We start from the raw sequence: 57,671 nt of genomic DNA, 5'->3' as shown, positions 1-57,671 counted from the left end.
CGTAATCCGCCCCGGTATGAGGGCAACCCTTTAGAGATTTCCAGTTCGAAATGGATCTTGCGTGACTGTTTGTCAAAAGCGGGGGATACTCGGATCAATCTTGCGGGTATCTCAATCTTCAAATCTGGCAGAACTACTTTGAGACCTGTTTTCTGTTGCGCCAATAGCGCCTGATACTCCGTCATGCTGGCAGCAAATGGCGCTACAAGTCGACTGTAGTCACCGACCTCAACTACCGCTTCACCAGCGTTAATCCATTGACCAGGTTCAACGAATCGGTTTATCACCCGCCAGCCAGTTGGTGCAATGATGCAAAGTCTTTGTTTGCGTTCCAATAAAATGTCTGCTGCGATTGAGAGGGAGTTGAGTTGGGTTTCACTCCTATCCAAATTTCGCTGAGCGCTATCCAGCTGACTTTCAGAAGAGCTGTTTTTCTTTACCAATTTACTATAGCGGACAACTTCCTTGCGATAATAGGCCCTATCGACATTTAGAGCTTCCTGCTCAGCGCGATTGGCCCTCAGATCAAGATCCAGATAGGTATCATCCAAGCAGGCAAAAGCCCTCCCCTTGCTTATAGTGTCACCGACATCCCCGTTTACCGTGACCACACGCCCAGCCTGTTCAGCGGAGAGAACCAATCTGGAATGCGCACGGGTGAAGCCTGACTGGATTCCCCTCTGTACTGCCATCTTGGCCATCACCACATTCTCAACTGCGTAGAGACTAGAGATTGGAAGCGACCCACATAGAATTATTAACAGAAAACTAAATCTCATGGCAGCTCTATTCCCATCACTACAAGTAAGCGAATCACCTTAAAATCATAACTCATTACTGCCCATTGGTAATGAATTGGCTGTCATCTGAACCACCTGTCAACTTAAAGCACCAGTTATTATTACCATAGTAGATTTGTGGATATAGACACATACATGACATATTTCGCTGGTTACAATGGTTTACAAATCATGGCGTTGTTTGACTATACTTATGCAGTGGTTTTCAGCTAACTTTATGTACAATATAATGAAAGTGGTACGCAAGGCATGATATGGAAACGAAACAGTATCAAATAAATTCATAAGTACTTTCAGACGCTTTCGATTAATTCTGCACCCCTTGGGTAACGGAAATAAACGTTCAGATATTGTGAAAGGATCTGCCATTAAGCTACTTTTGTATAGCTTTTCTAACCAGAGCTGAAACTATTCAGAGGTCAGATAGCGATTAACCAATGGATCTTCAGGTAAAGCAGACCCAATTTACCAAAACTTTCATGACATTTTTTATTGGGTCGACTAATCAATACCAGCCTTACTTCGAATCACCTGGAGACAGTTGATTCAACCCATTTGAGTAAGGCGCTTTAAATCGAATTTTTTAGTGATTGCAATGTAGCAACGCCGATGTGTGCTTATACAATCACCATAGAGATACAGCTACCAAGGGATCGGGTATTATTTTCACTGGATGAAGCCTGTATTTTTAAATAAAGCTTGGAGGCTGACATGTGGATTTTCTATAAGCATCTACCCAGAAATGTGACTCTGAAAGAGGTGCAAAAGGTTACTATCAAGGGCGCTCGTAATGGTTGGTCGCCTTTCGGACTATTAAAAAAGCCAAATATTAAACGTTCAAAAATCATCAGAATAAAGGATCTTCAACAAGACACCTTTGAGTATCATGCGATTGTTCAAGTAAACCCAACTTCAATCACCGATACCATTATCGAGAATCTTGACGGCAAGACAGTGAATGGCCTCTATCTAAGACCCCATCGCTATCATCGTAGATTTACCAATAGGGATAGACGGACAATGCGTGACGGCCTTCATCAGGAAGATGAACGACGCAAATCTGACAGACGCAGAAACAACCTGATTACCAGGGTCGTGGAGATCGACTGAGGCCAAGGATGATTGCTGTTCAATTTATCTTCACATTATTCTGAAACCTACCTGCTTGGCAGACTAAGGCAATCCTCAGCGAATGCGCCTAAATCTTGATATGGTCATGTCTGGGTGTTGCAGGTGGCTATTCAATCAAATCATAAATATCATTTAGTCAAACACGCCTGCTGGGGCTGACTGTTTGAGTGCAGCGAGCCTCAGGCCTGCTGGTTTTTCCTAGCGGCGTGGCATAGGGGCACCCCCGTTTCTACGCTCTGCATGTGAATGCATAGGTAACTTGATGACAATAAAGACCGGGAACAAGCTCAAATGCCATAACGTTTGAATGGATAACATCTGACATGGCATTTGAAATGGTGCGGCAGGGCCGGCACCCTACGCTCCATTCTGGCTTTTGGTGGGGCATGGCCCCACCCTACCCTGAACAGTGCGCCTCTTATTCATTCCCTCGCTAGAGCGTGGGTGCGAGGAGATATAAGTCGCCAGGTTATTGGAAATGCGATCTGTAGGGTGCTGGCCCTGCCGCACCATTCTGCCCGTTCTGGCTTTTGGTGGGGCATGGCCCCACCCTGCCCTGAACAGTGCGCCTCTTATTCATTCCTCGCTAGAGCGTAGGAACTAGGAGATACAAGTCGCCAGGTTATTGGAAATGCGATCTGTAGGGTGCTGGCCCTGCCGCACCATTCTGCCCATTCTGGCTTATGGTGGGGCATGGCCCCACCCTACCTATCTTGAGAAAATGTAGGTGCGGCCTGGCCGTACCATCCAATTAGCACACTAGAAAAACAACTCAAAGAGTTTCCAGGATTTCCGCAAGCAGTTTACCGTCCAATGGATGTAAGGTATGGCTGAGTGGCGATTGCCGGACCTGAACCCTGCCTTTCAGCGCTGAGACACTATTCATGTCTTGGCTAAACGCCGGCACCAACTCGTCTCCCATACCAACTGGGCCAGAACGCACCACTGAAAGATAGTGAATCTCAGGATGAGGTTGGCGATTTAGCCAAAACAATAGGTTTCCAGGACGCTCAGGGGTTAAATCCAGTAATACGCCCCATGAGTCACGCACCACGTCATAGAGATCTCCGACAAGCAAGGATTTCACTGTACTGACCGGAAACAGATCGTCAGTCTTATCCAGTGCCTCAACGGATCTTAGGGTTCCCAAATGGGGCGATGCAATGGTAATCAATGCCTTTGTTTTCGGTATTCCACCCATCACCAGTGCTGCTCTTGCAACAACACCACCTGCTGAGTGACCTATCAGTATCAATTGCTCATGAGGGTGACGTTGAGCTATGGCATTCAGCATATCCCTCAGAACCCTTGCCTGGATCATAATGGGCTCGATAGAGGGAAGCTCAACCGTGTAAAACTTATTTTTCGCTGATGCCGATGAGAGTGGAAGCAAGCCTCGGGCTGTGAGTACACCTGCCTGTTGCCAGCCTGCCTGATGAAGTCTATTGCTGATACCGCTATGCTCCCAGGAAGCGGCGCTTCCAAGATAGCCATGCACCATAACCGCCACATCGGCCCTTGCCGATAAGGTAACCAGACTCAAGAATAAAACAGCAAACCATTTCATATTCAAACCCTCCTTACGCCATGCTTTGGTAATAGAGATTCTGCGGGTGTTTAGCCTCGGTAAAAAAGTGGTATCGCTCCAGAATAAGTCCCAGATATTGAATTAAAAAAGCGGCAATCGGTAGTCGTGATGATTCCAATACATAAGCAAGAAGAATCAATAGCACTGGCAGAATGAACACCATCAACAGAAAGCCGTAGCGAATCATCTGCAAAAAGGCCTCACTTTTACCATGGAAGAACTCACGGGTATTGAATGACCCTCCCATAAAACCCTGGGCCTTCTGGTGAAGATGCGCGTGGTGCACCCCAATTGCTGACTGAAGGCTGACCTTGCAGCGGAATTCACTGTTACGATAGAGCGTCGCACCGCGGCTTATCGCTCCAAGCAAAGTTGCCACAACTGCCCAGGTGCCATAAAAAACCACCAAGTTCGATCCCTGATAGGCTGACACGGCAGCGGCCAGCATAAAGCCAGAGGCTATACCTAGGAAAAGAAAGTTGGCTACCGTCAAAGGAGAGTGCCAGGCCTTGATAAAGCGAAGGCTGGCATAAATCATGGCGGTACAGAGAAACAGTAAAAAAGTCGCCACGGTACCAATGGCACCGATAATCAAAGTGATATCCACCGGTAAGGTTTGCGATATAACAAAAAGGGGTTGAGTCCATTCCAGATAGTGAAATAGACCATACATTGCCGTTAAGGCCATTGTGACAGGCAGTATAATCACTTCACGGGATAGCCAGGAGGTTCGCCATTGAGTCGCTGCTCGCCAGGCCCTTTCTGGACGACCTAAATGAAACACCGATGCGATCAGTCCGGCAATCAGCAACAACAGGGATAAGATACTGCCCTGGGCATAGAACTCATCACTCTGCACCGGCAGCAAATTGGCCAGCGAGTAGAGTTGGCCTGTAAACAAGGCTAAAAACAGCCCCTGTCCGACACCAATCAAGGTGGTCAGGAATATTACAGAAAAGGCTGGATGCATGATTAATTCTCCGAAACTCAAATATCATGAAGGTTTTCGCTTGCAGCGTGCCTAACCATTACGCTTTCAGCCATCGCAATCGATACACCATTCATGAACATAAATTCATTGTCCATCTGGACGCTCTTACCAAGCCACATCATCAAGAGTCTCACCACCTTCAGGCAGGCTGGGCAGTTGCTCTTTCTTCAGCGGATTGTCAGCTCGTACCAACTCATCCTCATGAATCTGGATACGAGTCTTGCGTCGAGGCAGATAGTGATTTGCCGGTTTGGTACCCCATTCAGGCTGCAAGGCATAGCCACCCTGCTCACGGATCGCTACAGAGACTACCGAATCGGAATCATGCACATCGCCAAACAATCTGGCACTGGTTGGACAGGCCAAAACACAGGCGGGCTTACGTTCTGATTCCGGTATTGTCTTATCGCTAATGCGATCGATACAGAGGGTGCACTTTTTCATCACCCGCTGTTTTTCATCAATCTCGCGGGCGCCGTATGGACAGGCCCAGGAGCAATATTTACAACCGATACATTTGTCATAGTCCACCAGCACCACACCATTATCCTCACGTTTATATGAGGCACCTGTCGGACAGACCGGAACGCAGGGTGGATCTTCACAATGCAGGCAAGACTTGGGAAAGTGATAGGTCTCAGTATGGGGGAATACACCGGCCTCATAGGTCTGTACCCTATTGAAGAAGGTGCCGTTTGGATCTTCGTCATAGGGCCGTTTATCAGTCATGGAACCAGCCCAACCGGAGGTATTCCACTCTTTGCAGCTGGTCACACAAGCGTGACAGCCGACGCAGACGTTGAGATCAATGACGAGTGCTAGTTGTGTCATTTTATTAAACCAATAGTTAGATCATTCATTTGATGTTGTGCTTGCGCCGAAACATGCCGGCAAAGTAGGCCTGCCATTTACCTCGGCGAGGATCCTGACCTGGCACTCTCTTTTGCACTTTAAACTGGGGCGAGGTCACCTTGGGTTCATCCTTGCCGGCCGGATAGATCTTTACCCGCACATCAAACCAGGCCGCCTGCCCGGTTACGGGGTCAGAATTCGACATGAACTCTCCCGCTTCACAAGGTGGCAACTCTTCAGAAATCAGATGATTGAGCAGAAACCCCTTCTGTGACTCATTCGCTTTGTCACTCAACCCCCAGGCACCGGCTGCTTTACCGATCGCATTCCAGGTCCAGACCGTACTCGGCTCTACCGCCTCAGAGAATCGCGCCATACAGCGCACTTTGTTGGTTGGCGATTCCACCCAGATCCAATCACCGTCTCCAAAACCACTCGCTTCCGCCAGCTTGGGATTGACGAATAGATAGTTGTGGGTGTGGATCTGACGCAACCAGGCATTCTGGGAATCCCAGGAGTGGTACATCGCCATCGGGCGCTGGGTCAGGGCACTGATCTGATACTGTCTGTTATCGATCAGCTTGTGCTCCAGCGGTGCAGTGTAAAACGGCAGTGGATCGAAATTTCTGTCAATCCGTTTGCGCAACCGCTCAGGTGGCTGCTTACCCGGTAATTTCCCCTGGGCTGCCAGACGAAAGCGCTGCAACACTTCGGAGTAGAGATGTATCGTTATCGGCTCCACATAACGGGTCATGCCGTGGGCTCTTGCCCACTCCAGGTAGCCCTGGTTCCAGTTGCGCATGTATTGATACGATTTTGGCAACTCGTATTGGTAGAAACAGCCATTTTTCTGGTACATCTCCCATTGGCGGGGATTGGGTTCACCTTTAAGAAACTTCTCACCACCTTTACCCCGCCAACCGGCCAGAAAGCCGATCCCGGAACCAGGAGAGCTTTCATAGTTGGTGATAAAATCCGGGTAGTCCCTGAATTTCCGACTGCCATCCTGTTTCACAAAAGCCGGTAAACCAAGTCGACTGCCCAGTTCAATCAATACCTCTTGGAATGGTTTGCACTCCCCTTTCGGCGGCACCACAGGGATACGCACAGAGTCCACAGGCCCCTCAAATTCAGAGATTGGCCTGTCGAGCATCGACATCGCATCGTGACGCTCCAAATAGGTGGTATCGGGCAGCACCAGATCGGCAAAGGCAACCGTCTCTGACTGGAAAGCGTCAGCAACAATAATGAACGGAATTTTGTACTCACCATGCTCATCCTTGTCTTTCAGCATATCCCGAACATTTTCGGTATTCATGGAGGAGTTCCAGGCCATATTCGCCATGAACAGCAACAAAGTGTCGATCGGATAGGGGTCACCCCGCCAGGCGTTGGTGATGACATTGTGCATCAGTCCATGCACCGATAAGGGATACTCCCAAGAGAAAGCCTTGTCGATTCTTACCGCCTCTCCCTGTTCATCTACAAACAGATCGTCTGGTTTGGATGGCCAACCCAGAGGCATGCCATCCAAAGGTGTATTCGGTTGCACACCCTCCGGTGAGTTGGGTGGCTTGGGACAAGGGGGAATGGGCCTTGGAAATGGGGCTTTATGACGAAAACCACCTGGCCTGTCGATGGTGCCCAGAATGGTCATCAGGATACCCAGTGCACGGATCGCCTGAAAGCCGTTGGAGTGAGCAGCCAGCCCGCGCATGGCATGAAAAGAGACCGGATTACCGGTAACACTGGCATGGTCGTTACCCCAGCTGTCTGTCCATTGAATCGGCAGTTCAATTTTCTGGTCACGAGCTACAACACCCATTTCATGGGCCAGACGCTTGATTGTCTCAGCAGGAATTCCGGTGATGTCTTCGGCCCACTCTGCGGTGTACTCTTCCACACGCTCTTTCAGCAACTGAAAAGCCGGCTTTACTGAGGTGCCATCCTCAAGGGTGAAATTCCCCAACAGTCGGGGGTCGGTACCGGGTGTATGGGTTGAAATTTCCCGATCCAGCTCCCGATCCCACCAGAGTTTATTCTCTGGATCGAAGCAGCCCTCTTCCACATGGGTCTCAAAGCGACGGAACAGGCCGTAATCGTCACACTCCTGGTCATCAACAACAAGTTCGGCAGAGTTAGTATATTTGATCAGAAACTCTCGATCGTAGAGTCCCTGCAGGATCAATTCACGGATGACCGCCAGTATCAGAGCGCCATCGGTACCCGGCTTGATGGGCACCCACTCATCGGCAATGGCTGAATAACCGGTGCGGATCGGATTGATGGAGATAAAACGTCCACCCCGCCGTTTAAAATCGGCCAGGGCAATCTTCATTGGATTGGAGTGGTGATCCTCTGCTGTACCGATCATGATGAACAGCTTGGAGCGCTCCAGATCGGGCCCACCGAACTCCCAGAATGAACCACCGATGGTATAGATCAGGCCAGCGGCCATATTGACTGAGCAAAAGCCGCCATGAGCTGCGTAGTTTGGCGTACCGAACTGCTTCGCAAATAGTCCGGTCAGGGCCTGCATCTGATCCCGGCCGGTAAACAGCGCAAATTTCTTGGGATCCTCCCCCCGTATTTTTCCCAGACGCTCTTCAATCAGGTCGAAGGCCCGCTCCCATGAGATCTCTTCAAATTCTGAGTCTCCCCGCTCGGCGCCCTGCTTACGCAGTAGTGGCTTGGTCAGCCGCGCAGGTGAGTACTGTTTCATGATACCGGAGGAGCCCTTGGCGCAGATCACCCCTTTGTTTAGAGGATGGCTGGGATTACCCTCGATATGGCGTACTTCCCCATCCCTTAGGGTGACCCTTATTCCACAACGGCAGGCACACATATAACAGGTGGTCTCTTTGGTCTCGACACGACCCAGATCGCTGTCAGATTGTTTTGTAGGATCCTGCATGGTGAAAAGCCTTGGTTTGAATTCAGTGTGGGTAAGAATATCCTTATATTAGCTTTTTATGATTTACCATGCCAGCAATTGCCATCACAATCCTTTGGGGGAGGACATACTTCCTTTAATGGCGTTTAATAAGATTCCTTCGCTAGAAGCGGATAACCCGACAAAATGTAGGTTATATTTTTGGTTTGGTTTTTTGCCGTATTCTGTAGATTGATCATATTCCCTATTCAACAGATCCGGCTGAGGGTTACCTAAATTACCACGCCTAGTAACGATACCTTTCCACAACCTCGTAGCCGTACTCCTGCTTCCAGCCCCAGGAGTAGTTGCGCAGATCATATAGCGCTGCCCGCTCCGCCTCTGCTGAGGAGCGTGAACTGAAGCCACATCCATAACTGGTACGCGGTTTTCCACGTAGGGTGGTGTATACCGTTTTTACGATCACCATATAGGCATGGGGCAGATCGGTACTTGCCTGGGCGTGAACATCCTGACCTTTTGTTCGATAGCCTTGATCAAGAAGACGCTGTTTCGCTTTCAGCAGCGCTGTTTCCGCACTATCTGAGAAGGAGGCCTCCCACTCAATGGCGAGGGAGTCACCCTGGCGTTTGGCAACCACACAACTGCCACCAGCCCAGACTGATGCCGGAATCAACAATCCCAGAATAATAAGCAGAACCAGACCCCTCATGAGTGAGGGTGTCGGGCGTGAACGTCGATCACAGCGCCTCCTTGAGCGATTCAAGATATTCCCAGCGTGCATAGGCCTGCTCCAGGTTTTGTTCCACCTCTGTCATCTGCAGCTGTAGCTCACCAATCTGTTCTGCCCCGGATGTCTGATAGAGATCGGGATTACTCAATTGGGCTTGGAACCCACTCAGGGATTGCTCCAGCTGTTCAATCGTTTGAGGCAACTGATCCAACTCGCGCTGATCTTTATAACTCAGCTTTGCTCTCTTGTTTTTCGGCTTTTCTTTCTGAGACTTGACCTTTTCCTGGTTGATTTTCTGCGCATCTTGCCGAAGCTCACGGCTTTTTTGCTCCCAGTCACTGTAGCCACCAACAGATTCTGAGAGCCTGCCCCCCTCCTCAAACACAAGACAGCTGGTCACAGAATGGTCGAGAAACTCCCGATCATGGCTCACCAGCAGCAGCGTCCCCTGGTAGCTCACAAGCAGCTCCTCAAGCAACTCCAGGGTTTCAATATCGAGGTCATTGGTAGGTTCATCAAGAACCAGAACATTGGCAGGCCTGGTAAACAGTTTAGCCAACAGCAGTCGGTTACGCTCACCACCAGATAAGGCATGTACCGGGGCTCTCGCCCGCTCAGGGGTAAACAAAAAGTCCTGTAGATAAGAGATGATGTGCTTGCTTTTGCCATCCACCTCAACCTTGTCGCTACCACCCCCCACATTTTCCTGCACAGACAATGCTTCATTCAGCTGGCTGCGTAGCTGATCAAAATAGGCAACTTGTAGTTGGGTCCCCAACTTGATCTTTCCCTTGTCAGGCTGCAACTTCCCAAGCAGCAGATTTATCAAGGTCGTTTTGCCCGATCCGTTAGGACCGATAATACCAACCCGATCACCTCGCATGATGGTGGTTGAGAAACCTTTGATCACGGGAGCCCCATCCCATGCAAAGTCGATATCCTCCACCTCGACCACCAGTTTCCCAGACCGCTCCGCTGACTGCAGCTGCATCTTCACTTGTCCGGTTGTATTGCGTCGTTTGCTGCGCTCATCTCGCATCGATTTGAGCATTCTGACCCGCCCCTCGTTACGGGTTCTTCTCGCCTTGATGCCCTGTCGAATCCAAACCTCTTCCTGGGCCAGTTTTTTATCGAATCTATCATTGGCTTGGGCTTCAGCATTCAGCATCTCCTCTTTTCGACGCAGAAAATTGCCATAGTCTCCAGGCCAATCAGTCATCTGCCCCCGGTCAAGTTCGAGAATCCTGGTCGCCAGCCGGCGTAAAAATGCCCGATCATGGGTAACAAACAGAACTGCACCTGGAAAACCAAGCAATAGATTTTCCATCCAGTCGATCGCCTCAATGTCGAGATGGTTGGTTGGTTCGTCCAGTAACAGCAGATCGGGTTCGGTAACCAATGCCTGAGCCAACAGCACCCGGCGCTTCAAACCTCCTGAGAGTTCACTGAATTGGGCATCTGCATCCAGTCCTGTGCGGGAAATAACAGTTTCCACCCGTTGCTCCAGCTGCCAACCACCTGAGGACTCAAGATCATGCTGCGCCTCTGCAAGTGATTCCAACAGCGCCTGATCTCCCTCCTCGGCCAGACGATGACTAATACGGTGGTAGTTCTTGAGTTTTTCTGCCAGCCCTCCCATGCCGTCAGCAACCAGGTCATAGACAGATCCGGAAACATCCTCGGGTACCTCCTGAATCAGACGGGCGATATCCACACCGTTACTGACTACACGCTCACCATCATCTGCGATCTGAGACCCCATGATCACCTTCATCAAGGTCGACTTACCCATACCGTTACGCCCCAACAGCGCGATGCGTTCTCCTTTTTCAATACTCAGGTTGACCCCATCCAGTAGTGGCGCATCGCCAAAGCTCAAGTGGAGGTTGCGCAGGGTTATTAACGGCATTGGTATTCCTGTATTTAAAGGCCCTTGTCGATGCAAAAGAGAAGCTTTTGATCACAGAGTAATAGCCTGATGAGGTGTGATTATCTCACAGCACTCCAGACTCGTCTCTTACCCTGGAAACAGGAGAACCGCGACAACGCTTAGGAGGGGTGGTTACCAGGTAATGGAGGAGGACTACGAAAATCCTGAAAGCGGATGTATCTGCAGCTTATAACTGCTCAGACTCCCAAGCCATCAATAGACGACTGACGTGGTGAGGCGCCTCTTCATTAAGCAAAATATTTTCCTGGCTCTGTATACCATCGATGAGTTTATGAATGCTGGTTATCAATGGTTGCAATCGCTCTCGCTCACCCTGCTTATCAACTAACCGCTGCACACCTGAGATCCGCTGATTAACCACCTCAACCAACAAATTCAGATTCTCCTTCCAACGCTGATAGCAGGTCTTGTTGTGCACGGGCATATTGCGCACTAAAACTGAGACAAATTTTGTATTGATTAAAGTGCGATGACCAAAATCGATGATTCGGCCTTTGTCATACATACTTTCCATCATCTCCTGATCCAATACCCCCACTTCACCGGCATGGGAAAAATAGTGGCCGCTGGAGGTCATACGTATGATCACCCGTAAACCAAATCGCTCAAAAGTGGTCAGCATCTGTTCCCCAAGAGAGCGGATATCGTCACACTCAAGACTGACAGAGATAAACTTCGCCAGCTCCCCAAGTTCAGCACTGAACGCCAAAGACTCTTCCATCTCCTCCTGAACCAGAGACGAGCGTTGCTTCGCATTCTGCAGATCATGATGATTGTTGAAAGCAATTCGAATCTTCAGTAACAGCTCATCTACATCATAGGGCTTGGAGACATAGTCATCAGCGCCGGCCTTATAACCAGCCAGACGCTCGCTTAATCTGGAGAGCGCAGATACAAAGATCACAGGGATCGGTGAGGTAGCTGGATTGGCCTTAATGATTCGACAGACCGTCAAGCCATCCATCAACGGCATATCGACATCAAGCAGTATCAGATCAGGTGGATCCTGCTCAAGCTGATCGAGACACATCTGCCCATTTGAGGCCAATGAGACCCGATAAGTGATTTTCAATATCTGTGCAAGGCTTGTCAGGTTTGACTGTTGATCATCTACAACCAGTATATGGTGAAGTTTAGAAGTCGGTTCCTGGTGACTCATCATCCACATCTCCGGGGCAAATACAAAACACCGTTATTTGAGGCCATACTCCAGAAAGCAATTGCTATCCCCCTTACTGGACGCCAAAATAAAGCCTGGTTAGTACATCTAAATTCTATCCCTTTTTGATGATTCCGAAAGCCCCACATCAAAGATGGATTATTGTCAGTTTAGTGATTTTTATGCGCATAACCATACACCTCAGCCCGCACAGGTTCCACCGTCACTGGAAAAAATTCACTGCCTATCAATGCACGATCTGGTATGGTTGACAATGTAGCTATGTTTTTACCTGGGTAGTTCCGGTTTTCTGATTGGAAAAAGTCTATGCAAATGGAGGCTTTATTATAATCGGCATTGATTTTGTCTCCTCTGAGCTAAACCAAACCGGTTTCGCTGCATGTTGAAACTGACAGTCAGCAGTCAGGATGGATGAAAAATCAAACGCTTCAGAGCTATCTTAGGTAACTAAAAACGGGCACAATCGACTACTTCCAGAGATCACTATTTCTCGCTGATACGGAATATATTCTCAGGTGCCCCTAAAAGCCGTAAATTTTATGTGGTTAAAAAATAATTATGGTTAAAATCGTTACCTTTAAGGACGCCAGGGATGGAGTTGCAGACTGTCTGAAGTGCTCGTTACGCGAATCGGTTCTGTTTGCGGATCTCAAAGAAGAGGATTTCGAGAAGCTCCACGACCCGATAGATCAGTACACACTCCCAGCCGGATCAACGCTCTATCATGCTGGTGACAAAGGCGACCGCATGTACACAGTGCGCAGCGGCATTCTCAAATTGGTGCAGTATCTGCCTGATGGGAGTCAGCGCATCGTTCGCCTTATCCGCACCACAGATATTACCGGCCTCGAATGCATCGTTGGAGAGGCCTACCAACACGATGCGGTGGTTTTGCAGGAAACAGAGGTCTGCTCTCTGCCTGTCCGGGTAGTGGATAACCTCAGCCAAGAGAACCCAGCACTCCATAGAGAGCTGCTCAACCGTTGGCAGAAAGCACTCAATGAAGCCGATGCCTGGCTCACTGAACTCTCTACCGGTTCTGCAAAACAGCGTGTTGCGCGATTGTTACTGAGGTTGGTGAAAGACACCCAAGAGAGTCAGTGCAGCCTGTTTGCCCGTGAAGACATGGGGGCCATGCTGGGTATTACCACTGAGACGGCGAGCCGAACCATTGCCGAGTTCAAGCGCCAGAGTCTACTGATTGAAACCACTCCCAACCAGTTCTTACTGGACACACCAAATCTTCAAAGAATTGCAGAGGATTGATCATTTTCAATGCCTTAGCTGGCCTGTAAGCATTACATTCCCCGGATAATCAATTGTTCAACCATCACCACCGATGGACAATGGAGATGCCACTTGCAACAGGTCGTCGAGGAAATTGGGCTTCCGGTATTTTCACTCCAGATCGATACAGCGGATTGTCGCTTCAAATCGGTTGAAGAGATCGTCGCCTATTTAGAGTCAGAAATCGCTGGTCACAAATCGGCCCGGTTCATTGCCACTTTCAATCACTTGAAACACACGTCAGAACTGCCCGAGGGGCAATTGGCGGAAGGCATAATCGCTGCCTACAATGTTCTTTTCTGCTTTGGATTTACCCTCCAGGCGCCAGAGCAATTGGCCTGCCGTCCAAGATCCATTGGCATCTGTCAGATGGAAGATCAGATCACCGTCTCATTTATCGAGGCACCTATGCCTGTAGCCAATGCAGTGATGGAAAAATGGGCAAATTCACTGATGATAGAGCATCCTGCATCTACTTCCAGTCCGATGAGACCCGAAGCTAAAAAGATCCTCTCCTGAGCAAACAAGAGATGTAATTGAATGATGAAAATTGCCGTAACCAGTCAGAACTTTCGCACCATCACTGCTCATGCAGGTAAATGTCGCCGTTTTCTTATTCTAAGTCGGAATGGCGACGGTGAATTAGTTGAAGTGGATCGGCTGGACCTACCCAAAGATATGTCGATGCATGAGTTCAAAGGCCGGCAACATCCGCTGTTCGAATCTGATGTGTTACTGACAGCCAGTGCTGGGCAAGGTTTTATCAGACGCCTGGATCAGGAAAAGACCCAGGTCATCTGTACCAGTGAAACCGATCCCTATGCCGCAGCCAGTGCCTTGCTGGATGGCAGACCACTGCCAGCAGCAGAACAACACACGCACCATCAGCCAAGCACACCCATCATGCCGGGACTTTGAAGAATCAGAACTCCATTTCCAGATCATCTATTACCTGATCGATACCGGCTTGTGCGCAAGCCTCATCCGTTTCACCTGAAGGTGCGCCACTCACCCCTACTCCACCAAGCAGTTGTCCACCCGCTTGAACCGGCAGGCCTCCAGCAGACATCACCAAGCCATCTATCCGCCCGATGGGGCTGTCGGCTCTATCTTTCAGTGCTGAGGTGGCAGCATTGAAGTTGACCGCAGTAAAGGCCTTTTGACGACTGATAGGCAGTGTAATTTGAGCCGCAATCGTGTCACGCATGGTAACTTGTACAATCCCATTCCGGTCGACCACGGTCACACCTATCTGGATACCCTGCTTACGACAGGCCTCAACTGCACCTAATGCGATCTGATTGGCTTTTTCCATCGTCAGACGTTTCAGATTAACCGTAGGTGACGCCTCGTCATCAGCATGTACTACAGGGACTGCCAGAAACAGCAGCATACTTGCCAGTGCTATTTTAGATTTTTTCATTATCCTCTCCTCAGTGGCTCTTTCTTGGCCATATATTATTGTTTAGTCGGACTAAATCTAACAGTTAACTGTTACTATTCATCTCATTATTGATAGTGATTCTGCACATATTCATCCACCAGCTGAATGAACTGCTGTGCAATATTCTCGCCTTTCAGGGTGACGCTTTTCTCCCCATCCACATAGACAGGTGCTGAAGGGGACTCACCTGTTCCTGGCAGGCTGATACCAATGTTAGCCTGTTTGCTCTCACCAGGGCCATTGACAACACACCCCATGACAGCAACCGTTAGAGAGGCCACTTCTGGGTATTTTTCACGCCACACAGGCATGCTTTCACGAAGATGGGTCTGTACCTCTTTTGCAAGATGCTGGAAAAAGGTGCTGGTTGTCCGCCCACATCCTGGACAAGCCACTACCATCGGCGTAAATGCACTGATCCCCATGGATTGAAGCAGCTCTTGGGCTACAATCACTTCCTGGGTTCTTGCTCCACCCGGTTCCGGCGTCAAAGAGATTCGGATCGTATCGCCAATACCTTCTTGCAACAACACCGCCAGGGCAGCACTGGAGGCAACTATCCCCTTTGAACCCATCCCCGCTTCAGTAAGACCGAGATGAAGCGCATAATCGCAACGCTTTGCCAGCTCCCGATAGACAGCAATCAGATCCTGTACGCCACTCATCTTACAGGAGAGGATGATTTGCTCAGGTGAGAGACCTAGTGCCACCGCACGTTCCGCACTTTCGAGAGCAGAGGTCACCATGATCTCCCGGGTCATCTGGTCGGCTGGAAGAGGATTCTCAGAATTTGCATTCTGATCCATCATTCGGGCGACGAGTCCCTTATCAAGACTGCCCCAATTAACACCAATTCGTACCGGCTTCCCGTAGCGGCAAGCCAGTTCGATCATAAGAGCGAACTGATTATCACGCTTCTCACCACTTCCCACATTACCCGGATTGATACGATATTTTGCCAAGGCCTGGGCGCAGTCAGGATAGTCACTTAACAGACGATGGCCGTTGAAGTGAAAATCTCCGACCAGAGGAACATCAAGACCCATCTGTTGCAGGCGATTTTGGATTTCGGGTACTGCCTCTGCAGCAGCCTCATTATTGACTGTGATTCGCACCAGCTTTGAGCCTGCACGGGCCAGCGCAGCCACCTGCTCAGTAGTCGCGTCGATATCAGCTGTATCGGTGTTGGTCATAGACTGTACAACCACAGGTGCGTCACTCCCAATGTGTACTCCGCCAACCAGAACACTTCGGGTTTGATGTCTTTGAATTGCCACGCTTGTCAATGCCTCTGTTTACCTACTTGGTTTGGCACGATTTTGCCTGACTGGAGATGCCTCGCCAACACCCTTGTGAAAGCGCAGCGATGAGAAAGTTCATGGTAGTGCGCTAGTGTGGTGATGCCCGGCCGACGGCCGGGCTGCTGAGAAGAGTGTAAACTATTTCAGTTTACCGATACCTAGCATCTTCAAAATATACTTTTCATAGATTGGCTCGGATGTACCTTTCTTCATCTTGCGGATGAAATACTTCTCAAAGGCGATCTTGGCCATATGAACCCACTTGCCTTTCTTGAACCAGGCAACGTTGCGAGGAGGGATTTGAGGCAGAGCCACGAAGGCTGCTCCTGTATCGCCCATATCTGCCAGGCAGATGGCGTTCCAGGTTGCCAGAGTTGTACCCTCTCTTCCTGCCAGATCATCAGCAATGTTGTGCACAATAGCGGTTACCATTGATTCGATCATATAGCCAGTCTTAGGGGCACCTGTTGGTACTGCGGTCGCTTCCACAGGGGGTATTGCAATACAAACACCGGCAGCATAGATGTTGGGATATTTTGGATTGCGCTGATGATCATCAACAAACACGAAACCACGTGGATTACACAGCCCATCAACCTCTGCCACGGCTTCAACACCTTTGAAGGCGGGTAACATCATCGAATATTTAAACTCAAGCTCATGATCTTTGATCTTATGGCCTGAATCATCGTACTGTTCGACGATCATCTTACCCTTTTCAACCTTGGTTACCTTGGCATTGGTTATCCAGTTGATATGGTGATTGCGGAAATCGCTCTCGAGAAAACCCTTTGAATCCCCCACACCACCAAGACCGAGATGGCCGATATAGGGCTCAGAGGTAACAAAGGTGATCGGTATTTTGTCACGAACCTTCCGCTTTCGCAGATCCGAGTCCATGATGAAAGAAAATTCATAAGCCGGGCCGAAACAGCTGGCAAATGGCATTGCACCAATAATCACATGTCCAGGGTCATCCAACAGATCGAGATAAGCCTGATAAGCCTTCTCAGCATGATCAACTGTACAGATTGATTCGGTAAAACCCTCCGGCCCTGAACCCTCAACTTCTTCAAATGCCAACCTGGGCCCAGTTGCAATAACCAGGTAGTCAAAGTCGACCGAATCTCCACCATCCAGGGTAACCGTCTTGGCTTCGGGATCAATCTTTGCGACCCTATCGGCAATAAAATTGATACCTTTCCGCTCCAAATGGGGACGAATATCAAAGGTGATGTGGGAACGATCACGCCAGCCGACTGCGAGCCAGGGATTTGAAGGAACGAACTGGAAATACTCCCGCTCGTTGATCATTGTCACTTCGTGTTCACGACCAAGTTCCATGCGAAGTTCATAAGCACAGGGCATCCCACCTGTACCGGCACCTATTACTACGATATGCGCCATCTTAGGAAAACCTCCATCCACTCCTGAAATTATTAGTATGCGGTGATGCCAGGAGAGGACACAGCACCGCTAGCTTGTGAAGTTGTCAGTTTATATTCAAGTTACTGAAAATCAAAGCTAATAAAGCATTTCCGCATACAGTAATCTACTGTATTACTTAAACTTTCTGCATCCACACCAACAACATTCAATTTTTCAATCAGGCTGATTACAACGCACCACTGACGCCAAGCCTGAGGCTGAAAAGCTCTAGATCTGAGTCTCTACTGGCGTGTAAACCAATCACTGACGCTACTCTGGGAGGCGAGGCTGAGTTTTGCTTCCAAGTGTGGCAGATGTTGCGTGATCAAGGATTTAACCAACTCCGCAGAGTTATTTTTTTCACTGATATGAGAGGCAACCAAATTGTGTAATCGTTCAGTAGGCAGTTGATTTAGCAACTGTAGTGCTTGATGGTTACTTAAATGGCCAAGGCCACCACCAACCCTGGCTTGCAATGAACGGGGATAGGGTCCATTCGCCAACATCTCCGAATCATGATTGAACTCCAATACCAGATTATCGCAATCCTTTAGGATTTGACTGATATGGGGCGTTATATGGCCAGCATCGGTCAATACCCCCAGGCGGTGTTTGGCTGATGTAAATACAAATTGGCAGGGTTCTCTGGAATCATGTGGTACTGGATATGGCAGAACGGAAAGATCCCCTATGGAGAAGGGCCCTGCATGACTGTCTATCAGCTGCAGATCGGGGAGAGATCCATAGCTGATGCTATGAAATGTACCTGGCGTCATCCACACCGGTAGCTGGTAACGTCTCGCCATGGCACCCACACCCCGTATATGGTCACCATGTTCATGGGTTACCAGAATTGCCGTAAGCGTAGTGGGATCAATCGCCAACTGGCTGAGCCTTGCCTCTACTTCACGAGCTGCAAAGCCGCAATCGAGCAGCACCCTGACATGGGCAGTCTCCAGCAGCAGCGCATTGCCGCGACTGCCACTTCCGAGAATCGCAAAGCGTAGCGACACTAATCAGCGTATCTGTTCGTGAATCAGTCCAAGTATGGTTTCAACAGCTATGGCATCGGCTTCTCCACCCTGCTCATTTCTCACCACAACCTGGGTAGTTGTTCCGTCAGATAAGAGTTTCACCTGATATTGAGCCTCACTGTTGATCTTTTCTTCATCATCCGACCAGAATGCAAGCTTGGAGAGAAAACCCTCATCCTCTTTTTCATCTTCCGATAATTGGCTGTAACGAACAAAATAGGTGCCATTGGATCGATCCCTGTCTTCCACCGCAAACCCAACCCGATCAAGGGCAACCCCAGTCAGTCTCCAGGCTCGGGCAAACTCTTCGTCGATCCACAATTCCGGTAATTCTCCAGTCGTCAGCAGACGAGAACGATCTGCTCTTTCGCTGGATGCAGAGACCGCCTCCTTAGCCTTCTCAGAGGAGACACCAAGATGCACCATAAGGCTGCGTAGCATAGAGGCCTCGACCTCAGGATCATTGGGACGAGGGGTCCAATAGGTGGTATCCGCATCACCACTGATATTTTCTTTCAGCTTCTCTTCCAATCCTCTATGGGTTAAATAGAGTTCAGTAGTTCCTTGCTCGAGTCCCCGATCCAATCTGACCCGAAACTGATCCCTGGTGGCTGATGAGTAGATACCGCCCAGGGCTTTTCTGAAGAATTCAGTAATAAAGCCTTGCTTGATATCAGCACGGCTCTCCAGCCAGTCCGTTTTCATGACACCGACTTTTGGATTCTGCTCGATCAGAAGTAGACCGTTTTTACGCCAGAATGCCACTACTTTCGGCCAAACTCGACGTGGTTCAGCATCGATAACCAACCAGCGCTTATCACCATCACGTTCGACTCGTATACCTTCAAATTCAGGTAATACTTCCTCGGCAACTATGGAGCCGGAAGTTCGTTTATCCCGCTGACTGGCATACTCCTCGTAGGAGGCACTGCCAGCACCAGGAATAGCCATTGCATCCTGAATGGTCTGGCTGGTTAGATCTGGAGGTATCTCCAAGTCATCAACAGTCTCTTGCTGAGTTCGGTATTCACGCTCCGAATCGGAGAAAAATCCACCATCAGAACTGCAACCAGACAATGACAGAATCGATAAGGATAGAGAGAGAAAAATTAGGTTTAAGCGCATATTCAAGGAGTTTTGCCAGATTGTACTGTGTTGCCTATGACAAGGATTTTAACCTCAAGTTTACAGCAGGAAGAGGTTTGGCACTTCTTACTCTGGACTTTCGGTGCGTGAAGGCTGTATTTAATAATCACAAAACCCCTGCCTGCTGCATGGCAGCACGCACTGACGGCTCTGATGTTTGTGTCATCCAGGTAAGGGGTAACCGGATACCCTTCTGAGCAAGCCCAAGCTCTGTCATCGCCCATTTTACCGGAATCGGACTCGATTCCACGAAAAGTGCACTATGCAATCCTGCCAGACGCTTATCAATTGCCTCTGCCTCAGAGCGGTTGCCTGCCAAAGCAGCAGCCACCATATCATGCATCAAAGCTGGTGCTACATTCGCTGTTACAGAGATAACCCCGTGACCGCCTCGCAGTAGAAACTCACATCCGGTGGCATCGTCACCACTATAGAGCTCGAAATCAGAACTGCAGAGATCCATTATCTGCTGTAACCGGTCAAGATCACCTGTTGCCTCTTTGACCCCGATAATATTCGGGATAGGTGCCAGACGCGCAATCGTCTCGGGGAGCATATCGCAGGCGGTACGACCTGGGACATTGTAGAGAATCTGAGGAATATCGACCGCTTCGGCCACAGCCTTGTAGTGCTGAAAGAGCCCTTCCTGGGTAGGCTTATTGTAATAGGGCGTAACCAATAGACAGGCATCTGCCCCAGCCTCTTTGGCACAGCGTGTCAGATCTATTGCCTCTCGGGTAGAGTTGGCCCCGGTACCGGCAATAACCGGAATGCGCGAGTCAACATATTCAACCACACGACGAATAACCGCACAGTGCTCCTCTTCATCGAGGGTAGCTGATTCACCTGTCGTGCCGACAGCCACTATGGCATCACTGCCCTGCTGGACGTGAAAATCCACCAACCCTTGCAGAGCGCCATCATCCAGGACGCCATCTTCACTCATGGGAGTGATCATTGCTACCATACTGCCGTGAAACATCAGTCCACACCCCTAATTTTGATCAATCCGCAATGTTAGCCTGTGGCTCGTGACTCTGACAAGTGGCACAAATTTAAACCATGACATATCGCTTGTGACTCACCCCTGGTGGTACACTCAACAAAACCCTGAACAATAACTGACTGTAAGAGATCCCAATGTCCACACCGAAGAACTTTCTGGTTATCTCGGCACTCGGCAAAGACCAACCCGGTATCGTCAAGAATCTTTCCAAAAAGATCCTCGACGAGGGCTGCAATATTACCGACAGCCGGATGACTGTACTCGGCGGCGAATTCGCCATACTGCTTCTGATCGAAGGGCCGTGGAATACCCTGGCCAAACTGGAGTCAGCTGTTCCTGAATTGCAAAAAGATTTGGGCCTGACAATCATCTGCAAACGTACAGAGGGCCGCATTCCATCGAGTAATCAACTGCCCTATCTCGTTGAAGTGGTCTCCATGGATCACCCTGGCATTGTCAATCAATTGGCTGAGTTTTTTTCCGAGCGTCAAATCAATATTGAAGATATGACTACCAGCAGTTATTCCGCAGCCCACACCGGCACACCGATGTTCTCGGTACACCTGAGTGTCGGCATACCATCGGAAACCCAGATTGCCGTGCTGAGAGAGGAGTTCATGGACTACTGTGATGCCCTCAACCTCGACGCAGTCATAGAACCGATCAAAGGTTAAGGAGGAATCACCACAAATGAGCGCTGTCGCCATTGGAAAAACCGTAGCCGATATCTCACTCCCTGCTACGGGAGATAAACAGATAAAATTCAGTGATTTCAGAGGTAAACCGATTATTCTTTACTTCTACCCCAAAGCAAGCACACCAGGTTGTACCCAAGAGGGTCTGGATTTCACTGCAGCGATTGCCAAATTCCGCCGACAATCTGCTGTTATACTCGGCGCCTCCAGAGATGGAGTGAAAGCGCAGGAAAACTTCAAATCCAAACAAGGATTTCCATTTGAGCTGCTATCTGACAAGGATGAAACCCTTTGCCAGGCCTTCGATGTCATAAAAATGAAATCGATGTACGGCAAGAAGGTAAGAGGGATCGAGCGCAGTACTTTCCTGATCGATGAGGCTGGTAAGTTACGCTATGAATGGCGAAAAGTTAAAGTGAAAGGCCACGTCGAAGAGGTATTGGAGACGCTTAAAGCCATACGGGCTGGAAATCTCTCCTGAACCTCACCCTAAAAAACCGCTGTATTGAGTTTCATACCAATGAAGCTCATCGCCTGTCCGAGAATTGAGACCGAGCATGTCAGAATCCCAAACCAATAAACCACGCTTGTTTGTCCTTGATACCAATGTGCTGATGCACGACCCGACCGCCCTCTTTCGCTTCAAAGAGCACGATATCTTTCTTCCCATGGTGGTACTTGAAGAGCTTGATAAGGGCAAGAAGGGCATGTCAGAAGTGGCGAGGAACGTACGCCAGACCAGTCGTTTTCTCGACGAACTGATGGGGCACGCCTCCCAGGAGACAATCAGCCAGGGATTACCCTTGAACACCCTGCAGCTGAATGGCACCAGTGATGCAATTTCTGGACACCTATTGTTTCAAACCAAACCAGTCACCAGGGATCTGCCACTCTCGTTACCGGGCAACACCCCTGACAACAACATACTCGCCACAGCGCTCGATCTTCAATCGGAATACCCTGAAAAAAGTATCGTACTGGTATCCAAGGATATTAATCTACGTATCAAAGCCACCGTACTCGGTATCCGGGCTGAAGACTATAGCAATGATCAGGTGTTGGAAGACGTCAATCTGCTCTACAGCGGACTCGATGAGGTTGAATCTGATTTCTGGGAGCAGCATACAAAAGAGCTTGAATCATGGCAGGAGGAGGGTAGAACTTTTTATCGTGTCACTGGACCCGATACTCAATCCTGGTATCCGAGTCAGTGCCTCTACTTAAAGGGCGATGAGGGATTTCAGGCAATTGTCAGGGAGCAGCAGGATAGTAGCGCCGTCATTGAACTGGCTGAAGACTACAGTAATCCCAAACATGCTGTTTGGGGCATCACCGCACGCAATCAAGAGCAAAATTATGCGCTGAATCTATTGCTTGATCCGAACCTCGACTTTGTATCACTTTTAGGTACAGCCGGCACAGGTAAAACCCTGTTAACACTGGCCGCCGGATTGGTACAGACACTTGATCTCAACATCTATCGTGAAATCATCATGACCAGAGTCACTGTTCCCGTTGGTGAGGATATCGGTTTTCTACCCGGCACCGAGGAAGAAAAAATGACTCCCTGGATGGGGGCATTGATGGATAACCTGGAGGTACTCACCCAGACCGAAGGTGGTGAATGGGGTCGCGCTGCAACAGAAGACCTGCTGCGCAGCCGTATTCGAATCCACTCCCTCAACTTCATGCGAGGCAGAACCTTTCTCAACAAATTCATCATCCTGGATGAGGCTCAAAACCTCACACCCAAGCAGATGAAAACCTTGATCACCCGTGCAGGACCAGGTACTAAGATCGTCTGCCTGGGGAATGTCGCGCAAATCGACACCCCCTACCTGACTGAGACCACCTCCGGTCTGACCTATGCAGTGGATCGTTTTAAGAACTGGCCTCACAGTGGCCATATCACCTTGCAGCGTGGAGAGCGTTCTCGATTGGCCGATTATGCATCAGCTAACCTTTAAGGAGCCCCTGAGACATAGATAAATCGGTTCCTGATGGCTGAAAGGCTCCAATGCTGCCATAGCCCTTCGCGAGCCGTAGGATGGGGCCATACTCCACCAGAGAAGTTGGAAAATTGAATCAAATTGCCTCAAATTCACACCAGCCATGCAGAAATAACACTATCTGAATCTCTTGATGTGCTTGGGTCAACGCACCATTCAGTGGATACTTCCCCTATCCACGATACTCTTAAGTTCGTTGATAGAGCGACGATAGATTTCTGCTGTCTGGTTATAACTGGCGATTAAGCCGCTGGTATCCCCCTGTCGGCCTTTGAACTCAAGGTCTCGGGCGAGGATTGAAAGTTCCATAGCGCCAACATTTGCGCTGCTCGATTTCAAGGGATGGGCCGATTTAACCAATCCATCCATGTCTCCAGCCTTTACTGCGTCACGAATCCCAAGCATCAGCCCAGGTGCGCTCTTGAGATAACTCTCAAGCACAGAAACGAAATCCTCTTCCATGATTTCGTATAGCTCTTCTAATACGTTACGATCAATCATGCCACCAGATGACATGCCAATATCTCCAACATGCAGCAAATCCTCACTCGATATATCAATCTCTGCCTCTTCTTCAGTTTCATGAACAGGCTCAGTTAGACTAGCATCACTGCCCTCACTTATCATCTCTTCCATCGGCAACCACTGACGCAGCATATTTTCGAGCTGGGCCGGTTTTACCGGCTTTGACAGATAATCGTCCATACCCACTGCCAGGCAGCGCTCCCGATCCCCAGCCATGGCATTTGCTGTCATAGCAATAACAGGGGTGCGCATCAGCCCCTGCTTCTGCTCCCTATCCCGAATTGCCTCTGTGGTTTCATATCCATCCATTCTGGGCATCTGGCAATCCATCAGTACCACGTCGAACTGCTCTTCGCTCATCGCTTGAATAGCTTCGACACCATCATTTGAGGTTATTGGAGAGAGACCAGCCTTCTCCAGCATTTTCTTCACAACAGCCTGATTGACAGGGTTGTCTTCAACCACCAGCACCCGTCCTACCAGCCTGGTATGAGACGGATCCTGCCTCGCATCATCTTCCCGCATGGCACCAGGTTCTTGCTGCGGTTCAAGTTGACTATCCAGCCAATTGAAATGGTCGTCCGGCATACGTGGAATCGGTACCTCTTCCGGCATAGTTGTCACCCCAGAGGTCTGCTCAACATCGAATATTCGATTTAACCGTTGCTTGATCTCTTTACCAGTCGTGTTGGCAGTAAGACACTCGACACCCAAGGCCTCGTAGGTCGTAGAGGCTTCATACGGCACATTCACGGCCAGAATCATGACATCGCGCATATGCGCCACTTCTCTCGCGGAATTGATGGTTTGAGCAAGATTAATACTGGTTAGTGAAGCATCGAACACAATCAGCTCATAACGCCAGCTCACGCCTAGACTTGCTGAAGATTTGAGTTTATGGAGAGCATCGTATTGATCCACACTCTGTTCCACCATCATCCCCTCTTCCTTAAGGGTATAGAACAACTGCCGGGCCTCTTGAATTTGTGTATCAGCAATCAGCAGGGTGCGAATATCCTGTAGATTGCGTCTTCCGGAAGGCATCTCCTGTAGAGATTTTCTCATTGGCAGGATAAACCAGAAAAAAGAGCCTTGATTCGGCGTTGATTTGACCCCGATCTTACCCCCCATCAACTCAGTCAGTCTTTTGCAGATCACCAGCCCCAAACCGGTTCCACCATGCTTGCGCGTGGTTGATGCATCTGCCTGGGAAAAGGGTTCGAACAGACGCTCTACCTGTTCCTGGGTCATTCCAATCCCTGTATCACGTACCGCGAACATCAGTTCAACCTCTGTACGGGAGGTTTGACGATTAGACAATTCAACCGTGACCTCACCGTGCTCGGTAAACTTAATTGCGTTGCTTACCAGATTAGTGAGAATCTGACGCAAGCGCATGGGATCACCCCTTACGGTTTTCGGTACACCCCGTTCGATTCGATAGTTGAGTTTTAAATTGCGTCGATCAGCAGCGTTCTTCATCAAGGAAGTTACCTGCTCAATGGTATTTGCCAGATTGAGCTCAATAAATTCCAAATCGAGTTTACCCGCTTCAATCTTTGAGAAGTCGAGAATATCGTTAATGATGCTAAGCAATAGCTGTGATGAATTGAGAGCTGTGCCGACAAACTGTTTCTGCTCCCGATTCAGCTTGGTCTCAAGCAACATTTCGAGGATTGGCAGAATGCCATTCAAAGGCGTTCGGATTTCATGACTCATGGTGGCCAAAAACTCAGACTTGGCGAGGTTCGCACCTTCTGCCTCCTCCTTGGCCAGAAACAGCTCCTGCTCAACGGACTGACGCTGATCGTTTTCCTGAATCAAGCGACTCCTCATCTCACTCAATTCTGTTTCCGAAGCAACCATACGCTCATGTAACAACACCCGATTTGCGGCCATCAGCAGGTAGCCCTGCTGATATACCGTCATCCATGCAGAGAGAATCAGTAACGCAAGAGCATAAGCAATCAACCCGGCGAGGAACTCTTCACTGACCCCCTCTTTATCGCCATTCAGCACCAGTACTATCAGAAGTGTTGCCGACAGCACGAAAACTATGCTGAAGAAGGTATCAATAGTGAGTAGCAGGGCAGTCAGCAGGAAAACAGTACCGATCAAAACCAGATCGATGACCAGATAGTTGGTTGATTCTGGATTGAATAGTAGGTGCACCAACGCTGCAGCCCATAACAAGCCAAGCAAAAGAACCCCAGGAAGCATGGCGTAACGCCAGAACTGCAAATTTTCCAGCTGACTTTGCCTGGAAAACAGCGTCAGTGTCGTTTGTCCCAGTAACACAACTGCAAGCAGTCCTCCCCAGACAATACCCAGGTTGAACTCCCAGACTTTGTTGAGATAGAAAAAGAGCACTCCAGCGATTAAATTCGCAATAATGAGTGTTATGCCATTGGCATATAACAGGCGAATTCGTTCTTTTTTGATTTTTATCGCTTCTGCGTCTGGATCTGACATGCGGGTAACTTAAGAGCCTTAGATCACAAATATGTAGTAAATTAGCACATCATGAATACAAGTGCCTCATCTTCAATTACTTTACCCGAAGTAAAATTGCCTTTATTTTGTATTAGAGGCACTTTGAACAGCACTATTTCGCTCCAAATATTCAGCAGTTTTCTGAGGTTGCTTTGATTACCGACGCCAACACGATTTCCCGAATTATCGAACAATTCCATTTTCTGCAGAGCGCAGACAGTGACTTCGTACAACGCTTTTTCGATCGTGTTAACAAGATAGAGTTGCCCCCATCACAACCAATTTGCCATCAGGGCACCCAATGCAGTCATCTCGCACTAGTCATATCGGGAGTGGCGAGGGTCTATAAAATCAGTGACAGCGGTAGAGAAATCACATTATACCGAATCGGTCCGGGTGAAAGCTGCATCCTGACTGCCTCCTGTATCATCAACGACGAGCCCTTTCCTGCCTATGCGATAACTGAAGAGCCAATTGAAGCAGTGCTGATCAGTACAGCTGATGTGATACGTTGGACTGATGACACGCCCGCCTTGAGAAACTATCTTTTCAATCTTATCAGCAGTCGCTTAAGTGAAGTCATTGGGGTGGTTGAGGAGATCGCTTTCCGCCGTGTTGACCGCCGCTTGGCCAGCTACCTGATACAGAGAGCTGATACCATTGACGGATCTATCGAAACCACACATCAGATAATAGCCTCTGACCTCGGAACTTCCAGAGAGGTGGTCAGTCGCATTCTTAAAGACCTCGAGCAGCAGCAAATGATCTCCACAGCCAGAGGTGTGATAAAAATCTGCAACAGAGACAGCCTCTACGAAAAAAGTAGTGAAACTCAATAAACCAAGTGCTGTGTGACATAGTCACATACATTTACCGGATCAGGGCTTATCCTCTGCTTTGACATCTACCAGCACAACGGAAATCTGAACTCGTTGGCGGCTTGGTGGTTAAATCGAATAACTCAGGAGAAATAGCATGACTCAAAATGTAGGCGGTATTGAACGAATTCTCAGGATTGTTGGCGGACTGGCCATTCTTGCATGGGGCTTTCTGCTCAGTGACCCAATCAACTGGTTAGGGGCGATTGGCGCTGTTCCTCTGGTCACAGGCCTGGTCTCCTTTTGCCCACTCTGGACACTGTTTGGAATCAACACCAAAAAAGCCTCCTGAGCTTACTTTCAGCTTCAACTGGGCTAGGGGTCGTGTGCCACTATTAACCTGTCTCCTCTGGTGAGTGAGACAGGGGCTCAGTTCGAAACTTCAACCTCCTCACCCACATCCCTCGGCCAGGCAGCAAGCACCGCCTGCACCAGTGTTGCCAGAGGAATAGCAAAAAACACCCCCCAAAAACCCCAGAAACCGCCAAACACAAGAATCGCAACTATGATCGCGACAGGGTGGAGATTAACCACTTCAGAGAAAAGCAGTGGTACCAAAACGTTCCCATCCAAGGCCTGGATAACGAAATAGGTCGCAGCAAGCCAGGCGAAGTCTGAAGACCACCCCCATTGAAACCAGGCGATAAATAACACCGGTATAGTCACTACTGCGGCGCCGATATAGGGAATAATTACCGATAACCCGACCAACACCGCGAGCAGCAGTGCATAGTTCAGCCCCAAAAAAGTAAACGCCACAAAACTGAATGACCAGACGATAACGATTTCCCAGAACTTCCCTCGCACATAGTTGGCGATCTGTATATCAACATCTTTCCAGACAGTCACAGAGAAGCGGCGGTGGCTGGGCAGATAGGAGACAAACCAATCAATAATCAGCTTTTTATCTTTCAGGAAGAAAAACACCAACAAGGGCATCAGGATCAGATAGACCACCAGAGTGATGACGCCAACAACAGATGCCAAAGACCAGGAAACTGCCTGCTGGGCAAAAGAGGCGATCTCATTGCGTATCTGTAGAATCAGTTGATCCACCTGGTCCTGAGGTATCAGATCCGGGTAGCGTTCTGGTAATTGCATCAATGCCTGTTGACCAAGGGAGATCATACTTGGCAATTGCTGGAGAAAATCAGTGACCTGACGCGATAACAACGGCAGGAGCCCAAGCATGATCAGGGCAACGAAGAGCAGAAACATAATAAATACCAGTATCACCGATAACAGCCTGGGCCAGGAACGGCGCTCCAGATAGGTGACGACACCCTCCAGGAGATAGGCGACAACGATACTTGCCAGGACCGGGGCAAGCATATTCCCCATGGTGATTACAATACCGAAAAAAAAGATCAGAAAAAGGGTCAGAAAAATGATCTGAGGATCAGAGAAATAGCGTTTGAACCAGTTGGTGATGACCTGCATGTTATTAACCCGACGCGGTATTAGGTTGTGTTCAGCTGCGCATCTGCCTATGGATAGGCATATAACGCCCAGAATTCACAGATGATCTGGTTAGGAAGCCTCTGATCAAGTCGTCAAGTGGCTTAAAAATTATTTCGATAATCTTGATAGTGCTTATCAAACAGAGCTTCCAGTTCCTCAATAACCTCTAAGGCATCCCTACCCTGCATAATGTGAGACATCATCAACGATGAGGTCTCATCCAATAATTTGTCTCGTTGCAGCATGAAATAACTGGCTGAAAGCCTTTTTATCGCCTTGACTACCGACTCTTTTGCAGGGCGTTCCACCAATTTCGGCTCAAGTGGCGTCGCCTCTTCTTCAACACTGTTGCCTAACTCCTGACGCCCGGAGAGAAACTCAGCAAAGGCGATCAGTGTAGCTCGGTCTCCAGGGGCTAACTGGGTAAAGAGATTCAACAACGCCTGTTGCTCAGAATCGAGCTTCTGCTGTTTGGGTACAAAATGCACCTAGTGTAGGGTCCTGTATTGATGAGTACTTCGCATATTATTGCTAAAAATTCTCTTTGGCATGATCAACACAGTAGCCTCTCGCGAATTCAAGCAGCTCTTCCATGGCACGCAAACGAAACTTCTGCTTCTGATGTACGAAAGAGAAGGGTCTCTCCAATGCGGGGACCAGATTAATCGCTCTAAGGGTATCCAGTTTCAACTCTTTCTGTATGGTAGCCCTGGAGACCACCGAGACACCCATTCCTGCCTCTACAGCACCCTTGACAGCTTCTGGACTACCCAACTCCATGTAGATGTTCAAGGTTGAATCAGAACTGTGATTTTCCAGATACTCATTGATTACTTCCCGAGTACCAGACCCCTCTTCACGGCAGATAAAGGGATACTCAAGCAGCTGCTCGATCTTTACCGATTCCAGATTCGACAAATCGTGATTCGGAGGCACAATCGCCACCAATTGGTCTTTACGACAAACCTCAACCACTAAATTCTTGTTGCCAACCGGTGCTTCCACAACACCTAGATCGATGTTGTTGTTTTCTACCATAGAGACAATCCCTTCAGAGTTTGAAACCCTTAAATGTATCGTCACTTCTGGATATCGGGTTCCGAAATCCCCTAGCAGGGATGGCAGCATATATTCAGCGATGGTGGTACTCGCGCCAATCGTCAGCGCCCCCCGGATCTCTCCGGTCATCTCCCTTACAGAGTTCTCCATATCCGCATACAGATCGAAAATTCGATCTGCATAACCGAATACCCGATCACCCGCTTCAGTCAGACTGATACGATTGTGGGTTCTGTCAAATAGACGTGTATTGAAATACTCTTCAAGTTGACGAACTTGAAACGTTACTGCCGGCTGGGTCATATGCAGGGTCTCAGCCGCTTTAGTGAAGCTCAAAAGACGTGCAACTGTATGAAAAACCTGTAATCTTCTATCCGCCATGGGTATATGAATTCCGATCAGTTGTTCTTTGTATGGATAAACCCTTTTTATACCACAAACAGCAACACAGAGGGAGCGTTGATCAACTTTTCCGTTTTTACCTGAGCCATGTTGTGGTAGTTTTATCTAATATCTCTAAACTCATTTCACATTGACTGGACTTGCAGATGGATGAAGAATGGTCTGGTTAGGACTAAAAACGCACCAGAACTAAATCCGAACTAAGAAAAAATGAGATAGGATAGTTCTGGAGAATAACAACAGAAAGGTGGAGGATCCGCATGCACCATAAACTCAAATTCAAGGCCACTAAACTTGGACTGGCCTGTAGCTCAGCCCTTTTAATGGCTAACTCAACTGTTCAGGCTTCTGGCTTCGCAGTCCCGGAATTAAGCATAGCGGGCCTGGCCACATCCAATGCCTTGGTTGCCAACTCTGAAGTCCTGGGTGCAATTGCCTATAACCCGGCAGCGATCTCTTTCCATGAAGGTAGTTCAGTATCCCTAGGAACACTGCTGATTCAACCTGACCTCACCGCAGACACTGGCTCAGGAACAGTAGACAGCGATGGCAATGATCTTGTGGCGGCACCAGCTATCACAGCGCATAGCACCTTGAATGAGGAGTGGGGCATTGGCATTGCTATCAATGCCCCTTTCGGACTCGAGAGCGAGTGGGATACCGAAACTTTCAGCGATCAATACCCAATGGGATCCTTCATCCCCACAAAGACCCTTCTGGAAATTGCGGCATTCAGCCCAAGCGCCTCTTACAAACTGAGTGACCAGGCCTCCCTGGCGGTCGGCATTGACTACTACTGGATGAAAACAGTGGAATTTAACAGTGTTCTCAACGATGGCAGTAACTACCCTGGGTTCAATCTTGAGGGTGACGGGAGCAGTGTAGGTTTCAATCTTGGCGGTATGCTGGTACTCGACAGCTGGAGTTTTGGTGCAAGCTATCACTCAAGCTCAAAAATCAAGGTCGAAGGTACTCTGGATGATCAAGCCGGCGTAATACCGGCCAGCGTAGGTGATGATGTAACCGCAACCCTCGAGCTGCCCTGGCGCCTGCAAGTCGGAGCAAGATACGAAGCAACCGAGAAACTTGGAATCGAGTTTGACTACACCCGCACAGGCTGGAATAAATTCGATACCCTTGACGTCAAGAGTGATAAGTATGGTTCCACTATCTTCACAAGCGTCAATAACTTCGAAAATGCCAGTGCTTATCGCCTTGGCGTAACCTATGACTTCACCCAGGCAACGCAATTAAGAATTGGCTACACCTACGATGAAACGCCGCAAAAAGATGAGTATTTCAGCCCCCGAGTCCCTGATGCTGATCGCCAGCTCTTCAGTCTGGGTGTAGGCCACACCATTAGTGATGGTTGGACATTCGACGTCGGCTATATGTATGTCCAATTCGATGAACGCACCATTGAAAGCGATCAAGCAGCAGTGGCTGGACAAGAGCTGAACGGAACCACTGCAGTGAATGGTACCTATGACTCCAGTGTTCACCTGTTTGGATTAGGCGTCACCAAAACCTTCATGTAAGCAATCCCTGAATGGATCCAGTGCGGATCTGTTTTAGGCTTCGCAGAGGGATGAGTAACAGCCGCTATTGAGTTGTTTCTATCCATCTGACTTCTGACAGGGTGCGGCGGCAGGGCCGCACCCTTCTCAATCAAATCTGCGGATGATCTTTTTCTATAGTCCAAAAAAAACGCCGCCCTTGTGGGGCGGCGCCGTGACTGCAATTACTAAGGGTTAGATGTAAAGGCAGATATCACTTGTACCCGCGAATTCAAAGAATCTTGCGGCACCGGCATATTCGATACCATCAATGAATTCGGAAGTATTCATTTCGAACAGATCCACTGTCATTTGACAGGCGATCAGTTTCACCTCGGCTTCCTGGCAAAGTTCCCGCAGTTCAGCAAGATCGGCCACACCTTTGGAGGCCATCTTTTTCTTCATCATGCTGGTCATCATGCCCTGCATGCCTGGCAGCGTCAGTCCAACCACAGGAAACCACTTATCCATACCCATAGGCATGGGCATACCGGGATTACCAAGTGGGGTAACCTCAAGATCCAGATCCTTCTTCAACAGCTGTAATCCGTAGAAGGTGAAGAAGATCTCAGTTTCGTAACCCAGTGCTGCAGCGGTTGAGGCCAATATAAAGGGCGGATAAGCCCAATCAAGAGAGCCTTTTGTTGCAATAATCGCTAACTTCTTTTCGTCTGACATCGCTTTGTCTCCAAAAAAGTCCCTATCGGGTTTGGGTCGCTGATAGCTAATCAGGCCTTTTTGATGAGGAATTCAAACTTGCCGCCGACTTCCTTGGATTCCATCAGTTCGTTACCGGTCTGATTGGCAAAAGCCTCGAAATCCTTAACTGAACCAGGATCTGTTGCAATAATGTGCAGGACTTGTCCAGATTCCATACCATTCAGGGTTTTTTTCGCACGCAGAATCGGCAGAGGACAGTTGAGTCCGCTTGCGTCCAGTTCTTGATCAAAATCTGCCATGGTATGACCTCCAGCATTTGTTAAATTGTATGTGTATTTAGTTTTTATGGAAAAATTAGACGGACATTTATATGCCAAGCGATCTATAAACGCAAGCATCAGTCAGCTCTAAAAAACCTATATTCAGACAAGCCTCAATCATTTCAGACCTGTCTGTGTAAAATCATTCCTGAACCGCAGCATCTAGCTTGCCAGCTTGGCTTCGAGACGATATCCCGACCTTGCCCAGCCCAGTATTCCTCCACGCAGATTGATTGCGTTGGTAAACCCCTGTTGTGCCAGGTAGGCGCAGGCATGGTAGGAGCGCGCACCACTATGGCAGTAGAGAATGACATCTTTGTCTTTGGGCAACTCCGCGATACGCACCGGAATAAGATGCATTGGGATATGCTCCGCGTCAGGTAGTACGCCCTGGGCTAATTCACCTGCACTCCGTATATCCAAAAGCAGAAAATCACCGCCTTCGGCGATGCGGACCTCAAGATCAGAAGCGTCTATTTCCTTTATCATCACGTTCGAGCAGCCTTAATATCTCAAAAAACAGGGTTAATTAGTATATTAATGTGTTTAAATATTGCAAGTTTGTTTAACACGAAATAACCTGGCTTTTGCAAAGTGATTAACTCATGCTAGTGTGGTGTATCACACTAGTACTTTAGTCTAATAATTTACTATCCGGTTGTCTTTTATGGACTTTTTCCCAATATTCCTCGACATCAAAAACAAAACATGCCTCGTCATAGGAGGCGGTGCAGTTGCTGAAAGAAAAACTGCATTGCTGCTCAAATCCGGTGCTGATGTAGTACTCATAAGCCCAGAATTGACGCAAAACCTGACGGGGTGGCGTGATATGGGACGTCTAAATCATGTGCAAAGAGCTTTCCATGATGAGGATATTAGTGAGCAACATCTGATCATCGCTGCCACCAATGACCCGACCTTGAACCAGCAGATTGCCAATCTAGCCAATCAACGACGTATTCCGGTGAATGTGGTTGACCAGCCCTCTCTGTGCAGCTTTATCGTGCCATCAATTATCGACCGTTCTCCGGTAGTGGCTGCTGTCTCCACCGGTGGCGCCTCCCCGGTATTGGCACGATTGATTCGTTCCCGGCTTGAGTCCCTGATTCCTGCTGGATATGGTCGACTGGCCAATCTGTGCAATCGTTTTCGCCAACGGGTTAAAGACCATTTCAGTCAGCCTGAAGATAGGCGTCTATTCTGGGATCGGGTACTCGAGGGTGGGGTCGCCGAGAGAGTCTTTTCCGGAGATGATGATGAGGCCGACCAGTTGATGGAACGGCTGCTGTCAAATCCCAAACTGGATCAGGATATGGGAGAGGTCTATCTGGTCGGTGCAGGTCCGGGGGATCCTGACCTGCTGACCTTTCGTGCCCTGAGGCTGATGCAGCAGGCCGATGTTGTGGTCTATGACCGCCTGGTGGCAAAACCAATTCTTGAGATGACGCGCCATGATGCTGAACATGTCTATGTCGGCAAGGAGCGTGACAAGCATGCCATGCGACAGGAGGAGATCAACAAGCTGCTGGCAGAACTCGCCAAGCAGGGCAAGCGGGTGTTGCGTCTGAAAGGGGGTGATCCCTTTATCTTCGGCCGCGGTGGTGAAGAGATCGATACCCTGGCGGCAGAAGGGGTGCCTTTTCAGGTTGTACCTGGTATTACCGCTGCCTCCGGTTGCGCCTCCTACTCAGGCATTCCCCTGACCCATAGAGATTATGCCCAATCGGTCACCTTCGTGACCGGTCATCTCAAAGATGGCAGCATGAACCTTAATTGGGATATGTTGGCTCAACCGAGTCAGACACTGGTTTTCTATATGGGCCTGGTAGGACTACCGGTTATCTGTCGGGAACTGCAAAGCCATGGGGTAGCCGGTGATATGCCGATTGCCCTGATTCAACAAGGCACCACGCATCTGCAACGTGTCTTCACCGGCACCCTGGATAATATTCTGCAGATCGTTGAACAGGAACGACCTAAACCACCAACCCTGATCATTGTCGGCCATGTGGTTGAGTTGCAGGAGAAACTCTCCTGGTTTGAGGCACCTCCCCATTCAAAGCAGGGAGCCACCTCACCGGTGGATTTTTAGTCTGGCTGGTCACTGCTGCACCGAGAATCTGCGATGGGGTGCAGCAGAGCCACACGTTACCCGGCAGACTATTTGGGAGTGAGCTGATCTTCTCTTAGTTTCGGCGTAAAATAGTCGTCAGCGTCATCAATATCGACCGGTTGACCATCCTTGTCCACCATCGGCTGTTCGAAGTCATTCCAGCCGCGCAGGCCGGTTTTCAGGGAGACCACGTTTTCATAACCCAGCATCTTCATGGAAAAGGCTGCCAGCACACTTCGATAACCCGAGCGACAAACCACGACCACCTCCTTCTGCCGAGCTTTTACCAGCTCAGGAATAGTCTCTTCATAGTCCCATTCACAAGCAGATTCGAGAATCCCCCTCGGTGCATGTATCGAGTTCTCGATATGCATCGCCGCATATTCATAGGGTTCCCTTACATCCACAACAAGCAGCTCAGGATTTTCCTGCAATCGCTCTTCAAGAATCCAGGGCATGATCTCTTCAACATCCCCTAGACAATCGCTTATCAGGTTTAAAAAATTTTTCATCTACTCAACCTAGGGCCTGTTAACACTAATCGAATCGGCCCTGCTGAGACTATTTTTTCGTCCAGCAAGGCAGAATGAGTGAGGTGTTGTCATTCTACATAAGCGAATGATAACGCCGCTGGGCGGAAAAATAGCCTCAGCCCTTCGGGTTACCCCTGAAAAAACGCCACTCGGCGTTGCTCGTCGTTCATTTGGAGTGATCAAAACCTCTCTCCTCGCGCCTTGTTTGGCGCTTTTTCAGGGGCAACAGGGCCGATTCGATTAGTGTTAACAGGCCCTAACCTCTGGAACATAGGTTCTGTTCCACAGCGATCACTGCCGCTTCGACTCTAGAGTGAACCTCAAGTTTACGCAGGATAGCTTTTACATGGAGCTTTACAGTGCCATCAGAGATCCCCAGGTTACGCGCAATAACTTTATTGCTCTGACCATCTGCCAGGTGGCACAAAATTTCCCGCTCACGGGGTGTCAGTTCATCGAGTGAAGAGGCCAGGGTACTACTGCTGGGCTGCTCCCCCTGCACTGCTTTGGCAAGAATTCCGGTCAGCTCTTTGGCGACTACCGTCTGCCCCTTGGTTATCTGCTGCAGGGCATCAATCAGTTCATCGGGTTCCATGTCTTTAAGCAGATACCCCTGGGCACCATTCTGCAGCGCGTCGATAACATCTGCCTCCTCTCTGCTGGTTGTCAGCATGCTGATTGGCATTTCCGGATAGTGCTTACGCAGAACACACAACACTTCAGTGCCGGTCATGTCGGGCATACGCATATCCAGCAGTACTACATCAGGTCGCTCATGAGCCACAGTTTCAATACCTTTCAGGCAATCACCTATTGCTATCACATCGATTCCACGGCGCTCCAGGAGTTCCTGAAGGCCGATACGAAACAGAGCATGATCATCTATCACCAGTACCCGCATGTTTAAGTCACCTTTGTAGACTCGCTTCGGTTTATTGACCCGGCGACCAAATAGATTAGTTTCAGCCACAATCTATATGGTTGCCGGATTATTGGTAGTGCGAATCACCAGCTCAACCCGGGTCCCTTCTCCAGGCTCACTCTCTATCGACAGCTCGCCACCCACACGTCGGGCACGCTCCTCCATAATCGACAGACCGATATGTTCGCCTGGGTTACCTTGCGGAGCCGCCCCTTCAAAGCCGACGCCATCGTCTTCAACCAGGATAAGATATTGTCCCGGCCCGCGACAACGTAGCAGGACTCTGACTGTATGGGCATTCGCATGTTTACGGATATTGGCCAAAGATTCCTGGACAATCCGCAATGCCTGCATCTCTTGTGAGGTATCCAGATCGGTAATATGGCAGTCCGGCTGAAAGAAAGCCGAGATACCTGTCTCCTGGTCAAAACGCTCTACCAGCTTGCTCAATGCGGGAACCAGACCACGCTGATCCATAGGGGCTCGAAAACTATTGATCAGTTCCCGCAATTCATCATGGGCCTCATCCAGGCCATTATGGATACGCTTCGCCTCCTGCTCAGCCATCTCAGACACTGGCTCATTTTGCAGTGTCTCCTCCAGCATACGTACCTGAAAACGCAAACTCGCCAGGGTCTGAGCGAGGGAATCGTGCAGCTCATGTGCCAGTGATGTTCGCTCTTCAACAATCGATAGACGCCGGGCTTCGGAGTCTGATCTCTGTTTGGCAACGGCCATACCCAGATGACTGCCGATAGTATTCAGTATATCCAGCACATCTTCACGTCCATCATAGATACCAGGCTTGTCCACATAGAGGTGGTAGAAACCCAGCACATCGCCGTGATACCACATCGGTACTGAAACCCGCTCCACCTCATCTACGCTGAACATCCGTCTTCCATTACGATGGGTGCAAAGCCGGGGATTCTGGCTACAGAGGATATCCCCCGGAGAGAGGGCGATACCGCACTGACATAGCTTTATAGGTAACAATTCCTGACCGTTATAGAGCTTGCCTTCCAGATCGATACATCCAACCTGACGTACCTTATCGTCCGGCAGAACAAGATGAACCGTAGCTGAGCGGGCGTTAACCATGCGTTTAAAAACCTCCATGTACTGTAGCAGCAGTTCATCCAGGTTTTCCGATTGATTGATACCGGCCGCCACATCGTAGAGTACCTGCAGGGATGTTGTCTTCTGCGCCAGACGCAGAGTCTGACGTGCCACCCTGACCTCCATATCTTCATAGATATCGGTCAACTCTTCGCTCAGACTGTCTATATCACGAGCCATACCGCTCAATACACCACTCGGCTCGAAGGTCTTTTTACTGGAGACAGGCTCACCCTGACAGACCTGATTCACCGTCTGCTCCAGCGATGACAGCGGTCGCAGCAGTTGGCTGCGCAGACGAATCATCACCAGCACCATGGAGAAGAGCGCCAGCGAAATCCCAAGCAGCAACACAACCTGTAGAGAAGATCGGCCACCTGATTCACCAATCAGCATCAGAATCGAGCTTAAACTGACCAACAGACTCAGACCCAGAAAAAGGATCGGCAACAGCAGATTACCGGTAAACAAGATTCGCAGACTCGGCCAGTGCTTGCGATCAATGATACTCTCCAGCCAGGTCAGCCACCTGTGCAGGGGGCCCTGAGTCATCCCTGGCGTAGAGAGAGATTCATTAGAAGTTGTTTTCTGTTCCGCTTGCATATCCTGACTCTATCACGAACCTGAAAATCCGGTCAGTTATCCAACCCGTTTAACTTCTGTTGCAGATAGGCCAGTCGCCAGGCACGAATCGCATCACCCAACGCCTGCCCCCTCAATCCCGACTGACTGATCTCCTCAGGCACAGGCTCCAACACAACCTGCACTGCATGATCCAGTCGGGCATTCAAATTCTCCATTATGGCGGGCCAGAGAGCCTCTGCGCTTAACAGAAATCGCTGATATCGCTCAGGCTGTTGTCGAGGTTTGAGCACCATAACCAGATCAAACAGGTTATCCGTACCCTCAATAAGATCGAGTCGCGAACTGAAATACAAGAGATCACCTAAGGTTTGTGCTGTCTGCTTATCGATACGTCGCAACCCTATCCAGCTCTTGGCATCAGACTGCTTTTGTGCGCTATGAAACAGCGCCACAGAACTGCGGACCGCAGACTCATCGCTTATGGATACAACACGCTTGAGTCCTGACACCAGTTGAGATACCTCTGCAGAGCCATGTCCGGCGGAATCCCTATCCATCTCCTGTGCCACTTCCGGTAGCAATCCCTGCAAAGCCCCGCAACGATGCAGTACTTCGAAAAAACGCCAGGGTTGTGATTCGCTCATCGACCGGCTCATCTCCCGCCAGACTCGCTCTGCAGAGAGCGTCTGTAACTCTGACTCAGTGGCCATCTTTTTCATCAATCCATGGGTTGCGTGGGCAACCCGAAATCCCCACTCTCCCAGTTTCGCTGCAAAACGGGCAATACGCAGCAGCCTCAGTGGGTCTTCACTGAAAGCCGGGGTAATATGACGCAGCAGCCCCTCATCCAGATCACGCTGTCCCTCGCAGAGATCAATAACATTGCCCGAATCGTCCATCGCTAAAGCGTTGATCGTAAGATCACGACGAAGCAGATCCTGCTCGAGGGTAATCTCAGCTCCGTATGAAAGCTCAAATCCTTTATAACCGGGAGCAGTTTTTACTTCGACTCTTGCCAGTGCGTACTCTTCACCACTCTCTGGATGGAGGAATACGGGAAAATCCTTATCAGCTCGAGTATATCCTTTCGCAAGCATCTCTTCCGGGGTAGCACCTACAACCACCCAGTCCCGTTCGCTAAAGGGGAGACCCAATAGCTGATCCCGCACTGCACCACCTACCAGATAGACTTTCATCGACAAATCCCTATCGGTAGAGAATCAGGCATCAAGGTCTGACCTCTGCTGTCGTTGATTCCTGCAGACTGGCCTGTTGCTGTTTTTGCTGCAACAACCACATCTGTTGGTAGTGCCCCTGACGCTGCAACAGCTGCTGGTGGGTACCCTGTTCGATAATGGCACCCTGATCCATCACCAGAATACGATCTGCATCGACCACAGTGGAGAGACGGTGGGCAATCACCAGGGTGGTGTGGTTTCTAGCCACCTCTCCCAGTGTCTCCTGTATCGCCTGTTCTGTCTTGGTATCGAGTGAGGAGGTAGCCTCATCAAAGATTAGAATCTGTGGTCGTTTCAACATCGCTCTTGCTATTGCGACACGCTGTTTTTCGCCTCCGGAAAGCTTCAACCCGCGCTCCCCGACTATCGTCTGATAACCATCGGGTAATTGCTGAATAAATTCTGAGATTTGAGCGATGCGTGCAGCCTCTTCAATCTCCTCTTGGGTTGCATTAGGTCGACCGTAGGCAAGATTATAGAGAATGCTCTCATTGAACAGTACAGTGTCCTGAGGAACTATGCCGATTGCTGACCGCAGGCTCTCGCGTGTAACCTGACGGATATCCTGGCCATCGATTAAGATGGCGCCTTGGGTGACGTCATAGAATCTAAACAGGAGTCGCGACAGGGTCGATTTTCCCGCCCCGCTATGCCCTACCACCGCCAGTTTCTCTCCGGCCTTCAGGGTAAAGTCCACTTTGCGCAGGATCTGTCGCTCTGACTGATAGGAAAAATCGACCTGCTCAAAACGTACTTCCCCACCCTGCAGAACTAAGCTGGTTGCATCCTCAGCATCGGTGATCTCTGGCTCTTGTTCTAAAAGCTTAAAGATCAGATCCATATCGGCAAGGGAGTATTTGATCTGACGATAGACGATGCCAAGAAAATTAAGGGGGATAAAGAGCTGCAGCATGAAGGCATTGACCAGCACCAGGTCACCGATGGTCATAGTGCCATCAACAACCCCTTTGGCAGCAAAGATCATAATAAAGGTAACACCGACTGCAATGATGCCCCCTTGCCCGAAATTCAGCAGAGACATGGAGGTCTGACTTTTTACCGCATTCTCCTCCCAGTTTGAGAGCGTCTCATCGAAGCGGTGAAGCTCCAGCTTTTCGTTGCCGAAATACTTAACAGTTTCGTAATTGATCAAGCTGTCGAAGGCCTGGCTATTGGCCTCGGAATCGAGACGATTCATGATATGGCGATACTCCATGCGCCACTCTGTGATCGCAAGGGTAAAGCCGACATAGATAATCACAGTGCCAAAGGTTACCAGGCTAAAGGCAATGTCATATTGAGTAAGCAGTACTGCTGCCACCAGGGAAAACCCCACCACCATCGGTAAGATACTGAAAACCATGTAGTTCAGAATAGTGCTGACCGAGCGGGTACCCCGCTCAAGATCGCGGCTGATCGCCCCCGTCTTACGCTCCAGGTGGAATCGTAGCGACAGTTCATGCAGATGGGTCAGGACACGATTGGAAAGATTACGCATTGCCCGATACCGCACCCGAGCAAAAACAGCATCCCGCAACTCATTGAAAAGGGAGCTGGCAAGCCTCAAGGCGCCATAAGCCAGCAGCAGGAAAAGGGGCAGTATCAGTATCGTTTGCTCACCAGTTTCCAAGCCATCCACAATCTCCTTGAGCAGCAGAGGTATACCGACATTAGCCAGTTTGGCCAATACCAGACAGCCCAGGGCAAACATAGCACGCCCCCGATACTCCCAAAGAAATGGCAGCATGCTTTTCAGATTGTGAAGATCCCGCCTATCGGTATGGACAGAACTTTGGGATGAGATATGGTGGGCCATAGTGGTCTGCGGTGAATCAAAACGAGCATGGTATCGAAATTCAGTCTGATATGCGCGCAGCATCTAGTGAAATAGACTATTCCATATATCAGGCATGGTTATTATGAAGCTGTGCACTGAACCACTGAACAGGATATATTGTGCTGCCAAGTTGAATAAACCGTGAAGTAAATAGTGTGATAGCTCATGAGTAATGATTGCAGTTATAACGAACTCTACCCCCTACAGGTACTGGATGACAGCATGCAACCGGAATTTCCGGAAAAATGCATCATAGTCATCGAACCCTCGGAAATCTGTGCCACCGGCGCCTATGTGGTTGCTGAAGCCCAAGGTGAAAGATGGTTCCGCCAATACATTTCGAAAAGTGAATCGGATAAACGGCTGGTTGCCCTCAACCAGGGCTATCCGGATATTGAGTTGAAAGCGGGTGAATACAAGATTGTCGGTGTTGTGGTTCAACGAAACATCGGACGGGAAATCAAGCACTACCACCCTTATGTCCCTGGCGGCACACCGCCAAAAACCATACCCATCAATTGAGTCCTGATTCAGGTTGCATCGCAGAACGCTTTGGTTTCTCTCTGCCTCACTCTTTTTTACTGTTATCAGCGGGAGTTACGCTACTGTACCTCGTCATAGATTCTGTACCATTCAGAGCCGCCCCAATACGTCAGATCAAGGCGTGGCTCGCAGGGAATGGCAGGCCCTTTGCAAGAGCCACAACGCATAATTAAGCGTCCCTGCTGTTTTTTCCTGTATTCAGGCTATTCTCATAATGAGGAGTGAGTAAACCTGACTCTAAGGTTCACTGTTTGATGGGTAGCCTGCCAATTTGTCGCTAACAGAACCGTTACAATAATATTTTTGTGCCTAGCGGACCGCATGGTAAGTTCGGTAACACTCAGAGCCTAGTGAATCGTCACACCAAGCAGGAGAGAAACCATGAATATCGATCTCGCAGATGTCACTCTGCATGTTGATGAAACCCTGGACACCAAAGGCTTGGCGAATCTGGAAGATGCGTTTCGCAACCGGGAAGGTGTGGTCTCTGTACATGTGGATAAAAAGCGCCCCCATCTCTTTGTACTTGAATACAATCCAGAGAGGGTCAACAGCAAAGACCTACTGACCATAACCCAGTATCAAGGCCTGCACGCCGAACTGATCGGCTTATGATTAATCTATTTGGCTAGCGCGGATTGGTAGCTATACCTCAGGGAGGAAGATCAATATATTTCACCAATTTCAAGATGATATCGAAAAACAAGTTTCGCTATCCAGGTAGGGTGGGGCCATGCCCCACCATAAGCAGGTTAACAATTGCATTTGCTTGCCGGGTTAATAATTATTAAAAAATATTGAGCTTCTATCCCCATTTTGGTGGGGCATGGCCCCACCCTACAGCTCGTGGAGGGGTGTAAATAGCCGGTGTATATCAGCTCACAAAAAATGAGTCTCCATACAAAAACCACAAACCCCAGAAGTAATCTGAATTATTTTTTACAGATAGCCATGAACCCGTTGATAACCCCTGCTTCAATTAGGATAATCATCCAAAAGTCCAGCAGTCACTCTAAAATAACCTCAAACTCTATTTGTAATAGACACCTTGAGATGAGAATCTATTGACGCAGCAACAGTGAGCACTTAGTGTGGTTATTTAATAATAAAATTAAACCAGGGCCTGTTAACACTAATCGAATAGGCCCTAAGAATGATTATCTTTTCAAGGTATCTAAACGCCTCTATCTGGAACAATAAATTTTTTATCATTGGATAATGAATTCATCCAGTTCGTAGGCCGTTTATTTACCAGACATTTACAGATTGGGAGTATGGAGATGCAGAGAGTGACAATTGTTGGCAGTGGTTTCGCTGCTCTGACTGCGATCAAAACCTTACGTGCAAAAAACAGCTCAGCAGAGATTACAGTTGTCAGCCCCAAAGCAGAATTCCACTACCTCCCAGGCTCCATATGGATTCCTTCCGGAATCCGCGAAGCCAGTGATCTGATCATCCCCTTGGGTCCCTTCTTCAAGCGGATGAATGTCAAACATGTACAGGGCCTGGCAACCGGACTTAGTAGCGATGGGCGCAGCCTGGAAACCAGCGAGGGCAGTATTGAAAATGATGGACTGATCATCGCCTCCGGTGGACGGTTTATCAAGAAACTGCCCGGTATAGAACACGCAATCACACCCTGTGAAGGTATCGATGCAACCTTAAAAATTCGCCACCGTTTAAGAGAGATGGACGGCGGCATTATAGCAATCGGTTTTTCAGGCAATCCAAAAGAGCCAAGTGCAATGCGTGGTGGCCCAATGTTTGAGTTCCTGTTTGGTATCGACAGGCAACTACGACTGGAAAAAAGACGCGATAATTTTAAATTGATCTTCTTTACCCCGGCAGAAAACCCAGGCCAACGGCTCGGCCCAAAGGCGGTTACCGGCCTGGTCAGAGAGATGAAAAAGCGCGACATCGAAACCCATCTGGGACATAAGATGGTCAAGTTCACAGCCACCAGCGTGGAGACCCAAGGCGGTGTATTCGATACCGATCTGATTCTGTTTATGCCAGGCATGACGGGCAATCAATGGTTCGACAATACAGACCTTCCCCGCTCCCCAGGTGGATTGATCCGTGCAGATGCACAGTGCCGGGTGGAAGGGATGGAACGTGTTTATGTGGCTGGTGATTCAGGCAGCTTTCCCGGCCCGGACTGGATGCCGAAACAGGCTCATATGGCTGACCTGCAAGCAGAAGCTGCAGTTAAAAACCTGATCTCCGATTGGCAGGGAAAACCTGCTGAAGAGACTTTTAAAGTGGAGCTTGTGTGCATCGTGGACAGTCAAACCAGTGGTATGTTGGTTGCCCGCACAATGAAGCGAAATATCGTAATGCCAAGTATGCGCATTTTTCATTGGATGAAACGGTTTTTTGAATGGTGGTATCTACGCCAATACCGCTAATCTATCTATAGGACCTGCAATCCTACCCTATTTCAATGACAGCTGGCTTTACAGGAATAAGACAACAAGAGTTTGATATATACCTTGAACATGGAGTGTTACGTGGCGACCGAAACCATATCTGCGGTATCGAAAGGCGAATGGAAAGCACTGCTTCTGCAGGAAGAGAAAAAAAATGAACGGTATGCCAATTACATCAGGTTACTGCTGACTCTGCTCTACCTGGGGGTCGCCTTCACCATTAAGGATGAGATACCATCCTATTCATTCAACGCCATCATCTCGTCCGCACTGATCAGCTGCATCTACGGGTTACTGGTTTTCAATACGCTGAGAACGGCAAATCCACCCAGATGGATCAAATACAGTTCCATCTCAATCGACATCATACTGCTATCGATAGTGATCTACAGTTTCGGCAGCTTCCGCTCTTTCAAGACAGAAGCTTTTCTGCTCTATTATCTCTGGATAGGACTCTCCACTTTACGCTTTTCGCCCCGCCTTACATTCACTGCAGGAGCATTAAGCACACTCTCTTATCTGCTCATTGTCTGGTTGGCGATCAACAATAACACCATCGAACTGGGAACTATCACTGAAGAGTTCACCAGCGATCGTGTCAGCAGTCTCAACATTATTCTACGACTGCTCTTTCTATCATCATTTATTGCATTATCAGTTTACACTGCCTATATCTTCAGGGTTATCGCAGCCAGGGCACTCAGCGAGCAACTATTAGAGGTGCGCAATCATGAGATGAGCAACACATTGAATCAACTGCGCAAAACACAAAAACAACTGGCAACAAAAAACCGCGAGCTTGCCACCCTTTCAGAAATCGACATGCTGAGTCAGCTCTATAACCGACGAAAAATTGATGAAATTATGCGCGAAGCCTTAGTCGAGGTAATCGCTCAGCCGACAACCTCGCTCTCCCTGATACTGCTCGATATCGATCTATTTAAGAGCTACAACGATAGCCATGGCCACTTAGTGGGCGATCAAGTCATACGCAAGGTTGCAGAGTTACTTATGCATTCTGCACGGGGTAACGATTATATCGGCCGTTGGGGCGGTGAGGAGTTTATTATTATCTGCAAGCAGACAAATGCCCATGCTGCGTCGATTATTGCCGAACGATTGCGCCGGACCATTGAGACCACAACTTTAGAAACAATTGGTAGTGTAACCTGTAGCTTTGGCGTCTCCCAGTATCGGCGGAACGACGGTGCTGACAGCCTGCTGAAGCGTGCAGATGAAGCACTCTACCATTCGAAAGAGTCAGGCCGCAATCGGGTCAGTTGCATCTATTAATATTCCCACCATTCGATCCAACTGCAGCAGATAAAGTGAATTATAATTGATACTTCTGTTGAAGACGGTCAGCGATCAGATCGTAGCCTTTGAACCTCAATTCAGCTATCTCACTACTCTGCTCATATATTCTATTGAGTTCAGCCAGCACGACTCCACCATTCCCGCTTAGCAGATCCTTACTAAAAAAGGCCTCAACCAGAGCCATATGAACTTTGTAAGACTCTATATAAGCCTCACTCTCTCTGTTACCGTAATTAATTAGTGACTTTTCGAAGATGATATATTGATTCAGAAGTCTTATGTGTTGCGCCCGGTTAAAGTATAGCTCTGCAACCTCAGGAGTAGAACAACTTCTTGCAATCGATAACAGCTCTTTGCTGCTATAAGCAGGTTCACTTAATTGCAGGTCATGGCAAGCAGGGTGCTCTTGTGCAGACGCACTCGCTATAAAAACAAAAAACAGACCCATAATCCAATGCATAACAACCACTCCCGATTTAAAGATTTTATTACAGCTACATTACAAAAACTTATAGCTGATAATTAAAATCGTGCAAGTGGTTATATTCCCGTAGGAATTAAATTATCTTCCCAGCAAACAACTTTTTACCTATCGAATAACCCGAACGCATACCATTGCAGCTAAACTAAAAACAAGACAATTATAGTAATAACTACCTTACTTGAAGCAGGTAAATGGCAAACATGTCATCATCATCCACCCAATATTTAATCTCATCGTAGCCACAGTCTGATGCCATTTCGATAAACTCTTCTGGAGAGTACTTGTATGAATTCTCTGTGTGCAGATATTCGCCGGCCTCAAATTCAAATTGGTGATCATCAATACGCAGGATATGTTGACGAGTGCTCATCAGATGCATCTCAATTCGACCGGCATCGCTGTTATAGAATGCTTTATGTTGAAAGTTTTCCGGATTCAACTCCGCATTCAACTCCGCTTGCATTCGATTCAGAAGATTAAGATTGAATGCTGCCGTCAAACCTGCTGCATCGTTATAAGCTGCATCTAAAAGTCCTTTGCTCTTTTTGGTATCAACACCAATCAGTAACATGCCACCTTCACCCAAGGTAGCGTTTGCCAACCGCAAAAACTCTGCAGCATCTCTGCGATTGAAGTTTCCAAGGCTCGAACCTGGAAAAAACAACAATCTTGGTCCGTTTGGCACCTCTTCTGGTACAGGCAGAGAGTGGGTGTAATCAACACACGCAGCACATATTGGTAACCAGGGAAACTCTTCTGCCAAAGAGATCGCGCTGGACTTCAGATAATCAAAAGAGATATCCATCGGCACGAAAGCTGAAGGCTGTAGATAATCCAAGAGTAGTCGTACCTTACTGGCACTACCCGCCCCAGGCTCAATCAATATACGCCCCCTGCCTGTGTACTCTGATATCTCGTTGGCAAGCTGTTCAAGCATGCGTCGCTCAACTGTTGGAAGATAGTACTCCGGCTGTTCGCAGATCAGGTCAAATAGCTCCGAGCCGCGTTTATCATAGAAAAACTTTGGTGGTATCGATTTCTCTGCCTTGGAAAGACCACTTACAACAGCATCGTAGAGACTTGACGAGGCGGGTTTATGATCGTGAAATGAGATATTTTCCATCAGACATCCTCCGCTAGACGCAGCCCGGTAAAGGCCCAACGCTCATCGGGGTAAAAAAAGTTTCTGTAACTTGCACGACTGTGCCCTGCAGGCGTGACACAACTACCGCCTTTCAACACCATCTGATTTGACATGAATTTACCATTGTATTCCCCCATTGATCCTTCAAGGGGTTTAAAACCGGGATAGGCCGTATAGGGAGATGCCGTCCAGGCCCACAGATCGCCATACCACTGACCACTCTCTCCTGCTGGCCGGGGATGAAGCAGGCTCTGATCTGAAAAGTGGCCATTGACAGGCAATTCACTCAGCATGCTTTCCAACTCTGTTTCAAAGGGTAACCGCTTACCCGCCCATCTTGCATAGGCATCGGCCTCGTAGAAACTCAAATGAGAAACCGGCTCATCAGAACTCAGCATGCGCAAACCACCCAGAGTGAACTGCGTCCAGCCACCATTCTGTTGCCAATAGAGTGGATGTTGCCACCCTTCGCGCTGTAGAAGCGCCCAGCCATCGGAGAGCCACCATTCTGGTTTCCTGTATCCCCCGTCTTCAATAAAGGCCAGGTACTCACCATTGGTGACAAAGCGGTCAGCCAATCGATGCTCTCGCAAGAGCACATCATGCCTGGGGGTCTCGTTATCATAGGCAAAACCATCCCCACTATTACCAACCTGCTGTACCCCCCCGGCACGATCTACCCAGACCATCTCTCTGTCTTCACCAGCAGTTACAGTCAGATCGTCTCGATAAGCAGGAAACATGGGATTTACAGAAAAATTATGTTTAATGTCCATCAGTAGCAGTTCCTGATGCTGCTCCTCATGGTTAAGGCCAAGGATGACTCTGAATGCCAATTTTTTCCACTGGGACTCTTCTATCTCAGTCATCAGCTGAGCCATGGCATCATCCACATGCTTACGATAGAGATAGACCTCTTCTACTGTCGGACGTGACAGTAGTCCGCGATTCGCTCTGGGATGCATCTGCCCATGAGTGTAGTAATAACTATTGAACAGGAAATCAAATTTGCTGTTGAAGGGTTGATAGTGACTGTTGAAGTGGGGCAGGACAAAGGCTTCAAAGAACCAGGTAACATGCGCGATATGCCACTTAGGGGGACTGGTTTGAATAATTGATTGAATCTGATAATCGTCGACGGACAACGGTGCGCACAGGGTTTCAGTATAACTGCGTACACGACGATATTCAGATATAAGCAGTTCCCGACTGGAATCTGTAGAGACACTGGTATCCATATGGGCATTTATTCTTTTTCAGGTGTCTGTATATATTGGCAGATTCTCCTGCATCACTTTGAAAAACATACCATGAGAAAAACAGGGATAAATTGTTTCCAAATTAGAGAACTTCACCATCCAACCAATTTGTCTGTGAAACTTAGTGACAATGAGATCAAGTAAAAATTCTGCTTATTTTGTGAATCTTTGATTTATATCCCGTATAGTCCCCATCTTTCCCAATAACTCCACTATTTGTGTTGCTTCTTATACGGCTTCATGGCAATGTGAATTCAACTCTTATGAGATTAACTTTCAAGGAACAGAGAGAATTCCCAACAGCAAAGGAAAGGTGTACCCCACATCTTCACCAATAAGACAATGCTGCAGCAATTGAAATTAAAACCGGATTTCCTATCGGCCTGGTTGCGCAATCCGCGACAAGTTGGCGCCGTATTACCCAGTAGTGGCGGCTTGACCAGTGCTATGGCCTCGCAGGTCAATAATAGTAAAGGACTCACCATAGAGCTGGGCGCTGGAACCGGTGCTGTCACCTCAGCCCTGCTCGATAAGGGCGTTACCCCGGAAAAGCTTGTGGTGGTGGAAAAGGATCAGATTTTAGCTAAAAAACTGGCCCGCCACTTTCCCACACTAAAAATATTGGAGGGTGACGCAGCCCGCCTGCAACAGCTCCTGAAGCAATCTGAGCTGGGACTGGCTGACAATGTAATATCAAGTCTACCCCTGTTAAGTATGCGAAGTCATACCCGAATAAGGGTACTGTGTGAGATTTTCAATAGCCTTCAACCCGATGGAAAACTGGTTCAGTTTACCTACTCCATAAAGCCCCCCATCCATAAGCAACTCGCCAATGCACTACAGATTAGTGGTAGTCGCATCGACCGTGTACTTTGGAATCTACCGCCCGCCCATGTCTGGGTCTATAAACGGGCAAAACCGAACGAATATAATTAAGGGCACCTCTATCGATTGATATCAACAGGATTTCTCTGATCAAGTGATCGATTGCAAAAGCGATAGCATTCAGGAGCGATCCAATGGCGAATGAAGAGATGCGCCACGCGTTCTACACAAACCTGGCCTCCATCCCGGCAGGCCGCTACTGCAGCTATGGCGACATGGCAAAACTATGTGGCGTACATGTCCGTCAGATACTTGCCTGGTTACGCACCCTCCCAGCAGACAGCAACTTACCCTGGTACAGACTGGTCACTGGCCAGCGACGGATTGCAGACTACCCTGGTAACGAAAAGCAGCACCGGTTACTCGCAGAGGAGGGGTTGATAGCGGCAGAGAATGGCAGGTATCCAACTGAGCAGAGATGGCCAGAGTGACAATCTCATTTCAAGATAAATCGATATCTTTTTAACCTAAAATACAATTCTGCTCAGCAACTGATAACTCAGATGGGTAATCAACATCTTGCAGAACACCCTGATCATCCGTTGGCATTAACTCTAACTCTTTGGGATAGTCCTGGAGTAGCTGCCGCCCTCCCCGATCCCCATCTAATTCACTCAGCTGATCCCCCCAAGCGCCCGAGAAACCAACAGGATGCCCCCGCTTACCACCATAGCCAGGGGCAACCATGGATGCCCCTTGATCTAATCGCTCCGCCAAAGCAGCAATCGTTTCTGACTTGATCCAGGGCATATCAGCCAATGCAATCAACCAACCCGCAGCATCTATTGTGGCCCTGACAGCCAATGAGAGACTATCTCCCATACCTGCACCAACAAGCTTGTTCTCGATAATTCTAAAGCCCAGCTCCTCTAACGACTTTGCCAGACCTCTATCCTCAGGACGAACTACCGCAACCCCGCGAGGAACAGCTGATATCAGGTGTCGGGCAGATACAATCGCCATTGCTTCACCGTTGGATAAGGGGTGCAGCGACTTGCTCGATCCAAACCGGCTTCCACCTCCTGCGGCCAGCAAAACAGCGGTTAGCGGTACCATTTCAGACCTCCATGCTCACACCGACTCCGGCATGATTACGAATTGCGGTGATTTCAGCCATGATCGACAAAGCAATCTCAGCTGGACGTTTACTGCCAATGGAGAGTCCGGCAGGGGCATGTATGCGAGCAACCTGAGCCTCATCATGGCCAAGCTCCAGCAGGCGTAAATGTCGTTTTTCAGCACTGCGTCTGGAACCCAGCGCACCAATATAGAAGGCCGCAGTGCCCATCGCAGCACTCAAACCAAGATCATCCTGACGGGGATCATGGGCCAAGGTAACAATCGCTGTTCTGGGCGCATCACGCAGCCCATTCACCTCATCGTCAGGCATAAGTTTTGAGTAGCGCACCCCACTCAGCGGATGTTGATCAATAAACTCATCCCTAGGGTCGCAGATAGTGACCCGATAATTAAGCGACAACCCCATGCTGGCAAGATATCTGGCGATCTGTCCATCACCGATCAACAGTAATTGCCATGCTGGGCCGAATACCTTGACAACCCTCTCATCAGTTACCCTGAACTCGACCCCGGGTTCTGCCTCCAGCAGACTGACTTCACCTGACGGGAGTTGAATCTGACGTGAGACCAAACGATCCTCTGCCAGCAGATTTAGCAGTATTTGTAGATTTTCTGCAGATTGAACACACTCCACCAGCAACTCCAGGCGACCACCACAAGGCAGTCCCAGACGCTCCGCTTCAATTCGCTCAACCCCGAAATCAACCAGTACAGGCGTCTCCGCCCCCAACTCACCCGCCCGGTGTCTAGCTATCAGAGTCTCTTCGACGCAACCACCGGAAACCGATCCCAGGGATCGCCCATCACTATGGATAGCCAACATCGAGCCGGGAGGCCGGGGGGATGACCCCCAAGTGCGTAAAACTGTAACCAGGGCCACCCGCGCACCCTCTACCAGCCAATCCACCGCAGTACGCACTACATCGATATCATCTGAAACCGGATTCACAACTTCAGGATAGGTCATCAACTCAACCGCAATGGCAACTGACGTAAACGCTGGCCTGTTGCCGCAAATACCGCATTTGCCACTGCAGGGGCAATAACCGGAGTAGCCGGCTCTCCAACTCCTGTGGGTGGTTCGGCGGATGCGACAATGTGTACTTCCACCTCCGGCATCTGATCGATACGCAATACCCGATAGTCATTAAAATTGGACTGCTCAACCGCACCATTTTTGAAGGTCAACTCACTAAACAGAGCCGCTGACAGACCGAATCCCATCCCACCCTGCATCTGTGCCTCGATGATGTCCGGGTTGATCGCAATTCCGCAATCCACTGCTATCACAACTCGATCGACAGTAATTACACCGCGTCTTACAGAGACTTCTGCCACCTGGGCCACATAGGAGTTGAAGGATTCATGGACAGCGATACCCCGACCACGATTTCGACCCAGGGGTTCTCCCCACCCGGCCTTCTCCGCCGCCAAGTTCAATACAGCGAGATGCCGTGGATGATTGCCCAGCAGTTTCCGGCGATAGATCAAAGGATCCTCTCCCGCCTTGATCGCCAACTCATCGATGAAGCACTCGACCGCAAAAGCGGTGTGGGAAGAACCCACAGAGCGCCACCAAAGCACTGAAACCGGCAACTCTGGAGAGTGGAGATCCACTTGAATATGCTTAATCTCATAAGGTAGATTCGCTGCACCTTCTACCGAAGTCATGTCGACGCCATCCTTCACCATGACTGACTCAAACGGGGTGCCTTTAAGAATCGACTGACCTACGATACGCTGCTCCCAGGCATGGGGAGCACCCTGCTCATCCTGGGTGGCGCGCATACGATGCAGGTAGATAGGGCGATAATATCCTCCATGGGTATCGTCCTCACGGGTCCAGATCATTTTCACAGGGGTACCCGGCTTGAGAGACTTGGCGATATTTACCGCCTCTAGAACATAGTCTGCGGCAGGGTTAGCCCTGCGGCCAAATGAACCGCCTGCATAGAGCATGTGGATATGCACCTGCTTAGGCTCAAGACCCAGCAGCCCCGCAACCTGCTGTTGATCACTGGTCTGCATCTGCTCACCATTCCAGATGTCACACCCCTCTGCATCGATACGTACTACACAATTCATCGGTTCCATTGCAGAGTGGGAGAGAAAAGGAACGCTGTATTCCGCCTCCAAAACAGATTCAGCAGCAGCAAGCACTGTCGATGCACTACCCTTTTTGGTTGCTTCTAACCCTGGCTCTTGGGCCATCTTTCTATAATCATTGAGTATCTGCTCAGAACTCTTATCAAAGGCGCCAGAATCGTCCCAGGTCACAGAGAGGCGATCCCTGGCAAGCTTTGCACCCCAGAAATCATCTGCAACCACCGCCACCCCGGTGGATAGCTCAACAACTTTACGCACCCCTTTGACCTCTAAGGCCTTAGCAGAATCCACCTGTTTGACCTTCATGCCGATCTTGGGTGGATGCAGCACCAGTGCCGTTAATAGACCGGGTAGATCCATGTCCTGAGTAAACTGAGCCTGACCGTTGATCTTCTCTGCAGTGTCCTTGCGAGGGATACGTTTACCGATCAATTTGAATGACTTGGGATCTTTCAACTCAACACTCTCTGGCACCGGTTGCTGAGCAGCCAGCTCTGCCAGGGCACCAAAATCAGCCTGACGACCAGTTGGGGAGTGTTTAATCACGCCGGATGAGACTGAGATTTGATCAGCTGGCACCTGCCACTGTTTTGAGGCAGCCTGAATCAACATCGCTCTTGCAGCTGCCCCAGCTCGCCTCATCTGCTCCCAGGAGTTGGCCATTGCGGTACTTCCACCCGTACCCTGCACCTTGCCCCAGAAAAGATTGTTATAACGAGCAGCATCCGCAGGTGCACCCTCCACTCGCACCATATTCCAGTCAGCATCCAACTCTTCCGCGACCAGAGTAGCCAATCCGGTATAGGTACCCTGCCCCATCTCCAGATGCTTCGAAATCACCGTAACAACACCCTCTTTGTCGATACGTAAAAATGCATTCGGAGAGAAATCCCCAGCTGCCTCAGGTGCTGTACCGGCAATTCCCGGCCCGGCCTGCCGCTGTTCAGCCATAACCGTCGGAATGACACCCAGGGTCAAACCGGCCAAAGAGACTGCACTACCAGCAAGAAAACGACGACGACTCAAGTTAACGATATGCTTTGTGTTCATGAGTGACCTCCGGTGAGCTTGCCGGCAGCCAACTTAATCGCTTCCCGAATCCGTGCATAGGTAGCACATCTACATAGATTGCCCTGCATTGCCTGATCAATATCGGCATCACTGGGCTTTTGATTCCGCTGCAGCAGTGATGCTGCAGACATAATCTGCCCCGACTGACAAAAACCACACTGCACCACCTCCAGCTCTTTCCATGCTGCCTGTACCGCTTCACCTGCCGGGGTAGCCAACCCTTCGATGGTGGTAATCTCTTTACCTACCGCATCCGATACCGGCGTGATACAGGAACGAACTGCTGCACCATCCACATAGACTGTACAACTACCACACTGCGCTATACCACAGCTGTACTTGGTTCCTGTAAGACCCACATGATCTCGAATCACCCACAGCAAAGGCATTTGCAGATCGATATCAAGAGTATGACGGACGCCATTAATAGTCAGATTTATCACCTCAACCTCCTCATCTCTTCGAAACCCGCTCAACTGATTTTTTTAGTTTTAAACGAGTCCTGGGGAAAAAAGATATATGTCGCTTCGACATATAATAGCTGATTAAGTTGAATCAAAGATCTTTTCCATTTACAAATTAACACCATTTACTTCAGTGTTATTGAGATCATTGTTAAATCTTTCAATTGGCTGCTAATTACAGCAATGCTGATTGTGCAGAATCCCCTAAGAGGGACAATGTTACTCAATCCCTACCCTACTTCAGAAATATTGTTATTCCACACCGATCTTGAAACGCTTACCTCCTCTCTGTAGCAGCATATCCAGCAACAGCATGTGACAAACATCATCAGCCATCCCGGTAATATTCCACAGCCAACTTGGTATCTGATTCGGTAGCTTAATAACCAGTTCGATCAGGGATCGTTCTTCAAGGGAAAATCCAAGTAGCTAAAGGATCTTTACTCACATTAATCTATCTTTATTGGGATAAATCATATGGATATTTGTAAAAAGAGTACCAAAGCGGTACGCATTGCGCTCTACTGCACAGCACTGAGCGTTCCAGGGCATCTGTTGGCAAAAGAGCTACCTGTATATCATGCAATTGACAATGGCATCTCTGAGGCTCAAGCCTATCAATTTTCAAAATCGCTACAGGTCGACCCAGAACTGATCGACCTGGAAACTTTCCATCGCACAGGAAAAATCGGCTACATCGATCTTGCTCGGCACCAATACATTCCGACACGTATAGTGGGCCAGGGTGAAGCGGACGAGGAGAAAAAATCGACAGTTCTTGAACAGATTGACTTCGATGCTTTGTCCATGATCCAACCGATAGACGAGGATGTTGTTCTTCATCTGTTGGAAACCTCCTTAAAAGAGGCGGATATACTGCCGCAGGCCTATAAACCCTACATACGCCACACACAGTTTGAAGCCGTAGATAAAGAGGGCAAAACAATAGCTGATGCAATGGTCGATACAAAAGTAGACCTGCAACTCTACACTGCAGGCTTACCTCTGATCGGGCCAGGCGCAAAAATTACTGCCACTGTCGGCGCAGATGGTGGAACAACCCAATTCAACTATGCCAACCGTATCTTGGAAGAGGGTGAATATGTACCTGTAATCAGTCACACAGATGCAAAAAGAGAGTGCCGACAACGGATATTGAGTAGTAGCCAGAAGAGCGAGCTCGACAAACTCAATATAACGACTCAGTTAGTCTACTACGCACCTTCCTTGGATATCACTTCTGTAAAAACCATCCAACCTCATTATGATTGTGGTGGTACAGCAGTCGTAGATGGTGAGATCGTTAATCTTTTACATGAACTGATACCTGCTGTAGAGAGTACGGCCTATGTAGCGGATGTCTCAATCGATGCAACGCTTAAAGGTGAAGTCATCAATGCAAAGGTTGATATCAATGGCGGCCAGCCACCATACCAAGTAGATTGGAGTGCGGATGGTGCAAAGCCAATCAACCGCAACGGTACCGCTATCTCCTTTGCTCAACAACAGAGAAAAGGGGTCAACGAAGAGGTCATAACCGTTAAAGTTACAGATGCCAATGGTATCGAATCGCTGGCAACGACAACAATTGCACTACCGAGGGTATCTCAATCCTCAGACTCAAAGATTGCTGAATTTTTTAACACGGCAATAACTTCACTACTCCATAATCTGATACCTGCAGTGGAAGCAATCGGCGGCATCACAGACTATGGTACAGAGAACGCAGTAACCAATCAGTTTGGTGATCTTGAGCAAGGATTTATCGATCGCATGCAGACTGCCGGTGTAACAGAACGTTTCAGCTGGTCAGGAACCCTCGCATGGGAACAGGACTTCAAGGCGAGTTCAGACAGCAGCTGGATCGACAACACAGACATGACCTTCTATGTCGGACACGGTTATGGTGGCGGCTTCACATTTGAAGACACCACACACGACGATGGCACTCTCGATTATGATGATGCCACTGGTGATTGGGGCGATAAGGACTTGGAGTGGCTCGCCCTGCTCTCTTGTCAGGTGCTGAAGGATGATTGGAGCGGCATGTCTCGCTTTGATCGTTGGAAGCAGGAGTTTGATGGCCTGCACCTGCTACTGGGTTTTCACACCAATGCCTATGCCTGGAGCAGCTTCTCTGGTGAGTTTGCAGACAACATGCTGAAAAGCAGCCCCATGACTGTAAAAACTGCCTGGTTTGAAGCAACTGACACAGACCAACCTGCGAGTGTAGTACCCGTCGTCATGGGCGTACTGGATAACAACGGCATGTCCAATGTAAATGACTACTTCTGGGGCAAAGGATCAGTTGGCCCGGATATCAGAGATGGCGACATCATCGGCTATTGGAGTATTAAAGTCCTTTAATTTGATTCAATGATTTTTATAGTAATAACCAACCCGATTCAGATCTCTGAGTCGGGTTTTTTAGTATGGCGTTGCCAATAAGGCTTACTACTTCTCTAAGTAAAATTAAAACCAATCCGTAGTGGGCTCTGATGAATCATGCAAGTGAAAATAGTGCTCTCTCACAATCAATCCATGCTTTTAAGATCATGCTATAAAACATACCTTGTTTGCTAAAAAGCTCTACCCCACCATAATCCGTTCGAAGTCTAGCTAGGGCCTGTTAACACTAATTGAATCGGCCCTAAATCAAAAGCAGCCTTTCCAAGATTTTATTGAATAACAATAAATACAGGAAAAACATCATTAAAGGGCTAATAGTATAAACTACCCAGATGAGTAATCGCCTCATCATGCACATCGACCTGGATGCCTTCTTTGCCTCCATCGAACAGCGGGATCATCCTGAATTTCAGGGACGTCCGCTGGTCGTCGGCGCCGCACCAGGTAATCGGGGCGTAGTAGCAACCTGCTCCTACGAGGCTCGGCGCTACGGTGTTCACTCGGCAATGCCGATTAGTGAAGCTGCCCGTCGTTTACCCCCTGAAACTGTCTATGTTCGACCCAGCATATCCCGCTATGTCGAGGTTTCACGGCAGATCATGTCAGCTCTTGAGAGCATATCGCCAGTGGTAGAGAAGGTCTCTGTGGATGAGGCTTACCTGGATATTTCAGGTATGGATCGGTTAATTGGCACACCGGAGACGATAGCTCAAAGAGCAAAGAATCTAATCTGTGAAACTGTCGGACTAACCGCTTCAGTGGGCATCGGCCCCAACCGTCTGATCGCTAAACTTGCCTCGGATTTCCAGAAACCCGATGGACTCACGGTGGTATTGCCAGATGGTGTTATAAATTTTCTCGATCCACTGCCTCTTACCGCTCTTCGAGGACTGGGATCAAAGAGTGCTCCGAAACTTCAACGCATCGGCTTGCGTACAGTAGGCGATGTAAGACAGCTCTCCCTACTTGATCTTAGACGCCATTTAGGCAATCTTGCTGGCACCAGAATCTATGAGCAGGCCAGGGGTATCGCTTCGGACAAAGTCCATAGTCTAGCCACTCGAAAATCGATCTCCAAGGAGACCACCTTCAACCAGGACATCACCGACCTGGAGATCTTACGAGAGACACTCCATTGGGCTGCCCAGGAAGTAGGCTATATCGCACGCCAGGAGAATCGAATAGGCAGACAAGTAACGCTCAAAGTCCGCTATAGCAACTTTGAAACGAACACCCGTATCCGAGCTTTCACAACACCAACTTCAGAAGACCACAAGATCTTTCAACAGGCCTGGAAACTCTTCTTGGCC

The 57,671-nt window shown here is 49.0% G+C and carries 52 protein-coding genes (2 of these 52 cut by a window edge); 19 read left to right on the top strand and 33 right to left on the bottom strand.

The annotated features are described in order from the left end of the window. On the bottom strand, positions 1-692 hold the 5' portion of the coding sequence (locus AC4IE7_RS16305) for an efflux RND transporter periplasmic adaptor subunit (RefSeq protein ID WP_490777921.1). 220 nt of this gene lie to the left of the window's left edge; only the first 692 of its 912 coding nucleotides appear in the window; the start codon lies at positions 690-692; the stop codon falls past the left edge of the window. Between the two features lie 819 nt (positions 693-1,511). On the opposite strand from AC4IE7_RS16305, the gene AC4IE7_RS16300 reads away from it, so the two are divergent. Further along, positions 1,512-1,910 carry a hypothetical protein gene (locus AC4IE7_RS16300; RefSeq protein ID WP_490777920.1) on the top strand — a complete coding sequence of 133 codons (399 nt, stop codon included), beginning with the start codon at positions 1,512-1,514 and terminating at the stop codon, positions 1,908-1,910. A 793-nt stretch (positions 1,911-2,703) separates the two neighbouring features. On the opposite strand, the gene AC4IE7_RS16295 is transcribed toward AC4IE7_RS16300, so the two are convergent. From AC4IE7_RS16295 to AC4IE7_RS16265, 7 genes are all read right to left on the bottom strand, one after another. Beyond that, a complete protein-coding gene (locus tag AC4IE7_RS16295) occupies positions 2,704-3,498 on the bottom strand; it encodes an esterase/lipase family protein (protein WP_490777919.1) in 795 nt (264 codons plus the stop codon). A 13-nt stretch (positions 3,499-3,511) separates the two neighbouring features. Further along, positions 3,512-4,489: a sulfite dehydrogenase subunit SoeC gene (gene soeC, locus AC4IE7_RS16290; protein WP_490777918.1), complete on the bottom strand. Its 978-nt coding sequence runs from the start codon at positions 4,487-4,489 to the stop codon at positions 3,512-3,514. Between the two features lie 126 nt (positions 4,490-4,615). After that, on the bottom strand, positions 4,616-5,341 hold the full coding sequence (locus AC4IE7_RS16285; RefSeq protein WP_490777917.1) for a 4Fe-4S dicluster domain-containing protein: 726 nt from the start codon (positions 5,339-5,341) through the stop codon (positions 4,616-4,618). Between the two features lie 25 nt (positions 5,342-5,366). Continuing rightward, positions 5,367-8,276: a sulfite dehydrogenase subunit SoeA gene (soeA, locus tag AC4IE7_RS16280; RefSeq protein ID WP_490777916.1), complete on the bottom strand. Its 2,910-nt coding sequence runs from the start codon at positions 8,274-8,276 to the stop codon at positions 5,367-5,369. A 265-nt stretch (positions 8,277-8,541) separates the two neighbouring features. After that, entirely contained in the window at positions 8,542-8,967 is a 426-nt protein-coding gene (locus AC4IE7_RS16275) for a hypothetical protein (protein ID WP_490777915.1), read from the bottom strand. A gap of 28 nt (positions 8,968-8,995) precedes the next feature. Further along, the gene (locus AC4IE7_RS16270) at positions 8,996-10,897 is read right to left on the bottom strand and encodes an ATP-binding cassette domain-containing protein (RefSeq protein ID WP_490777914.1); all 1,902 of its coding nucleotides are present in this window, start codon (positions 10,895-10,897) and stop codon (positions 8,996-8,998) included. A 208-nt stretch (positions 10,898-11,105) separates the two neighbouring features. Then, a complete protein-coding gene (locus AC4IE7_RS16265; RefSeq protein WP_490777913.1) occupies positions 11,106-12,101 on the bottom strand; it encodes a response regulator in 996 nt (331 codons plus the stop codon). Between the two features lie 576 nt (positions 12,102-12,677). Here AC4IE7_RS16265 and AC4IE7_RS16260 point away from each other — a divergent pair. The 3 genes from AC4IE7_RS16260 (at position 12,678) to AC4IE7_RS16250 (ending at position 14,324) form a co-directional block, all read left to right on the top strand. Continuing rightward, entirely contained in the window at positions 12,678-13,385 is a 708-nt protein-coding gene (locus tag AC4IE7_RS16260) for a Crp/Fnr family transcriptional regulator (protein ID WP_490777912.1), read from the top strand. A 93-nt stretch (positions 13,386-13,478) separates the two neighbouring features. Next, positions 13,479-13,925 carry a DUF6858 family protein gene (locus AC4IE7_RS16255; RefSeq protein WP_490777911.1) on the top strand — a complete coding sequence of 149 codons (447 nt, stop codon included), beginning with the start codon at positions 13,479-13,481 and terminating at the stop codon, positions 13,923-13,925. Between the two features lie 21 nt (positions 13,926-13,946). Beyond that, complete coding sequence (locus AC4IE7_RS16250; protein ID WP_490777910.1) at positions 13,947-14,324, top strand: NifB/NifX family molybdenum-iron cluster-binding protein; 378 nt, start codon at positions 13,947-13,949, stop codon at positions 14,322-14,324. Between the two features lie 4 nt (positions 14,325-14,328). On the opposite strand, the gene AC4IE7_RS16245 is transcribed toward AC4IE7_RS16250, so the two are convergent. From AC4IE7_RS16245 to dapA, 6 genes are all read right to left on the bottom strand, one after another. Beyond that, complete coding sequence (locus tag AC4IE7_RS16245; RefSeq protein WP_490777909.1) at positions 14,329-14,829, bottom strand: GlcG/HbpS family heme-binding protein; 501 nt, start codon at positions 14,827-14,829, stop codon at positions 14,329-14,331. An 86-nt stretch (positions 14,830-14,915) separates the two neighbouring features. Continuing rightward, complete coding sequence (gene ispG, locus AC4IE7_RS16240) at positions 14,916-16,127, bottom strand: flavodoxin-dependent (E)-4-hydroxy-3-methylbut-2-enyl-diphosphate synthase (RefSeq protein WP_490777908.1); 1,212 nt, start codon at positions 16,125-16,127, stop codon at positions 14,916-14,918. Positions 16,128-16,289: 162 nt separating this feature from the next. Beyond that, positions 16,290-17,558, bottom strand: a complete 1,269-nt coding sequence (locus AC4IE7_RS16235; RefSeq protein ID WP_490777907.1) for an NAD(P)/FAD-dependent oxidoreductase — start codon at positions 17,556-17,558, stop codon at positions 16,290-16,292. A 263-nt stretch (positions 17,559-17,821) separates the two neighbouring features. Continuing rightward, positions 17,822-18,592: an MBL fold metallo-hydrolase gene (locus tag AC4IE7_RS16230; RefSeq protein ID WP_490777906.1), complete on the bottom strand. Its 771-nt coding sequence runs from the start codon at positions 18,590-18,592 to the stop codon at positions 17,822-17,824. A gap of 3 nt (positions 18,593-18,595) precedes the next feature. After that, positions 18,596-19,738, bottom strand: coding sequence for an NlpB/DapX family lipoprotein (gene bamC / locus AC4IE7_RS16225; RefSeq protein ID WP_490777905.1), 1,143 nt, complete (start codon positions 19,736-19,738; stop codon positions 18,596-18,598). Between the two features lie 127 nt (positions 19,739-19,865). Beyond that, the gene (dapA, locus tag AC4IE7_RS16220; protein ID WP_490777904.1) at positions 19,866-20,741 is read right to left on the bottom strand and encodes a 4-hydroxy-tetrahydrodipicolinate synthase; all 876 of its coding nucleotides are present in this window, start codon (positions 20,739-20,741) and stop codon (positions 19,866-19,868) included. A 158-nt stretch (positions 20,742-20,899) separates the two neighbouring features. Between dapA and AC4IE7_RS16215 the strand changes: the two genes are divergently transcribed. The 3 genes from AC4IE7_RS16215 (at position 20,900) to AC4IE7_RS16205 (ending at position 23,427) form a co-directional block, all read left to right on the top strand. Continuing rightward, positions 20,900-21,439 (top strand): glycine cleavage system transcriptional repressor, encoded by a 540-nt coding sequence (locus tag AC4IE7_RS16215; protein ID WP_490777903.1) that lies wholly within the window; start codon positions 20,900-20,902, stop codon positions 21,437-21,439. Between the two features lie 16 nt (positions 21,440-21,455). Then, positions 21,456-21,941, top strand: coding sequence for a peroxiredoxin (locus tag AC4IE7_RS16210; RefSeq protein ID WP_490777902.1), 486 nt, complete (start codon positions 21,456-21,458; stop codon positions 21,939-21,941). A 76-nt stretch (positions 21,942-22,017) separates the two neighbouring features. Continuing rightward, on the top strand, positions 22,018-23,427 hold the full coding sequence (locus AC4IE7_RS16205; protein ID WP_490777901.1) for a PhoH family protein: 1,410 nt from the start codon (positions 22,018-22,020) through the stop codon (positions 23,425-23,427). Between the two features lie 198 nt (positions 23,428-23,625). On the opposite strand, the gene AC4IE7_RS16200 is transcribed toward AC4IE7_RS16205, so the two are convergent. After that, positions 23,626-26,466 (bottom strand): hybrid sensor histidine kinase/response regulator, encoded by a 2,841-nt coding sequence (locus AC4IE7_RS16200; RefSeq protein ID WP_490777900.1) that lies wholly within the window; start codon positions 26,464-26,466, stop codon positions 23,626-23,628. Between the two features lie 173 nt (positions 26,467-26,639). Between AC4IE7_RS16200 and AC4IE7_RS16195 the strand changes: the two genes are divergently transcribed. Both AC4IE7_RS16195 and AC4IE7_RS16190 read left to right on the top strand, forming a co-directional pair. Continuing rightward, complete coding sequence (locus tag AC4IE7_RS16195; protein ID WP_490777899.1) at positions 26,640-27,326, top strand: Crp/Fnr family transcriptional regulator; 687 nt, start codon at positions 26,640-26,642, stop codon at positions 27,324-27,326. A 136-nt stretch (positions 27,327-27,462) separates the two neighbouring features. After that, positions 27,463-27,657 (top strand): YgaP family membrane protein, encoded by a 195-nt coding sequence (locus AC4IE7_RS16190; protein WP_490777898.1) that lies wholly within the window; start codon positions 27,463-27,465, stop codon positions 27,655-27,657. A 77-nt stretch (positions 27,658-27,734) separates the two neighbouring features. Here AC4IE7_RS16190 and AC4IE7_RS16185 read toward each other — a convergent pair whose 3' ends face one another. The 3 genes from AC4IE7_RS16185 to AC4IE7_RS16175 all read right to left on the bottom strand — a co-directional run bounded on the left by AC4IE7_RS16185 (position 27,735) and on the right by AC4IE7_RS16175 (position 30,266). Further along, positions 27,735-28,805, bottom strand: a complete 1,071-nt coding sequence (locus AC4IE7_RS16185) for an AI-2E family transporter (RefSeq protein ID WP_490777897.1) — start codon at positions 28,803-28,805, stop codon at positions 27,735-27,737. A 122-nt stretch (positions 28,806-28,927) separates the two neighbouring features. Continuing rightward, positions 28,928-29,314 (bottom strand): hypothetical protein, encoded by a 387-nt coding sequence (locus AC4IE7_RS16180; protein ID WP_490777896.1) that lies wholly within the window; start codon positions 29,312-29,314, stop codon positions 28,928-28,930. A gap of 43 nt (positions 29,315-29,357) precedes the next feature. Beyond that, positions 29,358-30,266 (bottom strand): selenium metabolism-associated LysR family transcriptional regulator, encoded by a 909-nt coding sequence (locus AC4IE7_RS16175; protein ID WP_490777895.1) that lies wholly within the window; start codon positions 30,264-30,266, stop codon positions 29,358-29,360. Between the two features lie 281 nt (positions 30,267-30,547). Here AC4IE7_RS16175 and AC4IE7_RS16170 point away from each other — a divergent pair, with 281 nt between their 5' ends. Further along, complete coding sequence (locus AC4IE7_RS16170) at positions 30,548-31,825, top strand: OmpP1/FadL family transporter (protein WP_490777894.1); 1,278 nt, start codon at positions 30,548-30,550, stop codon at positions 31,823-31,825. Between the two features lie 213 nt (positions 31,826-32,038). Here the strand turns inward: AC4IE7_RS16170 and dsrE2 are convergent, their stop codons facing one another. The 3 genes from dsrE2 to AC4IE7_RS16155 form a co-directional block, all read right to left on the bottom strand. Next, positions 32,039-32,521, bottom strand: a complete 483-nt coding sequence (gene dsrE2 / locus AC4IE7_RS16165) for a sulfur carrier protein DsrE2 (RefSeq protein WP_490777893.1) — start codon at positions 32,519-32,521, stop codon at positions 32,039-32,041. 50 nt (positions 32,522-32,571) lie between these two features. Then, positions 32,572-32,802, bottom strand: a complete 231-nt coding sequence (locus tag AC4IE7_RS16160; RefSeq protein WP_490777892.1) for a sulfurtransferase TusA family protein — start codon at positions 32,800-32,802, stop codon at positions 32,572-32,574. A 183-nt stretch (positions 32,803-32,985) separates the two neighbouring features. Then, positions 32,986-33,312, bottom strand: coding sequence for a rhodanese-like domain-containing protein (locus tag AC4IE7_RS16155; protein WP_490777932.1), 327 nt, complete (start codon positions 33,310-33,312; stop codon positions 32,986-32,988). Between the two features lie 178 nt (positions 33,313-33,490). On the opposite strand from AC4IE7_RS16155, the gene cysG reads away from it, so the two are divergent. Next, entirely contained in the window at positions 33,491-34,915 is a 1,425-nt protein-coding gene (gene cysG / locus AC4IE7_RS16150; protein WP_490777891.1) for a siroheme synthase CysG, read from the top strand. Between the two features lie 68 nt (positions 34,916-34,983). Here the strand turns inward: cysG and AC4IE7_RS16145 are convergent, their stop codons facing one another. The 5 genes from AC4IE7_RS16145 to AC4IE7_RS16125 all read right to left on the bottom strand — a co-directional run bounded on the left by AC4IE7_RS16145 (position 34,984) and on the right by AC4IE7_RS16125 (position 41,149). Further along, on the bottom strand, positions 34,984-35,448 hold the full coding sequence (locus tag AC4IE7_RS16145; protein WP_490777890.1) for a rhodanese-like domain-containing protein: 465 nt from the start codon (positions 35,446-35,448) through the stop codon (positions 34,984-34,986). Between the two features lie 277 nt (positions 35,449-35,725). Beyond that, positions 35,726-36,370, bottom strand: coding sequence for a response regulator (locus AC4IE7_RS16140; RefSeq protein ID WP_490777931.1), 645 nt, complete (start codon positions 36,368-36,370; stop codon positions 35,726-35,728). 72 nt (positions 36,371-36,442) lie between these two features. After that, on the bottom strand, positions 36,443-38,113 hold the full coding sequence (locus AC4IE7_RS16135; RefSeq protein ID WP_490777889.1) for a histidine kinase: 1,671 nt from the start codon (positions 38,111-38,113) through the stop codon (positions 36,443-36,445). A 32-nt stretch (positions 38,114-38,145) separates the two neighbouring features. Next, positions 38,146-39,291, bottom strand: coding sequence for a tRNA nucleotidyltransferase/poly(A) polymerase-related protein (locus tag AC4IE7_RS16130; RefSeq protein ID WP_490777888.1), 1,146 nt, complete (start codon positions 39,289-39,291; stop codon positions 38,146-38,148). A 31-nt stretch (positions 39,292-39,322) separates the two neighbouring features. After that, the gene (locus tag AC4IE7_RS16125; RefSeq protein ID WP_490777887.1) at positions 39,323-41,149 is read right to left on the bottom strand and encodes an ABCB family ABC transporter ATP-binding protein/permease; all 1,827 of its coding nucleotides are present in this window, start codon (positions 41,147-41,149) and stop codon (positions 39,323-39,325) included. Between the two features lie 186 nt (positions 41,150-41,335). Here AC4IE7_RS16125 and AC4IE7_RS16120 point away from each other — a divergent pair, with 186 nt between their 5' ends. The 4 genes from AC4IE7_RS16120 (at position 41,336) to AC4IE7_RS16105 (ending at position 45,435) form a co-directional block, all read left to right on the top strand. After that, the gene (locus AC4IE7_RS16120) at positions 41,336-41,692 is read left to right on the top strand and encodes a S24 family peptidase (RefSeq protein WP_490777886.1); all 357 of its coding nucleotides are present in this window, start codon (positions 41,336-41,338) and stop codon (positions 41,690-41,692) included. A 402-nt stretch (positions 41,693-42,094) separates the two neighbouring features. After that, positions 42,095-42,328 (top strand): ATP-binding protein, encoded by a 234-nt coding sequence (locus tag AC4IE7_RS16115; protein WP_490777885.1) that lies wholly within the window; start codon positions 42,095-42,097, stop codon positions 42,326-42,328. 665 nt (positions 42,329-42,993) lie between these two features. Further along, positions 42,994-44,121 (top strand): NAD(P)/FAD-dependent oxidoreductase, encoded by a 1,128-nt coding sequence (locus AC4IE7_RS16110; RefSeq protein WP_490777884.1) that lies wholly within the window; start codon positions 42,994-42,996, stop codon positions 44,119-44,121. 102 nt (positions 44,122-44,223) lie between these two features. Further along, on the top strand, positions 44,224-45,435 hold the full coding sequence (locus tag AC4IE7_RS16105; protein ID WP_490777883.1) for a GGDEF domain-containing protein: 1,212 nt from the start codon (positions 44,224-44,226) through the stop codon (positions 45,433-45,435). Positions 45,436-45,475: 40 nt separating this feature from the next. On the opposite strand, the gene AC4IE7_RS16100 is transcribed toward AC4IE7_RS16105, so the two are convergent. The 3 genes from AC4IE7_RS16100 to egtB form a co-directional block, all read right to left on the bottom strand. Next, entirely contained in the window at positions 45,476-45,919 is a 444-nt protein-coding gene (locus AC4IE7_RS16100) for a hypothetical protein (protein WP_490777882.1), read from the bottom strand. Between the two features lie 193 nt (positions 45,920-46,112). Then, on the bottom strand, positions 46,113-47,066 hold the full coding sequence (gene egtD, locus AC4IE7_RS16095) for an L-histidine N(alpha)-methyltransferase (RefSeq protein ID WP_490777881.1): 954 nt from the start codon (positions 47,064-47,066) through the stop codon (positions 46,113-46,115). Further along, positions 47,066-48,325: an ergothioneine biosynthesis protein EgtB gene (gene egtB, locus AC4IE7_RS16090; protein WP_490777880.1), complete on the bottom strand. Its 1,260-nt coding sequence runs from the start codon at positions 48,323-48,325 to the stop codon at positions 47,066-47,068. Before egtB ends, egtD begins: the two co-directional genes overlap by 1 nt. Before the next feature lie 363 nt (positions 48,326-48,688). On the opposite strand from egtB, the gene AC4IE7_RS16085 reads away from it, so the two are divergent. Together AC4IE7_RS16085 and AC4IE7_RS16080 are read left to right on the top strand one after the other, a co-directional pair. Then, on the top strand, positions 48,689-49,282 hold the full coding sequence (locus AC4IE7_RS16085; RefSeq protein ID WP_490777879.1) for a class I SAM-dependent methyltransferase: 594 nt from the start codon (positions 48,689-48,691) through the stop codon (positions 49,280-49,282). Positions 49,283-49,365: 83 nt separating this feature from the next. Beyond that, entirely contained in the window at positions 49,366-49,662 is a 297-nt protein-coding gene (locus AC4IE7_RS16080; protein WP_490777878.1) for an MGMT family protein, read from the top strand. 31 nt (positions 49,663-49,693) lie between these two features. On the opposite strand, the gene AC4IE7_RS16075 is transcribed toward AC4IE7_RS16080, so the two are convergent. From AC4IE7_RS16075 to AC4IE7_RS16060, 4 genes are read right to left on the bottom strand one after another with little or no spacing between them, the layout of a single operon-like run. Beyond that, complete coding sequence (locus AC4IE7_RS16075; RefSeq protein ID WP_490777877.1) at positions 49,694-50,287, bottom strand: nucleotidyltransferase family protein; 594 nt, start codon at positions 50,285-50,287, stop codon at positions 49,694-49,696. 1 nt (position 50,288) lies between these two features. Continuing rightward, positions 50,289-51,278 (bottom strand): XdhC family protein, encoded by a 990-nt coding sequence (locus AC4IE7_RS16070; RefSeq protein WP_490777876.1) that lies wholly within the window; start codon positions 51,276-51,278, stop codon positions 50,289-50,291. Beyond that, complete coding sequence (locus AC4IE7_RS16065) at positions 51,278-53,467, bottom strand: xanthine dehydrogenase family protein molybdopterin-binding subunit (RefSeq protein WP_490777875.1); 2,190 nt, start codon at positions 53,465-53,467, stop codon at positions 51,278-51,280. The genes AC4IE7_RS16070 and AC4IE7_RS16065 overlap by 1 nt, the downstream gene beginning before the upstream one ends. Beyond that, positions 53,464-53,931 (bottom strand): (2Fe-2S)-binding protein, encoded by a 468-nt coding sequence (locus tag AC4IE7_RS16060; protein ID WP_490777874.1) that lies wholly within the window; start codon positions 53,929-53,931, stop codon positions 53,464-53,466. Before AC4IE7_RS16060 ends, AC4IE7_RS16065 begins: the two co-directional genes overlap by 4 nt. A gap of 498 nt (positions 53,932-54,429) precedes the next feature. Between AC4IE7_RS16060 and AC4IE7_RS16055 the strand changes: the two genes are divergently transcribed. Next, positions 54,430-56,319, top strand: a complete 1,890-nt coding sequence (locus AC4IE7_RS16055) for a DUF6345 domain-containing protein (protein ID WP_490777873.1) — start codon at positions 54,430-54,432, stop codon at positions 56,317-56,319. Positions 56,320-56,693: 374 nt separating this feature from the next. Continuing rightward, positions 56,694-57,671, top strand: partial view of a DNA polymerase IV gene (gene dinB, locus AC4IE7_RS16050; RefSeq protein WP_490777872.1) — the 5' portion only. 213 nt of this gene lie beyond the right edge of the window; only the first 978 of its 1,191 coding nucleotides appear in the window; the start codon lies at positions 56,694-56,696; its stop codon lies off the right edge, out of view.

Source organism: Candidatus Thiodiazotropha sp. AKAK3 (assembly GCF_058244645.1).
This window is presented reverse-complemented; position numbering and strand designations above follow the sequence as displayed.

Bases quoted from the DNA above. Each gene is read 5' to 3' on its own strand.
- AC4IE7_RS16300 (WP_490777920.1), top strand. From the start codon at position 1,512: ATGTGGATTTTCTATAAGCATCTACCCAGAAATGTGACTCTGAAAGAG.
- AC4IE7_RS16295 (WP_490777919.1), bottom strand. From the start codon at position 3,498: ATGAAATGGTTTGCTGTTTTATTCTTGAGTCTGGTTACCTTATCGGCA.
- soeC (WP_490777918.1), bottom strand. From the start codon at position 4,489: ATGCATCCAGCCTTTTCTGTAATATTCCTGACCACCTTGATTGGTGTC.
- AC4IE7_RS16285 (WP_490777917.1), bottom strand. From the start codon at position 5,341: ATGACACAACTAGCACTCGTCATTGATCTCAACGTCTGCGTCGGCTGT.
- soeA (WP_490777916.1), bottom strand. From the start codon at position 8,276: ATGCAGGATCCTACAAAACAATCTGACAGCGATCTGGGTCGTGTCGAG.
- AC4IE7_RS16275 (WP_490777915.1), bottom strand. From the start codon at position 8,967: ATGAGGGGTCTGGTTCTGCTTATTATTCTGGGATTGTTGATTCCGGCA.
- AC4IE7_RS16270 (WP_490777914.1), bottom strand. From the start codon at position 10,897: ATGCCGTTAATAACCCTGCGCAACCTCCACTTGAGCTTTGGCGATGCG.
- AC4IE7_RS16265 (WP_490777913.1), bottom strand. From the start codon at position 12,101: ATGATGAGTCACCAGGAACCGACTTCTAAACTTCACCATATACTGGTT.
- AC4IE7_RS16260 (WP_490777912.1), top strand. From the start codon at position 12,678: ATGGTTAAAATCGTTACCTTTAAGGACGCCAGGGATGGAGTTGCAGAC.
- AC4IE7_RS16250 (WP_490777910.1), top strand. From the start codon at position 13,947: ATGATGAAAATTGCCGTAACCAGTCAGAACTTTCGCACCATCACTGCT.
- AC4IE7_RS16245 (WP_490777909.1), bottom strand. From the start codon at position 14,829: ATGAAAAAATCTAAAATAGCACTGGCAAGTATGCTGCTGTTTCTGGCA.
- AC4IE7_RS16235 (WP_490777907.1), bottom strand. From the start codon at position 17,558: ATGGCGCATATCGTAGTAATAGGTGCCGGTACAGGTGGGATGCCCTGT.
- bamC (WP_490777905.1), bottom strand. From the start codon at position 19,738: ATGCGCTTAAACCTAATTTTTCTCTCTCTATCCTTATCGATTCTGTCA.
- dapA (WP_490777904.1), bottom strand. From the start codon at position 20,741: ATGTTTCACGGCAGTATGGTAGCAATGATCACTCCCATGAGTGAAGAT.
- AC4IE7_RS16215 (WP_490777903.1), top strand. From the start codon at position 20,900: ATGTCCACACCGAAGAACTTTCTGGTTATCTCGGCACTCGGCAAAGAC.
- AC4IE7_RS16210 (WP_490777902.1), top strand. From the start codon at position 21,456: ATGAGCGCTGTCGCCATTGGAAAAACCGTAGCCGATATCTCACTCCCT.
- AC4IE7_RS16205 (WP_490777901.1), top strand. From the start codon at position 22,018: ATGTCAGAATCCCAAACCAATAAACCACGCTTGTTTGTCCTTGATACC.
- AC4IE7_RS16200 (WP_490777900.1), bottom strand. From the start codon at position 26,466: ATGTCAGATCCAGACGCAGAAGCGATAAAAATCAAAAAAGAACGAATT.
- AC4IE7_RS16190 (WP_490777898.1), top strand. From the start codon at position 27,463: ATGACTCAAAATGTAGGCGGTATTGAACGAATTCTCAGGATTGTTGGC.
- AC4IE7_RS16185 (WP_490777897.1), bottom strand. From the start codon at position 28,805: ATGCAGGTCATCACCAACTGGTTCAAACGCTATTTCTCTGATCCTCAG.
- AC4IE7_RS16175 (WP_490777895.1), bottom strand. From the start codon at position 30,266: ATGGCGGATAGAAGATTACAGGTTTTTCATACAGTTGCACGTCTTTTG.
- AC4IE7_RS16170 (WP_490777894.1), top strand. From the start codon at position 30,548: ATGCACCATAAACTCAAATTCAAGGCCACTAAACTTGGACTGGCCTGT.
- dsrE2 (WP_490777893.1), bottom strand. From the start codon at position 32,521: ATGTCAGACGAAAAGAAGTTAGCGATTATTGCAACAAAAGGCTCTCTT.
- AC4IE7_RS16160 (WP_490777892.1), bottom strand. From the start codon at position 32,802: ATGGCAGATTTTGATCAAGAACTGGACGCAAGCGGACTCAACTGTCCT.
- AC4IE7_RS16155 (WP_490777932.1), bottom strand. From the start codon at position 33,312: ATGATAAAGGAAATAGACGCTTCTGATCTTGAGGTCCGCATCGCCGAA.
- cysG (WP_490777891.1), top strand. From the start codon at position 33,491: ATGGACTTTTTCCCAATATTCCTCGACATCAAAAACAAAACATGCCTC.
- AC4IE7_RS16145 (WP_490777890.1), bottom strand. From the start codon at position 35,448: ATGAAAAATTTTTTAAACCTGATAAGCGATTGTCTAGGGGATGTTGAA.
- AC4IE7_RS16140 (WP_490777931.1), bottom strand. From the start codon at position 36,370: ATGCGGGTACTGGTGATAGATGATCATGCTCTGTTTCGTATCGGCCTT.
- AC4IE7_RS16135 (WP_490777889.1), bottom strand. From the start codon at position 38,113: ATGCAAGCGGAACAGAAAACAACTTCTAATGAATCTCTCTCTACGCCA.
- AC4IE7_RS16130 (WP_490777888.1), bottom strand. From the start codon at position 39,291: ATGAAAGTCTATCTGGTAGGTGGTGCAGTGCGGGATCAGCTATTGGGT.
- AC4IE7_RS16125 (WP_490777887.1), bottom strand. From the start codon at position 41,149: ATGGCCCACCATATCTCATCCCAAAGTTCTGTCCATACCGATAGGCGG.
- AC4IE7_RS16120 (WP_490777886.1), top strand. From the start codon at position 41,336: ATGAGTAATGATTGCAGTTATAACGAACTCTACCCCCTACAGGTACTG.
- AC4IE7_RS16115 (WP_490777885.1), top strand. From the start codon at position 42,095: ATGAATATCGATCTCGCAGATGTCACTCTGCATGTTGATGAAACCCTG.
- AC4IE7_RS16110 (WP_490777884.1), top strand. From the start codon at position 42,994: ATGCAGAGAGTGACAATTGTTGGCAGTGGTTTCGCTGCTCTGACTGCG.
- AC4IE7_RS16100 (WP_490777882.1), bottom strand. From the start codon at position 45,919: ATGCATTGGATTATGGGTCTGTTTTTTGTTTTTATAGCGAGTGCGTCT.
- egtD (WP_490777881.1), bottom strand. From the start codon at position 47,066: ATGGAAAATATCTCATTTCACGATCATAAACCCGCCTCGTCAAGTCTC.
- egtB (WP_490777880.1), bottom strand. From the start codon at position 48,325: ATGGATACCAGTGTCTCTACAGATTCCAGTCGGGAACTGCTTATATCT.
- AC4IE7_RS16085 (WP_490777879.1), top strand. From the start codon at position 48,689: ATGCTGCAGCAATTGAAATTAAAACCGGATTTCCTATCGGCCTGGTTG.
- AC4IE7_RS16080 (WP_490777878.1), top strand. From the start codon at position 49,366: ATGGCGAATGAAGAGATGCGCCACGCGTTCTACACAAACCTGGCCTCC.
- AC4IE7_RS16075 (WP_490777877.1), bottom strand. From the start codon at position 50,287: ATGGTACCGCTAACCGCTGTTTTGCTGGCCGCAGGAGGTGGAAGCCGG.
- AC4IE7_RS16070 (WP_490777876.1), bottom strand. From the start codon at position 51,278: ATGACCTATCCTGAAGTTGTGAATCCGGTTTCAGATGATATCGATGTA.
- AC4IE7_RS16065 (WP_490777875.1), bottom strand. From the start codon at position 53,467: ATGAACACAAAGCATATCGTTAACTTGAGTCGTCGTCGTTTTCTTGCT.
- AC4IE7_RS16055 (WP_490777873.1), top strand. From the start codon at position 54,430: ATGGATATTTGTAAAAAGAGTACCAAAGCGGTACGCATTGCGCTCTAC.